This is a genomic window from Mycobacterium heidelbergense (assembly GCF_050205645.1).
GTDB classification, from domain to species: domain Bacteria; phylum Actinomycetota; class Actinomycetes; order Mycobacteriales; family Mycobacteriaceae; genus Mycobacterium; species Mycobacterium heidelbergense_A.
Window position 1 is genome coordinate 1 of the sequence record NZ_JBNMQT010000018.1, and the last position, 57,671, is coordinate 57,671.

Below are 57,671 nucleotides of genomic sequence, written 5' to 3' on the forward strand. Positions count from 1 at the left end.
GTCGTGTGGGGTGGGGGGGTCGATGGTGTCGAGGATGAGTCGGGGTAGGTCGGTGTCGGGCAGCGTTGGGACGGTGGCGGTGTCGGTGATCAGTAGTTGGGGGGCGGCGTCGGTGAGCATGTATGCGGTGCGTTGGCTGGGGTAGTTCGGGTCGATGGGTAGGTAGGCGGCGCCGGTTTTGGCGATGGCCAGCAGTGCGGTGACCAATCGGGTGGAGCGGGGCAGTGCGACCGCGACGATGGTTTCGGGTCGGGCTCCATAGGTGGTCAGTTGGGCGGCGAGATGGTTTGCCCGAGCGTCGAGTTGGTGATAGGTGAGGGTTTCGTCGTCGTCTTCGACCGCGAGCGCGTGGGGTGTGCGGGCGGCTTGGGCGGCGAACAGTTCTGGCACGCTGCCTTGCGGTATGGGGGTGGCGGTGTCGTTCCACCGGTTCACGACCTGGTCGCGTTCGACCGCATCGATGATCTCGATCTGATCGATCCGCCGCTCCGGATCAACCGACACCGCATGCAAAAAAGACGTCAGCTGAGCTGTCAAACGGAACAGATCCTGCTTCGCATACAGCAGCCCGTTTGCATCAAGTTGGACATAAACATCACCGGGCTGGCCCGTGTCGTCTTCACGCGTGTCGTAATATGCCGAGATCAGGAGATCATCACAGGCTCCGAAAGAGGCGCCCCGAAAAACTCCACGGCTTTCGCCAAATTCGATGTTCCCGAAGAATGGCAGAACATTGACGACGGGTCCAAATCGGTTTTTTTGTCCGTTCGACAGGCCGACATCGCGCTGAATGGCTGAGATCTGATATCGGGCATGGGCAACCAGCGTGCTGATCTCTCGATCCAGTGATTTCGCAAAATCAGCGAATCGGATTCCTGGCGCCATGTTGATCCGCACCGGAACAACGTTTGAGAGCATGCACGGCGTGCTCCACGCGACGCCGAACCTGTTGGCGACCGCTAGTCGAATCGAAAACTCCGATGGCGAAGACGCCCGGCTAAAGAAACCGGTCAGACACCCGGTCAAAAAACGCGGCAGGGACTGGCCAACGCGACCCGCAGCCGTTCTGAGGCGAGTCGCATCGTGTCCGGTCAGGGCCAAGCTTTGATGCAACGTCGGCGGTTGCGGGAAATTTGGGCGTGCGGAGATTGCCAGCGGCTCGGGCCAAGCGGCCGTGTAATTGACCCAGAATTCTTTATCTGAAACAAAGCGCTTGGAGTATCTATATTCCAAATCGTCGCTGGCGATCACTTCGGGACTGCAAAACTTGGATCGGGAAGGGCTGACGCCCGACGTCGCGGCCGTGTACACCTCCGCTATGCGCCGGACGGCAACGAGTAGCCCAAATCCGTCACACACGATGTGGTGGACTACCACGAATAGCGTATGGCGCGTCTCATCTAGCTTGATCAGCCCGGCGCGGTACAAGATATCGTGACTTAGGTCGAACGCGCGATGAGTCATCGCCGATATGATTATGCGTCCAGCGGATTCCGGGTTATCCGTATGGCTGACATCGAAGTAATCCGGTTCCCAGGCGTCCGGGTCGCGCTGCGTTTGGCGCAGTCCGGCTTCGTCTTGAGCAAAGGTGACACGCAAAGTCGTTGCTTCGCAGCAGAAGTCACGCAAAGCTTTCGCCATGACGCGGTGATCAAGTGGGCCCACGATTTCAAGGTGGCAGGAGATATTATTTGGCGGATCGGGGACTAATCTCTGGGCAAACCATAAAGCCTCTTGCGCAGATGATGCTGCGATGCGACCGTCCGACACGACTACCTCCCAAACCGCTGATGCCGTCAATCCGGCTATGAAGTTTTCGGGTTTACCCGGTGAAGGCGACTACCGCGGTCCGTGCCCTCGTCTTCGCCTTTGGGCACAACGAGATTGGCGAGCTCGCCGATCGTGAGCTCGACAAACACCACCACTTCTCCAATATCCAAGGCGACGTCGAGAGCGCGTTCGACTTCTAACAGGAGCTCCACCCGGGACGCCGACTCGAGGCCCAAGTCCAGCGACAGGTTTGTCTGATCATTTAGTTCCCGCTCAGAAAAGGACGGGCGCATGGCGCGTGCGGCACGGATGATCTCGGCGATCACGCGCTCACGGGTTAGCGGCGTGCTGCTTGCCGGCGCCGTTTTTCCCGCAGCGTGAATCTCGGGTTGGTCATTGTGTGACGCGTTGACAGAGCCGGTCATTGCCCGCCTCCATGAGATCTGCGGCAATGCGGCGCCGGCGCAGCTTGCCGCTGGTTGTCTTGCTTAGCCAGTTCCGCGGTACGAATCTGACTCCTGTTAGCGGCAGACCGGCCGCTCTGGCGGCTCCCAGCAGCTCGCGACGGCAGGCCATTGCCGCCTCATCGCTGATGTCGGATCCGCTTTCGATCACTGCAACCATTTGGGTCGCTGCGTCGTGGTCGACTCCGACTACCGCAACGCGCCCCGTTTTGCCGAAGCCCGTCCGGACCAGGAAGTCTTCCACCTCGGTTGGCAGAAAATCCTGACCGGCGACCCGCACCACTTCGGCCGCCCTACCGGTAAAGACCAGTTCACCGTCAGCGATGAAGCCGAGGTCGCCGGTGTGCACCGGAACCGAAGCGGGGATGATTTCGCCTCCGAAGGGGCCCGAGCAGCGAGACGCTGATCGCACGACTACATCGCCGATGATGCGCTCGCCGACCGGATGCCCCCCGACCTCGATCCATACGTCGGTGTTGGGCGCGGGTGGGCCAACAGACACGAGTCGGGTATATCGCTCGCTGCGATCGGCGGTTTCGGGCGCATCCACCGTCCGCCAGTGCCGATCCCCGGGAGCGCAGGTCACCATCAGCGTCGCATCGGCTAGGCCGTAGCACGGCCGCACGACATTTTCGCCGCATCCGGCCGTTGATTCGAACGCCGTTAAGACATTGGGGCGTATGACGTCGGCGCCGACGAGCACGGCCCGCAGCGCGCCGAGGCGGCGGCCTCGCGATGCCAATGCCTTGGTCGCGATATGCATCCCCGCGGGAATGACCGGCCAAAAGCCCACTCGGTGAGTCGCCATTTGCTCGATCCACTGGGCCGGCGCGGTCAGGAACTCTTCGGGGCTCCACAACAACAACGGGCGCCCAAGCCATAGGGCGAGCAACGTGGCGACGAGTCCCATGTCATGCGACAGCGGCAGCCATGTTCCCGCCACGTCGTCCGATCCGGCCGCGGTGGCATCCGCCAATATCTCCAATTGAGCGCTGATGGCGCGATGTGATATCCGCAGCGGCCGAGGGCTGCCGACACTGCCCGAGCTGAACTGTAAAAAGGCCGTTTCCTCGTGAGCGACGTCGGGCTGTGAGTGCTTTGATACCTGTTGCCACGTTCCGTGCAGGTAGACGAATCGAGCATTGACCTTTTCGGCGATCTCGTTAATGCGTCTTTGCACCGACGCAGCGGGCTCATAGCTTCGTGAACCGGACAGCACAAGTGGCACTCCGCCGGAAAGCGCCACGGCGAAAAGCCCGGCTAACACGTCCTGCGGCTCCTGCATGACGATCGGTACGACCGTGCCCGCCACATCTGGGGCCATTGCCGATTCGGCGCGACCTGCGGCGGCGATCTCACGCGCGTCGAGCGTCGAACGAGCCCGAATGACCGGTATGGCTGCCGATTTGCCTTCGATTGACTCACAGAGATCGACAAGTACCGAACGTTGGGAAACGAATGTGTCCGGCAAAAGATTTGAACTCGGGGATATCATCATCGCACCTCTCATAACCGGATAGAATTTTTGGGCGCTGGTTATGCGGTGGCGTACGTAATTCGCGCTCGCAAAATCATCCCGAGGTCTGTCCACCCCGGGACGGCGTCATGGAACAATAAATGAGCCCGATGAGTTTAAATATAGTTTGCCAGATACCGGTATGGAGATCGGCATTCCCACGCTTTTCCGGCGGCGTAATGAGCTGGCTTCCTGTGGTCGTAGCACAGGATTTCGGGCCACACGTTGGAGGGTGGGTGGGGCCCGACGGGGCGAATGGTGCAAATCCGGAAATGCGCTTATGGGCGCTGAGCACCCGGACAAATGCCGACCCGGTAGGCGGGCCATCGGCATTGCGATTGCCTTCGGCGGCGGTGGACGCGAGCAACACTGTCTCCGGATGGGCCGCAAACTCGTCCATCGCATCCTCCAACCGGTGCAGCACCCGCGTGTCGTAGGAGGGGCGAGCGTGGTAACCGCCGCCGAATCGTCTCTGTAACTTCCTCTCTCTCCCAGCTCATCATGGCTCACATCGCTCTCGCTGCACAAGGCCTAACCGTGTCCGTCTTTGGCTCGGGCCGGAATTGGGCGCGCGCGACTGAGCGCGCCCGTGGCAAGCGGAAGACAGCGCTTCGAGTGGCACACAGCAACTTAGAATGCGTCAGTCGCGACATGACATGGCGTCGATTCCGACGCGCTGCTCGGGGAATGGGTTGCGTCCTGATGCACGATGGTCCGACAGAAACCAGCGACAGCGGCTCGCGCGTTTTCGGTCGGTGATCGTGGTCGCCTTCGTCGTGTCGGTCTCATACGGTGCCACCAAACTCGCCAGTCGACCTCTTCGGCCCTTTGGCGTAGGCTCCAACATGGTTATCAAGTTTGCTAACTCGGGTCCATAATTGCTCGCGAGTCTAATAAGCCGGACGAATTTACCGTCAGTCTAATAAGGAGCACGAATTGATCGTACGCCTAATAACAATCGCGAATTATCGGTGCGTCAAATTAACGCTTTCGAAGAAAACTTAATTAACGCACTCGAAGAAGTTAGGTGAGCGATTTGACCACCGCTTTGCCTTTGGCGTTACGCAGGGCGCTGGAACTGCTCGCCGAACCTCCCGTCGAGCCGGAGGTCACAAACGGCTACCTCGATCTGCTGGCCGCTGAATCGGCGGGAGAACGCTCCGTGTCGCCGAACAAAACCGGGCCAATCCAGGCGTTATGGGCCTCGCCGGTTGCGGCGATGGTCTACGACAACGCCCAGGCAGTGCTGCGCAAGCTGGTCCGCGCTTTCGAGCCGCCAGTCGAGTGGCTCGACATGCCGCCGGGCGGGATCATCCTGGACGTCGGCTGCGGACCCGCGAGCGTCACCGCGTCCCTGGCCCGCGCCGCGGGCCCGGGCGCACTGGTGCTGGGCGTTGATCGCTCCGCTGCGATGTTGGCACGCGCGGTCCGCGCGCAATCGTTGCCAGAGGTCGGCTTCCTACGCGCGGACGCACAGCAGCTTCCGCTGCGCGATGAGACGGTCGATGGGGTCGTCTCGATCGGCGTGCTGCAATTCATGCCGGACCCGGCTGCCGCGCTGGCCGAGATGGCGCGGGTGCTGCGACCGGGCGGACAGTTGGCCGTCGTGGTTCCCGTCGTTCGCCATGCCGCCCGATTCTGGCGCAGGTTACCGAGCCTCGATCCTTACGTGTTCACCCAAGACGAGGTCGGAGACATTCTGATGGACCACGGCTTCGCCAGCGTGCGGACCAAGAATGTCGGGCCCGTTCAGTGGGTTCACGGCCGGCGTTCCGAAGATTCAGCCAAAAACCGTGCAGCGCAAGGGCATACGAGCCGGTGGCCCTGACGGTGAGCTGACCCTCTACGTCGGCGCGTTGGCGGGCTGGAACATCCCAGAGCCGTCGGATTCCTCTTCGGCGCGGATCACGTGCACCACCGCGTTGATCAACGCCAGGTGGGTGAACGCCTGCGGGAAGTTGCCCAGGTGCCGGCCGGTGCGTGGCTCGATCTCCTCGGCGTAGAGGTGCAGCGGGCTCGCGTAGGACAACAACCGCTCGCAGAGCCGCTTGGCACGCGCCACCTCGCCGATCTCGACCAGCGCCGACACCAGCCAGAACGAGCAAATCGTGAAAGTGCCCTCCTCGCCGGACAGCCCGTCGTCGGTCTCCTCGACCCGGTAGCGCAGCACCAGGCCTTCCTCGGTGAGCTCGTTGGCGATCGCGAGCACCGTGTTGCGCACCCGCGGATCGTCGGGCGGCAGGAATCGGGTCAGCACCACCAGCAGCAGCGAGGCGTCCAGCGCGTCGCTGCCGTAGCGCTGGGTGAACACGCCGCGGGAGTCCACGCCGTGCTTCAGTATGTCGGCCTTGATCTCCTCGGCGATGTCCCGCCATTGCTGGGCATAGCTCTTCTCACCCTGTCGCTTGGCCAGCTTGGACCCGCGGTCCAGGGCCACCCAACACATCACCTTCGACGACGTGAAATGTTGCGGCTCCCCGCGCACCTCCCAGATTCCGCGGTCGGGCTCGCGCCAATGCGCGATCGCCTCCTCGACCTGTTTCTTCAACACCGGCCACAGGGTTTCGGGAACCTGCTCGCGTGACTTGGCGTGCAGGTAGAACGAATCCAGGATCGAGCCCCAGATGTCGTGCTGCACTTGGTCGTAGGCGCCGTTGCCGATCCGCACCGGCCGGGCGTGGTCGTAGCCGGTCAGGTGGTGCAGCTCGTCTTCGACGAGGCTGCGTTCGCCTCCCACCCCGTACATCACCTGCAGCGGATGGCGCTCGTTGCTGTTGGCGCCGGACACGTCGGCGATGAAGGCGAAGAAATCGTCGGCCTCGCGGTCCAGTCCCAGCGTGTAGAGGCCCCACAACGCGAACGTCGAGTCGCGAACCCAGGCGTAGCGATAGTCCCAATTGCGTTGCCCCTGGGGCGTTTCCGGAAGCGACGTGGTACTGGCCGCCAGCAGCGCGCCGGTGGGGGAATAGGTCAGGCCCTTCAGCGTCAGCGCGCTGCGCTGCAGGTAGGCCCGCCACGGATGGTCGGGGAAGTTGCCGATGTTGATCCATTGCCGCCAGCACTCGGTGGTCTGCCACATCTTTTCCGCGGCCTCGGCGTAGGTCTGCGGTGCCGGGTGCTTGGTCCAGCTGAGCGCGACGAAGACGTCGTCGCCCTCCGTCATCCGGGTGCGCGCCCGGGCCTCCCGGCCCTCGATACCGATGCGCAGGTTCGTGGTCAGCCGCAGCGTCGGGTGGGTGTCGGGTTGGCGGCCCGCTCGCGCGACGGCCTCGCCGTACGCGTTGGCCGAGTAGTCCCAGACCGCGGTGTCGCGGTGGTAGTCGAACGCCGGCTCGCAGCTCATCATCAGTTCGACGGTGCCGCTGACGCAGCGCACCGTGCGCAGCAGGATGTGCTCGGCGTCCCAGTCCATCGGGGTGCGACGGTGCGTGTGCGAGCGACGTTCGAGGTCGTGCCAGGGCCCCATCACCAGCGCGTCGCGCACGATCAGCCAGCCGGTGTGGGTCTGCCAGGTGGTCTCCATGATGAGGCTGCCGGGAAGGTACCGGCGCGCCGACGGCACCGAGACGCCGTAGGGGCCCAGCCGGAAATGCCCGGCGCTGCGGTCCAGGATCGCGCCGAACACGCTGGGCGAGTCCGGCCTGGGTACGCACAGCCACTCCACCGAACCGGCCGGCGAGATCAGGCAGGTCGTCTCCCAGTCGGACAGAAACGCGTAATCGGCGATCGGCGGAAACGGGTTGCGCAGCGCTCCCGTGGACGCAAAGGGTGCGGGCGCGCTGAAATCGAGCGGCGACGCCAAAGCCGATTCGCGGCTGCTCTCCGGCGCCGTTTCGAGGGCTTCCTCGGGGACGGCGTCGGCCGGCTGGTCGGCGGGTTGAGCGTGCAACACCATTTCGACATCATCGACTGTCGACCTGCTCGCCGTCCATGATTTTGCTGATAAGCGTCGCGCCCGCCCTTCCCGCACCTGGCATCGGCGTGCTTGGTGGGACGACACGAGCTGTGACTTTGAGGTGTGGCCTTTGTATTGCAGGCCATAGTGGTGATGCCCGCTGTGCTAGTGGTGGCCCACGCCACGAGGCTTTGCTGGACTGCCTCATCGGCAGGGGCATCGCGTTGATGCGCCGCGCCCGCCACGTCGGCGGGTTCGTGGCTCACAAGCATGCCGGCGCGCAATTCGTGATCGCCGGTTAGCTATTGATACACCAGTCGGACCGGCTGCGCCTCAACGATTCTCGTCGCATCGTTAGTGGACATACGGGTCAATCAACAGCAACGAGGCGACGATGCGCAGCTGGCCGTTTCTGCGTATTGCGTTCTGCGCCAGAATAATACGAGCCCAGTAAGGGCTCGAGCGTTGTACGCCAGTCCAATACGGACTGACGTTGCAAAGGTGCGCCACCGCGCATAGCGTCATCGCGGGGGTGGCTCTCCCCGGCGTCTAGTCGGGGAGGACACCAGATGGGTGGAGAGTCTGCCCGGGGGGATCAAGCCGGATATCCCCATTCAGCAACGAATGGAGAGAGCGATGGAAACAATTCATAACCTCCGCAGATGGATCCTTGCCGCGGCCATGGCCGGCGCGCTCGGTGCTTTCGGATTGGGCGCCGGGACGGCCAGCGCTGATCCGGACAACGGCGGCAGCGTCGGCGGTGGTGCCGGTGGCGGCGTTAACGTGGGTCCGGTGCAGGGCGGTGTCGGCGGCAACACGGGTGGCGGCGTCAACGCCGGTCCCGGCGGCGTCAGCGGTGGTGCCGGCACCGGCACCGGCGGCGACCTTAACTTGGGTCCGGTGCAGGGCGGCGTGGGCGGCAACACGGGTGGCGGCGTCAACGCCGGTCCCGGCGGCGTCAGCGGTGGTGCCGGTAGCGGCACCGGCGGCGGCGTGAACCTGGGTCCGGTGCAGGGCGGTCTGGGCGGCAACACGGGTGGCGGCGTCAACGTCGGTCCCGGAGCCGGCAGGTAATCCCCGGACAGGGCAGTGCCGGTGCTGTCGCGAATGCGGCGGCGCCGGCACTGTGCGTCCGCGCATGGCCACCGCGCGATCGGCGTCCGGATCTTCGACGCGGTCGCGTACCTCCGTCAATGTGGACGTGGAACGGTAGTCAACGCGGAAAGTCGGCGTGCTTTTCCATCACGGTGACTTTTACGCCGGCGCGAGCCAGCAGCAGGCCGGCCGGTCCGCCGCCGACGATCAGTCGTCGCCCCGGACTCGGACGATGCGGCAGCACCCGCCGATCTCGGCACATTGGTTTCCGCTGCCGGGGCGAATAGTGTGAGCCCGGTGAACGCGTTCCTGAATTGGTGGGACGGCAACGAGCTGTGGCTTTCGGGTCTGGCCTTCGTGTTACAGGCCATGGTGGTGATGCCCATCGTGCTGGTGGTGGCCTACGTCACGGCGACCTTGCTGGACGGCCTCCTCGGCAAGGGCATCGGGTTGATGCGCCGCGCCCGCCACGCCGACGGGGCGGCCGGTTAATCCGCATGCCCCGCTCACACGTGACGTTGATTCTCGTCGCGCTCGTGGTACTGGTGATCGTCGCGTGGCTGCTAACGCACTGACTCCGGGGGCGGATGCGGCGTCCGGTGGCGGCCCCGCCAATTCCTGTTAGGCTTCGCGCCATGCACGTAGCAACCGGTGGTTTGGACTGCTATGTATTCGTGCACTGTTGTCGCTGACTCCCAAACCCGTGCGCGGTCTGGTCTGAGTTCGTAGCTCCTACTGAAATTCTCGGCGCCTTTCCGCAGTTACGGATCGATATCAATAATCCCGCACTGGAAGGCCACCAATGTTCGACGACATCGCAGGCGCGCTGCGCCGGCGGCGGGTTCGCTATGCCGCGGCGCTCGGGCTGGTCGCCGCTGTCGTCGCGGCGTGTCAGGGCGGCCCCAGCGACGTCGTCGGTGGCGGCGGCCTGGCGAACGCCCATACGAGCCTTACCCTGGTCGCCTACTCCGCCCCAGAACCCGGCTGGAGCAAGGTGATTCCCGCGTTCAACGCCTCCGACGAGGGCAAGGGTGTGCAGGTGATCACCTCGTACGGCGCCTCCGGCGATCAGTCGCGTGGTGTCGTCGACGGTAAGCCGGCCGACGTCGTGAACTTCTCGGTCGAACCGGACATCAGTCGTTTGGTCAAGGCCGGCAAGGTTTCCAAAGACTGGAATACCGACGCCACCAAGGGCATACCGTTCGGCTCGGTGGTGACTCTGGTGGTGCGCGCGGGCAATCCCAAGAACATCAAGGATTGGGATGATCTGCTGCGTCCCGGTGTCGAGGTCATCACGCCCAGTCCGCTCAGTTCGGGTTCGGCCAAATGGAATCTGCTCGCGCCGTATGCCGTGAAGAGCAGCGGCGGCCAAAACGCCGATGCCGGAGTCGATTTCGTGCGGCAACTGGTGAGCGGGCACGTCAAACTGCGCCCCGGATCGGGACGGGAAGCCACCGACGTCTTCGTCCAGGGCAGCGGTGACGTGTTGATCAGTTACGAGAATGAGGCCATCGCCACCGAGCGACAAGGCAAGCCGGTCCAGCATGTCACCCCGCCGCAGACGTTCAAGATCGAGAATCCGCTGGCGGTGGTGAGCACCAGCCCGCACCTGGATGCCGCGAGGGCCTTCAAGAACTTCCAGTACACCGCGGCGGCGCAGAAGGTGTGGGCGCAGGCGGGGTTCCGGCCGGTCGACCCGGCGGTCGCCGCCGATTTCCGCGACCAGTATCCGGTGCCGTCGAAGCTGTGGACAATCGCCGAACTCGGCGGCTGGGGCACGGCGGATCCGCAGCTGTTCGACAAGAACACCGGCAGGATCACCAAGATCTACATGCAGGCCACCGGATGACGGCGGCCATTACACCGGACCCCCAGGCGACCCGGCCGGATCTCGACGGCGCCGCCGGGCGATGGGCCCCACACGGATGGCCCTCCCGCGGGTCGGGCACCACGTCCTTTCGGATGGGTGTGGCCCTGGTGTGGCTTTCGGTGATCGTGTTGTTGCCGCTGGCCGCCATCGCGTGGCAGGCCGCCGGCGGCGGTTGGCGCGCGTTCTGGCTGGCGGTGACGTCAAACGCCGCGGTCGAGTCGTTTCGGGTGACGCTCACCATTTCCGCCGGAGTCACCGTCGTCAACCTGGTCTTCGGCTTGTTGATCGCCTGGGTGCTGGTCCGCGACGACTTCGTCGGCAAGAGGCTCGTCGACGCGATCATCGATCTGCCGTTCGCGTTGCCGACCATCGTCGCCAGCCTGGTGATGCTGGCCCTGTACGGCAACAACAGCCCGGTGGGGCTTCACCTGCAGCACACCGCGTGGGGTGTGGCGGTGGCGCTGGCGTTCGTCACGCTGCCGTTCGTGGTCCGCGCCGTTCAGCCGGTGCTGCTGGAAATCGATCGCGAGACCGAGGAGGCGGCGGCATCGCTGGGCGCGTCGGGGCCGAAGGTCTTCACCTCGGTGGTGCTGCCGTCGCTGACCCCCGCGTTGTTATCCGGTGCGGGGCTGGCATTCTCGCGTGCGATCGGCGAATTCGGTTCGGTCGTGCTGATCGGTGGTGCCGTTCCGGGGAAGACCGAAGTGTCGTCGCAGTGGATCCGTACCTTGATCGAGAACGACGACCGCACCGGCGCGGCGGCGATATCCATTGTGCTGCTAGCGCTCTCGTTTGTGGTGCTGCTCCTGTTGCGTGTCGTCGGCGCGCGCGCGGCCAAACGCCAGGAGCTGTCCGCATGAGATCTTCGTCGCGGGTTCGCTATGCCATCCGGTACGTCGCGCTGGCGTACATCTTCGTGCTGCTCATCGTTCCGGTGGCGGTGATCCTGTGGCGCACCTTCCAGCCCGGGTTCGGCCGGTTCGTCGAGTGGATCAGTACCCCGGCGGCGATATCGGCGCTGAACCTATCGCTGCTGGTGGTGGCCATCGTGGTGCCGCTGAACGTGGTCTTCGGTATTCCGACGGCATTGATGCTCGCGCGCAACCGGTTTCGCGGCAAGGGCGTGGTGCAGGCGATCATCGATCTGCCGTTCGCGGTCTCGCCCGTCATCGTCGGCGTGGCGTTGATCCTGTTGTGGGGATCGGCCGGTGCGCTGGGCTTCGTCGAAAGGGACCTCGGGTTCAAGATCATCTTCGGTCTGCCCGGTATCGTGCTCGCGAGCGTCTTTGTCACCCTGCCCTTCGTGGTGCGCGAGGTCGAACCGGTGTTGCACGAGTTGGGAACCGACCAGGAGGAAGCCGCCGCAACGCTGGGTTCCACGTGGTGGCAAACGTTTTGGCGCATCACCCTGCCGTCCATCCGGTGGGGCCTGACTTACGGCATCGTGCTGACCGTCGCGCGTACCCTCGGGGAATACGGCGCGGTCATCATCGTGTCGTCCAACCTGCCGGGGAAGTCGCAGACGCTGACGTTGCTGGTCTCGGACCGCTACAACCGTGGGGCCGAATACGGCGCCTACGCGCTGTCGACGCTGCTGATGACCGTTTCCGTGGTGGTGCTGGTCTTCCAGGTGATTGTCGACGCCCGCCGGGCCCGGGCAACCAGAGAGGCGTGAACGAGGGGACTTTATGACATCCGCCCAGACCGACCAGCGCGAAAATGCCATCGTCGTGCGCGACGCCAACAAGCGCTATGGCGATTTCGTCGCGCTCGACGACGTGGATTTCGTCGTACCCGCCGGTTCGCTGACGGCGTTGTTGGGCCCCAGCGGGTCGGGAAAATCAACCCTGCTGCGCACCATCGCCGGCCTCGATCAACCCGACACCGGAACAGTCACGATCAACGGTCGTGACGTGACGCGGGTGCCGCCGCAGCGCCGCGGCATCGGATTCGTATTCCAGCACTATGCGGCGTTCAAGCACATGACCGTTCGCGACAACGTGGCGTACGGGCTCAGGATTCGCAAGCGGCCGAAGGCCGAGGTCAAGGAGAAGGTCGACAACCTGCTGGAAGTGGTGGGGCTGAGCGGATTTCAGACCCGCTACCCCAACCAACTGTCCGGTGGTCAACGACAGCGGATGGCGCTGGCCCGGGCACTGGCGGTCGATCCTGAAGTGTTGTTGCTCGACGAGCCGTTCGGCGCCCTGGACGCCAAGGTCCGCGAGGACCTACGGGCCTGGTTGCGGCGCCTGCATGACGAAGTCCACGTCACCACCGTGCTGGTCACCCACGACCAGCACGAGGCGCTGGACGTCGCCGATCGGATCGCCGTGCTCAACAAGGGCCGCATCGAGCAAGTCGGTTCTCCCACTGAGGTTTACGACTCCCCGGCGAACGCGTTCGTGATGTCCTTCCTGGGCGCGGTTTCCGCATTGAACGGCGCGTTGGTCCGGCCGCACGACATCCGGGTCGGGCGCAAACCGGACATGGCGATCGCCGGCGGCGACGGCACCGCCGAGTCCATCGGCGTCGTGCGCGCCGTCGTCGACCGGGTGGTGGCACTGGGTTTCGAGGTTCGCGTGGAGTTGACCAGCGCGGCCACCGGCGGGGCATTCACCGCCCAGATCACCCGGGGTGACGCCGAGGCGCTGGCGTTGCGGGACGGCGACACGGTGTACGTGCGCGCCACCCGCGTGCCCCCGATAGTCGGCAGCGACACCGTCGGCGACGCCGACGAAGACCAGACGACACTCACGACGGCGTAGCGGGCGGCGGCCGCTATCCGTTGTCGCCCATGACCAAACCATCGCGGCGCGGGTCGGCGCCGCCGGTCCACTTCGACGAATTGCGGGTGATCGCCGAGAGGCCGCTGGACTGGTCGGCCAGGTTGACCTGATGTCCCAGTGCCCGCAGTCCTTGCACCAGCGGGTCGTGGTCGCCGTTATCCGTGGCGTTGATTTCGGGATCCTCGCCGCCGACATTGATAAGCGGGGAGTTCTCGGCGCCGAAATCGACCAGGGACACAGCCTGTTGCGGGTTGAGTCCCCAATCCAGCATCGCCACAAGTGTTTTCACAACGTACTGAATGATCGTGGAACCGCCGGGCGAGCCCGTCACCGCGTACAGCGGGCCCCGGCCGCCCGGCCCGGGATCGAACACCAGCGTCGGCGCCATCGAGCTGCGCGGCCGCTTTCCGGGCTGGACGCGGTTGGCCACCAGCGCCCCGTCGGGCGTGCGGGGCTCGGCGGCGAAATCGGTGAGCTGGTTGTTGAGGACGAATCCGTCGACCATGTGGAAGGAGCCGAACGAAGCCTCGATGGTCGTGGTGAACGCGGCCGCATTGCCGTAGGAATCGATGATGCTGACATGGCTGGTGCCGTGCTCCGGCGCGGGTGGGGCGACACCGGTGGGCGCGCCGAAGTCGCCCGGCCTGGCGATCCCCATCGAGCGCTGCAGTGAGATCAGCGCGGCGCGACCGGCCAGATAGCCGGGGTCGATCAGCGCGTTGAGTGAGCCGCCGGGCGGTCCGACGAAATCGGAGTCGGCGACGTATTTGTCGCGGTCCGCGTAGGCCAGCCGCTCGGCTTCGGAAACCAGATGCACGCCCATGACACTCGGGCGGCCGCCGTTGAGATCGACACGGCTGGGCGGGTAGTCGCCCATCGGAAGATGCTCGAGGACTCCTAGCGTGGCCGCCACCGCGACGCCGCCCGATGACGGCGCGGGCATGCCGCAGACCTGCCGGGTGCGATACGTCGTGCACAGCGGTTCGCGTTTCTTCGCGACATAGCCCGCCAAATCCTCGCTCGTCATCAGGCTCGGCGTGCGGCCCTCCGACGTGTCGGCCGCCGCCGCGACGATGTCGCGGGCGATGGCGCCGGTGTAGAACGCGCCGATGCCCCCGGAGGCTATGGCGAACAACGTTTTTGAGTACGCGGGGTTCGTCAGGCGCGTTCCCGCGGCCCTGGGCCCACCGTCGGGAGTGAGAAAATACCCGCGCGCCTGCGCGTCACCACGCAGCTGCGCGGCCGAGTCGGCGATGGCGGCGGCCAACCGGGGGCTGATGTCGAAACCGCCGTCGGCCAACGCCATTGCGGAGTTGAAGAGGTCAGGCCACGGCGTGTGCCCGTGGTCGTTGTGCACGAGCTCGAGCATCCGCAGGATACCCGGGACTCCGATCGAGCGCCCCGAGGCGCGCGCGTTGGGCTTGGGTGCGGCCTGATCGCTGTCGCTGATCCAGCGCAGGTAGTTCTCGCCCGCCGCCGCGGGGGCGACTTCGCGGCCGTCGTAGGCCTGCACCGCGCCGGTGTGGGCGTCGTAGTACAGCACGAATCCGCCGCCGCCGAGGCCCGAGGACTGCGGTTCGACCAGCCCCAACACCGCCTGGGCAACCACCAAGGCGTCGGCGGCCGTCGCCCCGTCCCGCAACACCCGGCACGCCGCCTGGGTCGCCAATGGGTTGGCCGTGGCCACCGCGTAGTGAGCGGTCTGCACGACGGTCATGTCGCTGCGGTAGCCGCTCGCGATCTCGGGATTCTTCGCGGTATTACGCGACGACGGCGATGAAACCGCGGGCGCCGACGGCGTCTTGGGCGCGGGCGTGCCATTGGCCACGATCTCGCACGGGCCCGCCGCGTTGGGCGCGGCCGCGTGGTTTCCGCCGCTACACCCAGCCAGCGACAGCACCAGCGCAGCCAGCGCGGCTCCAATTGGCAAGGGCGTGTTCAACACCCGAAGTGTACTGAACGGGAATCAGGCCGCGATGCCCTGGATTCGAGAATTGAGGGCCTCATCAAAGCGGTCCAGCACCGTCTCGGCCACCAGCCGGTGCGCGCCTAGCGGTTCCGCCAGCTCGATGCCGGCGTAGTCCGCGAAACTTCGCACGCGGTCCGGCAGGCGCCCCGGCGCCAGGAACCACGGCGCGATGATGACCCGTCGGGCGCCCTGCCGCCGCAACCGGCCGGCGGCCTCGGCCAGCGACGGTTCCGGACGGGTCACGAACGCCGTCGTCGCACCCGCCCAGCTCGTCCCCGCCAGCAGTTGGGGTGCCATCTGCCGAGTGCGCGCGTTGGCCATAGCGTCGGACGACCCGATCGCCGCCACGAGCACGCCAACCCGGTCATCGTGCCGGGAAACACTCAAGTCGATAACCCGCTGCCGCAGCACCGAGATCAGGCGTGGATCTTCGCCCAGCACATCGGCCTGGGCTACATCGACACCCGACTGGGCGATCTGGCCCGGGATGTCGATGCGGGCGTGGTAGGCGTTCGCCAACAGCAACGGGGTGACCACCGCCTCGCGCACGCCGGTCAGGCCGGTGAGCACGTCGACCAGGCTGGGGGAGTTCAGCTCGCAGAACGCCAGCCGCACATCGAGGCCGGGCCGCAGGCGCGCAACCCGGTCCGCGACGGCGCGCGCATTGGCCGCCGATCGTGGATCCCTACTTCCGTGTGCCGTCAGCACGAGGGTGGTCACGAGGCGTGCAACCCACATTCGGTCTTGGACAGCCCCTGCCAGCGGCCACTGCGCGGGTCGGCGCCCTCGGCGGGTTTGGCGGTGCAGGGAGCGCAGCCGATCGACGGATAGCCCTCGTAGACAAGGGGATTGACCAACACATCGTGTTCGTCGATGTAGTTCTGCATGTCTTGATCGCTCCACGCCGCCAGCGGGTTGATCTTCACCAGCTTGAACGCTTCGTCGAAGCTGATCAATGGCGCATTGGCGCGCGTCGGCGCCTCGACGCGGCGAAGTCCGGTCACCCAGGCGGAGTAACCGCGCAACGCCTTGCCCAGCGGGGCGACCTTGCGCAGCCGGCAGCATTCACCGGGGTTGCGGGCGAACAGGTCTTTGCCCAGCAGTTCATCCTGTTCGGCGACGCTGTGTTCCGGCGTGACGTTGAGAACCCGGACGTCGTATACGGATTCGATCGCGTCGCGGGTGCCGATGGTTTCGACGAAGTGATAGCCGGTGTCCAGGAAGAGCACCGGCACACCCGGGCGCACCTTGGCGGCCAGATCGACCAGCACGGCGTCCTGCATGTTTGAGGCCACCACGTAGTTGCACGTGGCCCAGCCGCGGGGTCCGTTGATGCCACCGAAGTTCTCGTCGGTCCAGCGCAGGAGGTCGGATGCGCTAGCGCCTTCGAGTTCCGCGGCGCCCCGCTCCGCCAGCTCACGCAATGCGGCCTCGCTCGGCATCGTTGCTTGATCGCTCATCGCAGGTCGGCCTCCTCCGCGCGAATCGCCCACTGCGCGAACCGTTCTCCCTCGTTGCGGTGTTTGATGAAGTTGCGCACCACCCGGTCGATGTAGTCGCTCACCTCGTCGCTGGTGACCTTGTGCTGACGCAGCTTTCGTCCGAATCCGCTGTCCAGGCCGAGGCTGCCGCCCAGGTGAACCTGGAAGCCCTCGACCGAGCCGCCATGGCCGTCGTCGACCATCTGACCCTTGAGCCCGATATCGGCGACTTGGATTCGCGCGCACGAGTTCGGGCAACCGTTGATGTTGACCGTGATCGGCACGTCCAGCTGGGAGTTGATGTCCTCGAGACGACGCTCCAGCTCGGGCACCAGACCCTGTGCCTTGCCCCGGGTTTCGGCGAACGACAACTTGCAGAATTCGATCCCGGTGCACGCCATCAGGTTTCGGCGCCAATGCGAGGGCTTGGACTGCAGACCCAGCGCCTCGACGCCCGCGATCAGATCGTCGAGCTTGTCGTCGGGGACGTCGAGCACCACCAGCTTCTGGTAGGGGGTGAACCGGATCCGGTCGGAACCGGCGCGCTCGGCCAGCTCGGCGACCGTCGAGAGGATAGTGCCGGACACCCGGCCGGCGATCGGAGCGAACCCGACGGCGTTGAGCCCGTTCTTAAGCCGCTGCACCCCGACGTGATCGATCGGATGCTTGACCGGCTCGGGCGCCGGGCCGTCGATCAGCGGGCGCTTGAGGTATTCGGTTTCGAGAACTTCGCGGAACTTTTCGATGCCCCAGTCCTTGATCAAGAACTTCAGGCGTGCCTTCGACCGCAGCCGCCGGTAGCCGTAGTCGCGGAATATCGACGTCACCGCCGCCCACACCTCGGGCACCTCGTCCAGCGGGACCCAGGCCCCTACGCGCTGGGCCAGCATCGGGTTGGTGGACAGGCCGCCGCCGACCCACAGGTCCAGCCCCGGGCCGTGCTCGGGATGGTTGACGCCGACGAACGCGATGTCGTTGATTTCGTGCGCGACGTCCTGCAGACCGGATACGGCGGTCTTGTACTTGCGCGGCAGGTCGGCGAAGTCGGGCTGGCCGATGTAGCGGCGCACGATCTCCTCGATCGCCCAGGTGGGATCGAGCACCTCGTCGAGTGACTCACCAGCCAGCGGCGAGCCCAGAATCACGCGCGGGCAATCACCGCACGCCTCGGCGGTCTGCAAGCCGACATCGTCGAGCCGGCGCCAGATTTCCGGGACGTTTTCCACCTCGACCCAGTGGATCTGCACGTTCTGACGGTCCGAGATGTCGGCGGTGTCCCTGCCGAACTCGGTCGAGATCTGGCCCACCGTGCGCAGCGCGGCGCTCGACAGCGCGCCGCCGTCGCAGCGCACCCGCATCATGAAGTACTGGGCTTCGAGCAACTCGGCATTGTCGTCGCCGGTGAACGTGCCGTCGTAACCCTGCTCGCGCTGCGTGTACAGGCCCCACCAGCGGAAACGACCGCGCAGGTCGCTTTTGTCGATGCTGTCGAATCCGCCCTTGGCATAGATGTTCTCGATGCGCTCGCGGACCTCGAGGGGGGCGCCGGCCTGCTTCATCTGTTCGTTGGGGTTCAGCGGCTCGCGATCACCCAGCGCCCACTGGCCCTCACTTCGGGGCTTTGCGGGACGTGCTGTGGTCATTCGGGGGGTTCTCCTTCGCGAACGTTGTCAGCCATCAGCGCGCAGGAAACCGGTATCTCCGGGCTGCGCAGATCCGGGGGCCAGCTGGAGGTACAGGTGGGCTGGGTCTACGACGTCAAGGCAGACAGCAACAGCTACAGACGCGCTTGAGGTCGATATGCCGCCGCGCCACGAGGGCGATACGCAGGCTGCGGTTGGCGACGGTCACGCGCCCATTCTGCCATGAATACCGACGAGCTTCGCAACCAGGTGAAATTTCTCCTCACGGTGATTAAAACTAGCGATCCACCCTGGGCGAACGGCCTGCGAAAGCCGAGTATTCCCTGGGAAGCATCGGGCACCCGGCCCATCACGCCGGCCGTGGGAAGATTTGGCATGGCCCTTCCCGACGCACCGGCAGACCTGCCCGACATGCAGGCGACGCATGGGCGGCCGTTCGGGCTGTATGTGCATGTCCCGTTCTGCATCACTCGGTGCGGCTACTGCGACTTCAACACCTACACGCCGGCGGAGTTGGGTGGCGTCAACCCCGACGCCTGGCTGGAGGCGCTGCGCGCGGAGCTCGAACTCGCGGCGGCACGGCTGGACGCCCCGACGGTGAACACGGTTTTCGTCGGCGGCGGAACGCCGTCACTGCTGGGCGGCGAACGCCTGGCCGCGCTGCTGGGCATGGTGCGCGACCAGTTCGTGCTGGCCCCGGATGCCGAGGTGACCACCGAGGCCAATCCCGAATCGACCTGGCCGGAATTCTTCGATGCCATCCGCGCGGCCGGATACACGCGCGTGTCGCTCGGCATGCAGTCGGTGGCCCCACGCGTGTTGGCGACCCTCGATCGGGTGCACTCGCCCGGGCGAGCGGGCGCCGCGGCCGGCGAGGCGATGGCCGCGGGCTTCGATCACGTCAACCTCGACCTGATCTATGGAACTCCGGGGGAAACCGACGACGACCTGATGCGTTCCGTCGACGCGGCCCTCGAGGCGGGCGTCGATCACGTGTCGGCGTATGCCCTGCTGGTCGAGGAGGGCACCGCGCTCGCCCGGCGGGTCCGGCGCGGTGAGCTCGACGCCCCCGACGACGACGTGCTGGCGCATCGCTACGAGCTGGTCGACGCGAAGCTGTCGGCGGCCGGGATGCACTGGTATGAGGTGTCCAACTGGTCCCGGCCGGGCGGGGAGTGCCGGCATAACCTCGGCTACTGGGACGGCGGCCAATGGTGGGGGGCGGGCCCCGGCGCGCACGGATACGTCGGCGCGACACGATGGTGGAATGTCAAGCACCCCAACACTTACGCGGAGATGCTGGCGCGTGCCACGCTGCCGGTCGCGGGGTTCGAGCAGCTCGGGCCCGATGCCTTGCATACCGAAGACGTGCTATTGAAAACCCGTCTGCGCCAAGGGCTTCCGCTGGACCAGCTGGACTCCGCCGAACGCGAACGTGCGCAAGCCGTCGTCGCCGACGGATTATTGGAGCCCGAGGGCGAGCGTCTGGTCCTCACGCCGCGCGGGCGACTGCTTGCCGACGCGGTCGTGCGAACGCTGCTCGGGTAGTTCTCAGGTGGCCGGGAACCAGTGCCCGACAACGCGAACCATCTCGATGTAGAGCGGAATCCCGACGGTGACGGTGTAGGAAAACGTCAAACCCAACGAGGCGGCCAGCGGCAAGGTAGGGCTGGCCTCGGGGATGCCCAGGCGCTGCACCGCCGGGAGCGTGATGTAGGACGCGCTGCCGCACAGCACCGCGAACAGCACATAGGTGCCCGGCTGGAAGTGGGTGTCGGTGAGGTAGGAGTAGGCGTGGGCGGCCAGGATGCCAAGCGCGGCAAACAAGTTCGGCGCCAGCAAGGCGAAGAAGATGAACCCGCCGCCGGCGAGCCTGAGATCGCGCAACTTGCGCGACGCCGACATGCCCATCTCGAGCAGGAACAGGCAGAGCACTCCCTGGAACGCCGCGACGAAGAGCTCGTTCTGGTCGTGAACGACCTTCTGCCCCTGCAGCGCACTGATGAAGCCGATCGCGATCCCGCCGACGAGCAGAATCAGGCCGGGATTGAGGAACACCTCCCGCAGGATTTCGCGCGAGAACAACGGTGCCTTCAAGCGCCCCGGTGTCTGTGCGTACCACTCGGGGTGCGCCCCCTTTTCCAGGGAGAACTCCAGCTCCTCCTCGATCCCGCGCTCGGTGTCGTCGTCGGTGAGGCCGCCGACTCGCTGGGTAGCCGCGCCCGGCCCGACCCTTGCGGGGGCCGTGTATCCAACCTCGTCCGGCATGAACCCGGCCTCGTCCATCCCCCGATGCCGCATCCGGGCTACCAGGTACAGCGCCACCAGGCAGCCGGGAATCTCCATGAAGGCCAACATGACCGGCATGTAGGCGTCGAAGGCGATACCGACGCCCGTCAGTACGGCCACGCACGTGGCAAACGTTCCCGCCGAATCGGATCCGTAGTAACCGGCGACCGTCGCCCGGTCGATCCGCCGCAACCGGGTCAGGTACCTCAACAGGAAATAGGTCAGGGCACCGATCACCAAATTCGACGCGACGCCCGCCGCCACGAAGCCCGCGATGTTGTCGATGTCGGCCGGTTTGACTTTGGCGAGTTCTTCACCGCCCTGCCACCCGATGGCCACCAGGAGGTACATGGTGAGGCCCTGATAGATCGCGTACGGGAACTCGAAGCGCACCTTCAGGATCGGGATCAGGAAGCCGAAGTAGAAGAACAGCAACAGCGGCTTGAAGAGATTGTGGGTGAAGTTCAGCCACAACTCCTGAAGCATCGCGCCTCCTGGTGAGCTAGCCCGGCCGAGTCGGGAGCGGCAAACTGACGCGCGGCGTCCGAGGACTCACTAGAACCATGAGGATTCACTGCAGCGCAGTCAACTTGGTGAAGCGGTCTTTACGAACAATTAACACGCCCGCATCGCGGAGGAAGCGCACGGCATTCCGTCGTCGGCACCGCGGCCATCGCGACGGCCGAATACCGCTGTGGCCGCGCCGATTTTGTCGCCGCTAGGTGCCCGGGAACCAGTGCCCGACGATTCGGACGATCTCGATGTAGAGCGGGATGCCGATGGTGACGTTGTAGGAGAACGTCAGACCCAGCGACGCGGCCAGCGGCAACGTCGGGCTCGCTTCGGGGATCGCCAGGCGCTGGACCGCCGGCACGGCGATGTAGGACGCCGCACCGCACAGCACCGCGAACAGCACGTAGGTTCCGGTCTTGAAGTCGGTGTGGGTCAGGTAGGCGTAGGTGTAGGCGACGAAAATCCCCAGCGTCGCAAAGAGATTCGGCGCCACCAGCCCGTAGAAGATGAAACCGAGGCCCGCGGTTCGCAGGTCCTTCAGCTTGCGCGACGCCGTCATGCCCATCTCCAGCAGGAACAGACACAGCACGCCCTGGAACGCCAACACGAAGAACTTGTCGTCGTCCGCAACAACCTTCTGCCCTTGCAACCCACTGATGAGGCCGATGACGATGCCGCCGAACAGGAGGACCAGCCCAGGGTTGAGGAATACCTCCTGGAAGAGCTCGCGGGAGAACAGGGGCGCCTTGGCCTGCACCGTCGCAGGGCTCCGCTCGGGCTCCCACTCGGGATGCTCCATCTTCTCCAGCGAGAGCTCCAGCTCCTGCTCCAGCGCGCGCTCGTCCTCGGACTCGAGGCTCGCGCCCTGCGGCGGCCGCGCCGGCGTGCCGGGACCGACTCCGACCTTGACGGGCGGCGTGTACCCGGCCTCGTTGGGCATGTACCCCGCCGAGTCCAGCCCACGGTGTCGTAGGCGCGCCACCAAATACAGCGCCACCAGGCAACCGGGAACCTCCATGACGGCCAACATGACGGGCATGTAGGCGTTGAAGGCGATGCCGACCGCGGTTAGGACGGCCACGCACGTGGCAAACGTTCCCGCGGAGTCCGACCCGTAGTAGCCGGCCACCGTTGCGCGGTCGACGCTTTTCAGGGAGGTCAGCAGGTTGAGCAGCAGGTAGGCGATGCCGCCGATCACGAAGTTCAGCACGAAGCCCAGCACCATGAATCCCACGATGACCCCGACGCTGGAGGCGTTGACGTTGGCGAGCTCCTCGCCCCCGTGCCAGCCGATGGCCAGCAGCAGATACATCGTCAGGCCCTGGTAGATCACGTACGGGAACTCGAACCGCACCTTGAGGATCGGAATCAGGAATCCGAAGTAGAAGAACAGCAGGAGCGGCTTGAACAGGTTGTGCGTGAAGTTGTGCCAGAACTCTTGCAGCATTGGTGCCTCTCTTGTTGAAGCGACGATCAGGGGAAGCACCGTCCGCGACCGGGCAACCAAGAACTCCCAAGACCGTGCAAGAATTTAACCCCGCCGGTAGGCGTCCGCCAGTCGGACACAGCGCGAAGCGGCCCTGTTTTACACAGGGGAATCCGAATGGCTGATTTTGCCAAAGATCGTGGTCACAGCGCCGCTGGTCGGCCGGTGTAAGCGACGCTAGACGTGAATCCACTGTGACTTTTCTGGGGATTCGCTGTGTGGCATTGGTGTCGCCCGGACACGCCGGGGGAGTGCCGACTGTGACGTCACGCGGCGGGGCTTGCGAACCGTTACATAGGTTAGGCTACATTTACTAACCGTGACCGACGTCAGCGTTTCGCCGAGTTCCGCCGGCACCACGTCACCGCCGATTCCGCTCCCCGCCCATATCGACCCCGCCGACCTCGCAGCCGAGCTGGCCGCGGTGCTGCCCGAGCGGTTCGGCGAGGAGTACTTGCTCTACGAGCACGGTGGTCAATGGGTGCTGGCCAGCGGTGTGCAAGCCATGGTCGAACTGGACAGCGACGAACTGCGCGTCATCCGCGACGGCGTGATTCAGCGGCAACAGTGGTCCGGTCGACCGGGCCCGGTCCTGGGTGAAACCGTCGACCGGCTATTGCTGGAAACCGATCAAGTGTTCGGCTGGATCGCGTTTGAATTCGGCGTCTACCGCTACGGGCTGCAGCAGCGGCTGTCGCCGCGAACCCCGCTGGCCCGACTGTTTTGGCCACGCACCCGCATCGTGGTGACCGCCGAGACGGTTCAGCTATTCAACGCGGCAGCTTCTCACCGCGAGGCGGTGCTCGGCCTACTCGAAGCCGGTGTCCCGGGTGTGGGCGACGCCCGCGAAGTCGAGGTCACCGCCGACCCGTCCGGCTACCGCGATCGCGTAGCGACGGCCGTGGGCGAGATCGGCGCGGGCAACTACCACAAGGTGATCCTGTCTCGTTGTGTTGACGTGCCTTTCGCGGTGGACTTCCCGGCCACGTATCGGCTCGGCCGTCGGCATAACACCCCGGTGCGGTCGTTTTTGTTGCGCCTGGGCGGAATTCGCGCCGTCGGCTACAGCCCCGAACTTGTCGCCGCGGTCCGTAATGGTGGCGAAGTGGTGACCGAGCCGCTGGCCGGAACCCGTGCGCTGGGTCGTGGTCCCGCGCGCGACCGCGAGGCTCGTGATGATCTCGAATCGAATTCGAAAGAGATTGTCGAGCACGCGATCTCGGTCCGCAGCTCGCTGCACGAGATCACCGAGGTCGCCGTGCCGGGCACGCCGGTGGTCACCGATTTCATGACTGTGCGGGAGCGCGGCAGTGTGCAGCACCTCGGCTCGACGATCAGCGCGCGCCTGGACCCCTCACGCGACCGGATGGACGCGCTCGAAGCGCTCTTTCCGGCGGTCACCGCGTCGGGCATCCCGAAGGCGGCGGGTGTGGAGGCCATCCTGCGCCTCGACGATCACCCGCGCGGCCTGTATTCCGGTGCGGTGGTGATGATTTCAGCGGACGGTGGCCTGGACGCCGCGCTGACGCTGCGGGCGGCCTACGAGCGCGACGGTGCGACGTGGCTGAGGGCCGGCGCGGGCATCATCGCGGCGTCGGACCCCGAGCGCGAGTTCGAGGAGACCTGCGAGAAGCTCTCCACGCTGGCGCCGTATTTGGTTGCGCGTCGCTAGCAGTCCAGCCGGGTAACGGTTGGGGCACGTTTGTGTCACCCCGCGTCACGTCGCGCGGCCCCGCGTTTTCCGTGGTCGAGAATGCGGAACATGACGCAATCGCGGGAGCCCGACGATGGCGCGTGAAATCTCGCGGCAGGCTTTCCTGCGCGGCGCCGCCGGGGCACTGGCCGCGGGCGCGGTGTTCGGATCGGGCCGCGTCGGCTGGGTGCGGGCCAACGCCGCTCCGAATGCCACCGGCTGGGACGGCTTGTCGAACGCCCTCGGCGGCGAGGTATTGCTACCGAATAGTCCCCAATTCGGCTCTGCCAAGCAGGTTTTCAACACCAACTACAACGGCTATACGCCGGCGGCGATCGTCACCCCGAAATCGGCGGCGGACGTGCAAAAGGCGATGGCCTTCGCCGCCGCCAACAACCTCAAGGTCGCTCCGCGCAGTGGTGGGCACTCCTATATCGGGGCGTCCACCGCGAATGGCGCCATGGTGCTCGACCTGCGACAGCTGCCCGGGGACGCCAACTACGACGCCTTCACCGGGCAGGTCACCGTGACGCCGGCGACCAGTCTGTACACGATGCACCGCACCCTGGCCGCGGCCGGTCGCGGCGTCCCGACGGGTACCTGCCCCTCGGTCGGGGCCGCGGGGCACGCCCTGGGCGGCGGAATGGGCGCCCAGTCCCGGCACGCGGGCCTGCTGTGCGATCAGTTGACGTCGGCGTCCGTGGTGCTGCCCAGCGGCCAGGCGGTCACCGCGTCCGCCGGCAGCAATCCCGACCTGTTCTGGGCGCTGCGCGGTGGCGGTGGCGGCAACTTCGGCGTGACGACCGCGCTGACCTTCGCGACATTCCCCACCAAGGATGTCGACGCCGTGAACCTCAACTTCCCGCCACAGTCGTTCGCCCAGGTGCTCGTCGGTTGGCAGAATTGGCTGCGCACCGCAGACCGGAACAGCTGGGCACTGGCCGACGCCACCGTCGACCCGATGGGCACGCATTGCCGGATTCTGGCGACCTGCCCGGCCGGATCGGGTAACGGCACCGCGGCCGCGATCACCCGGGCGGTGGGAATGCAACCGTCCGGCACCGAGAGTCACACGTTCAACTACATGGACCTGGTGAACTATCTGGCCGTGGGAAACCTCAACCCGTCGCCGCTGGGATATGTCGGCGGATCCGATGTGTTTCCGACCGTCAACGCCGCGGTCGCCCAGGGGATCGCCTCGGCCGTCAATGCCTTCCCGCGCGGTGCGGGCCGCATGTTGGCCATCATGCACGCGCTCGACGGTGCGCTCGCGAGCGTGGCACCGGGAGCAACGGCGTATCCGTGGCGCCAGCAGTCCGCCCTGGTGCAGTGGTACGTCGAAACCGGTGACCCGGCGGCCGCGACCAGCTGGCTGAACACGGCACACCAAGCGGTGCAACAGTATTCGGTGGGCGGGTACGTGAATTACATCGAGGCCAACCAGCCGCCGTCGCGGTACTTCGGCCCGAACCTGTCCCGGCTGACCGCCGTACGGCAGAAGTACGACCCCGGCCGGATCATGTTCTCCGGGCTGAACTTCTAGCCCGCTCGCTGGGGTAACGGACGCGACCGCACCAGGGTGGGCCACCAGAACCATGGCCCGAGGATTCGCAGGATGCACGGCACGACGAACGAACGCACGATCAGCGTGTCGAGCAGCAGGCCGATGCACACGGTCGAACCCACCTGGCCGACGGTGCGCAGCTCGCTGGTGAGCATTGCCAGCATGGTGAACGCGAACACCAAACCGGCGGAAGTCACTACGCCGCCGGTGCTTCCGAGCGCGCGGATCAGGCCGGTGTGGATTCCGGCGTGCAGCTCCTCTTTGACGCGAAGGATCAGCAGCAGGTTGTAGTCCGAACCCACCGCCACCAGGATGATGAACGTCAGCGGCAATACCAACCAGTGCAGCGGCAGGCCGATCAGGTGCTGCCAGACGAGGATGGAGAGCCCGAACGCCCCGGCGTAGGAGAAGGCCACCGTGCCGGGGATGACAATCGCTGCCATCAGACTTCTGGTGAGGAACAACATGATCAAGAAGATCAGCACGAAGGCGGCGATCGCCACGATGAGCAGATCGGACGCGGCGTATTGCTTGATGTCCTTGTTGGTTGATCCCGAGCCGCCGATATAAACCTTCGAGCCGGCCAGCGAGGTCTCTTTGAGCGCCACGGTTATCGCGGTGGGGAACTGTTCTACATGCTGCACGCCTTCGGGGCCGTTGGCATCGCCCTCATGGGTGATGATCAGCCGGGCCGCCTTGCCGTCGGGCGACATCAGTAGCTGCATACCGGTTTTGACGTCGTCGTTGTCGAAACCCTCGTGCGGGATGTAAAAGAAGTCATCGCTGCGGGACTGGTCGAAGTCGAGCCCCACGTTGATCTGGTCTTCGAATGTCTGGTCGGTCTGGGTGGACTGCAGAGAAGACTGGCCGTAGGTGCTGACCAATAGAGAGGCTAACGCCTCCGAGTCGTCGGCCGTGAGTTTCAGCTGCGTGATGATTTGCGGCAAGGTCTTGTCGATGACCTCGAGAGAATTTACGGCGTCCTTGATGTCGTCGGCCATTTTGTCGAGGCCGTCGACCGACTCGAACAGCGACCTGAATGCGTAGCAGATGGGAATGTCGAAACAGTGCTTCTCCCAATAGAAATAGCTGCGCATCGGCCGGAAGAAGTCCTCGAGGTTGGCAAGGTTCGACCTCAACTCGTCGGTGACCTTTTGCATGTCCTCCATGGTGATGACCGTCTTGTGCATCTCATCCGACATCGTTTGGAAGAAGCCGATCTCTTTGCGCAAGACCGCGACCGTGTGCTGCGTAATCTGTGCCTGCTCGTTGGTATTGGCGTTTTGCTGCTTGGTGAACGGGAGCTGTTGACCGCTCCCGCTGCCTTGTGTGGTGAACAAGTAGGGAATGGTGGCATGTTCCAAAGCCCGGCCCATGGGCCTGGTGATGCTTTGCACCATCGCGACGCCGGGAAGGCGTTCGAGGGCCTTGGCCGCGCGGTCTAGTGAGATGAAGTCGCCCGAGTTTCGCATGTCGTGATCTGACTCGATCATCAGCATCTCGGAGAACAGCTTGCTCTTCGGGAAGTGCCGGTCGGCAGCCTGGAAACCGAGGTTGGCCGGGGAGTTGTGCGGCTGGTACTGGCGGTCGTCGTAGTTCTGCCGGTACGTCGGCACGAAGATCGCCCCGAGCAGAACGGCGGCGGCGCTGGCGAAGAGGATCGGCACCGGCCACCGGACCACGCTCGTCCCGAACCGCCGATACAGATGCGCCTTGGCCTTGCTCCTTGGGTCGAAGAGCCCAAAAAGGCTGCCCAAGGTCAAGAAGGCCGGGCCCAGCGTCAGCGCTGCCGCGATGGTAAACAGCATGCTGATCGCGACGGCCGGCCCCATGGTGTGGAAATAGTTGAGTCGCGCGAAGGTCAGGCAGTAACACGCCCCGGCGATCGTCAGCCCCGAGCCGAGGATGACGGGTGTGACGCTCTTGTACGCGGTGTAAAACGCCTCCTCCCTGCTTTCGCCGTCGTGTCGGGCCTCGTGATAGCGGCCCATCAAGAAGATGCCGTAGTCCGTCCCCGCTCCCAGCGTGAGCGCAACGACGATGTTCACTGCGAATGACGAGAGCTCGATGTACCCGAGATGCCCAAGGGTGGCAATAACCCCCTTCGCGACCAGCATCTCGAACAGAACTCCGGCCAACGGTACAAACAGGTTGACGATGGAGCGGTACACCAGCAGCAACATCGCAATGATGAGGAAGATCGTCACGATCGTGATGTTGTTCAGGCTCGAATTGGCAATAGCCACAGTGTCTTTGGCGAGCGGGGCCGCGCCGCTGACATAGACCCTGAGCCCGGGCGGCGGCGCGTCCTTGGCGACGATATCCCGAACGGCGGCCACGGACTCATTCGCTTGCATCTGGCCGATATCGCCCGCGAGACGCAACAGCACGTATGCGCACTTGCCGTCGAGGCTCTGGGCCCCCGCCGCGGTGATCGGCTTCCCCCACAGATCCATGGCGTACTGCACATGCTTGGGGTCTTGCTTGAACCGGCGCATCAGATCGTCGTAGTACCGATGATCCGCGTCGCCCAGCGGCCGGTTGGCTTCGAGCACGATCATGGCCAGGCTGGTCGAATTCGACTCGTGGAATTTCGCGCCGATGCTCAGCAGCGCGCGCTGTGACGGCGCGTAGTGCGGGACCAGTGGCCCCGCGAGTTCTTCCGCAACCCTCTCGACCTGCGGCATGAAGGTGTTGGTCGACACGGCGAGCAGGCCCCAGAAGGCGATGATCGGTATCGCGAAGATGCGGACCATTCTGGGGACGAAGGGGCGCTTCGCCCGAGGCTGCGCCTGGTGTTCGCTCATGCGGATTTCACCAGGCAAAAGACGTGTGCGTCCTGATGAGCATCGGATTGTTCAGCGCGGACAACGCCATTCACCCGCAACCGGCAGCCGACTTGACCACCATGAACCTGCGCCGAGATGCTGCCGGACACCACGGTGAGTGTCGTCGCCTCCGTATGCGACCACGGCAAGGTCGTGAGATCAACCTGGTGTGGATGCCCGTTGATGTCCACCCAGACCAGCATCCCGCCATCGCCGATGGAGCCGAACAACTCGTACGTGAGCCGTTTGATACTGAACTCCGGAGGCGCCGCCGGCTCATTGACGGTGATGACGGGCGGGGGATTAGAGAACTGGTGCACCTTCACCATGGCCACCGCGCCCACGCCGATAGCAATGACCGCGACCAATGGCATCCAGACGCGTGCCAAGACCGTCCTGCCGACCGAACGAGGGCTCACTCGATCACCTCTCCGAACTTCGGTTCCGGATCTCGTCTGCGCATCCCGCCCCCGCCTTCATGCCCATGCAGATAGTAGACGGTCATGTGCCTAACGGGAAATGGGACCGGGCCCAGACGATCGGCACGGCGCCGGAACGCCTCAGTACGCCTTGCGCAGGCGCCTTTTCAGCCTTGCGCTTCTGAGAATCTGAACAGTGAGGTTCATCCCGGCCAGCATGGGGAAAACCCCGAGAAATGTCCGCTCGGAGGGCGTCGCCCCATGCAGGTGGTAAAGGCTGCCGAACACATAAAAGCAGCCCAACATGAATAGAGCGCCGGGGATGGACAACGCCATCAACGAGCTGCGGGCGGCGATGATTTGCTGCGCATAGTCCAACTCATCCCGTGACAGCGGTTCGCGTTTGCGCACTTTTTGCGTGACCGCCCTGGCGCTGCCTATTTCTTCGTCTATCGCGGTAGGCGTTCGGTTGCGCAACTGCATTGTGAAGACGAAAGCAACCGCCGCGAACACCAGCGCCAGCATGAGGGCGAGTACTGTCAGAAAACCCCATAAAGCTTCACCCATTGTTCGGCTCCTTCGCCCAGACGTCGAACCTAGCACCACGGGCTCGGCTGGCGCGCGGTGTCAGCCCACGCCGCCGACCTGGCGGGCGATCTCCTTTTTGTCGACCTTGCCGATGGGTGTGGTGGGCAGCGAGGGCATCGCGACTAACATGTCGGGCCGGGCATGCGCGGCCACACCGCGCCGGTCAAGGTAGGCATTCAATTGCGCCAGGCTGACCGGTTCGCCGGTGAAAACGACGGCGACGCAAATCTTTTCGCCTAGGTAGGGGTCGGGCAGTGCGACCGCCGCGGCCGAGAAGATGGCGGGGTGGCTTAGCAGCTGCTCTTCGATGTCCGCGGCGGCAATGGTCTCACCGCCGCGACAGATCACGTCTTTGACCCGCCCGGTGACCACCAGGTAGCCGTCCTTCCTGCGGCGGACCAGGTCGCCGCTGCGGAAAAACCCGTCGGGATCGAAGCAGCGCTTGTTGTCGCGTTCGGCACGGAAGTAACCGTTGAAGGTATACGGGCCGCGCACCAGCAGCTCACCCTCTTCGCCGGGCGCCACCGGCTCGCCCGCGCCGTCGACGATGCGCAGTTCGTCACCCGCGCACAAGGGCCGGCCCTGGGTCCCGTCGAGCAATTCCGTCGGATCGCCGGGACGGGTGAAATTGAGCAACCCCTCCGCCATGCCGAACACCTGCTGCAGGCCCGGGGTCAGCGCCGCGCGCACCCGTCGGGCATCCTCGGGCTCCAGTTTGGCACCGCCAACCTGCAAGAGCCGCAACGACTTCGGTGTCACCGTTTCCCAGTCGCAGGCCTGGGCCCACAGTTTGGCCAGCGCCGGCACCAGGGCGGTGACGGTGACGCCGTGCCGGTCGATGGCGGCGAAGGCCGCCTCTGGGCTGGGATCGTTGCCGAACACGGTGGTGGCGCCCACCGTCATCGCACCGAGTAGCCCCGGACAGGCCAGGGGGAAGTTGTGGCCCGCGGACAGCGCCACAAGATAGACGTCCTCGGTGGTGAGCCCGCAGACGGCGGCGCTCGCGGTCGCGTTGAACACGTAGTCGTTGTGCGTGCGGGGGATGAGCTTGGGCAGGCCGGTGGTTCCGCCGGAAACCAGTAGCAAGGCAGGCGATTCCGGATCGACGGGCGATACGGTGTCTACAGCCGCCGCGGACTCGCACAGCCGCCGCCATGAGACGAACGGGCCGGGGTCGCCGTCGACGATGACGTGCTGGAGCGCGGGGTGATCCTCGGCGAGCTGGCGTGCCATCGCCCGATAGTCGAAACCGTTTGCGGCGTCGGCGATTAACAGCGCGCTGGCTTGACCCACGGCGGCAAAGTGTCCCAACTCGGCGGCCCGATGACCGGGCAGACACATCACCGGGATCGCCCGCGCGCGCAACAGCCCGAACAACGCGACCGCGAATTGGCAGCCGTTCGGCAGCTGCAGCAACACCCGGTCGCCCGGTCCGATGCCCAAATCGCGCAGCCCCGCGGCCGCACGGTCGGCCCGCTCGTCGAGTTCGGCGTAGCTGAGTCGCTCGCCCGGCACTGCGTCGAGCACGGCGATCCGTTCGGGCCAGCGCCGGGCCGCGTCGGCGAGGATCGCGTCCACGGTCCGGCCCGTCCAATACCCGGCCGCCCGGTACGCGGCGGCCCGATCGGCCGGGAACGGCACGAATCCCTCGAGGCCTTCGGCCGTCGGCTGCGCGGTCTCTGCGGGCATCGGACTCCTCAATGGGGGGCTAGTGGCGGCGACCCGGTGATCGAGGATAGGGTACCCAAAGAAATTAGGGCAGCCTTTGCTAATTCCGAGGAGGGTTCGTGGTACGTGCCCCGGCGTGCTCGGAGGACATCCGCGCGGAGGTGGCCGAGCTGCTCGGCGTCCCCGCCGACACCGTTCACCCAGGTAGCAACCTTATCGGCCAGGGCCTCGACTCGATCCGGATGATGACGCTGGCCGGTCGCTGGCGCCGCCACGGCATCGGAATCGATTTCGCCACGCTGGCCGCGACACCGACCATCGAGGCGTGGTCGGAGTTGGTGACGGCAGGCGCGCCGGCGACCACCGACGACGCGCAAGCCGATGCGGCCACGCCCCACGACGGCGCTTCTGACGAGCCGTTTCCGCTCGCCCCGATGCAGCACGCGATGTGGGTCGGCCGCCAGGACAACCAGCAGTTCGGCGGCGTGTCCGGGCACCTCTATGTCGAGTTCGACGGCGGCGCGACCGACCTGGACCGGCTGCGCGCGGCGGCCACCCGGCTGGCCCGTCGTCACCCGATGCTGCGGGTGCGATTCGGATCCGACGGCACGCAGACCATCGCCCCGATCTCGGAGTGCCCCGAGTTCCCCGTCACCGTCGAGGACCTGCGCCACGTCGACGGTGATCTCGTCGAGCGGCGCCTGGCCGAGATCCGCGACGCCAAATCGCACCAGCAGCTCGACGGCGCGGTGTTCGAACTTGCATTGACGCTGCTGCCCGGCGAGCGTTCGCGCCTGCACGTCGACCTGGACATGCAGGCCGCCGACGCGATGAGCTACCGCACCCTGATGTCGGACCTCGCCGCCCTCTATCTCGGCCGCGACCTACCCGAATTGGGTTACAGCTACCGGGAATATCGCCAGGCCGTCGCGCGGGAGGAGACGCGCCCGCAACCCGCCCGCGACGCCGACCGCGAGTGGTGGGCGCAGCGCATCCCGCAGCTGCCCGACCCGCCGGCGCTGCCGTCGCGCGGAGGCCGCGAGTCGCGCCGGAGCACCCGTCGTTGGCACTGGCTGGACCCGACAACCCGCGACGCGCTGTTCGCCCGCGCCCGGTCACGCGGCATCACCCCGGCGATGGCGCTGGCCGCGACGTTCGCCAATGCGCTGGCGCGGTGGTCCGCCTCGTCGCGATTCCTGCTGAACGTCCCCTTGTTCGCCCGCCAGGCCCTGCACCCCGACGTCGACCTGCTGGTCGGCGACTTCACCTCGTCCCTGCTGCTCGACGTCGACCTGACCGGCGCGGGCACCGCCGCGGCGCGGGCACGCGTGGTGCAGGACGCGATGCGGATGGCCGCCGCCCATTCCGACTACCCGGGGCTGTCGGTGTTGCGCGACCTGAGCCGCCACCGCGGCACGCAGGTGTTGGCGCCGGTGGTGTTCACCAGCGCGCTGGGGCTCGGCGAATTGTTCAGCGCCGATGTCACGGGGCAATTCGGCCGCCCGGGGTGGATCATTTCGCAGGGCCCGCAGGTGCTGCTGGACGCGCAGGTCACCGAGTTCGACGGCGGGGTGTTGGTGAACTGGGACGTGCGCGACGGCGTTTTTGCGCCCGGCGTGATCGACGCCATGTTCACCCATCACGTCGACGAACTGCTCCGGCTGGCCGCGGCCGACGATCCGTGGGATGCGCCCGGCCCGTCGACGCTGCCGGCCGCGCAGCGCGCGGTGCGTGACGCGGTGAACGGCCGCACCGCCGCGCCCAGTGGTGAGGCGTTGCACCACGGGTTTTTTCGGCAGGCCGGGCTGCGGCCGGACGCGCCCGCGGTGTTCGCCAGCTCCGGCGACCTCAGCTACGCGCGGTTGCGCGATCAGGCGCTGGCGGTAGCGGCGGCGTTGCGCGCGAGCGGGATCGGCGCCGGCGACACGGTCGCGGTCATGGGTCCCAAGACCGCCGAGCAGGTGCCGGCGCTGCTGGGGATCCTGGCCGCCGGCGGCGTGTATCTGCCGATCGGGGTCGACCAACCCCGCGACCGCGCGCAGCGCATCCTGGAAACCGGGGGAGTGCGTCTGGCCCTGGTGTGCGGCGGGAAGCCGCTGGGATTGCCGGTGCCGGAGTTGACGATCGCCGACGCGCTGCGTGATACACCCGCCGCGCCGCCGGACATCGTGCCCGCGGGCGGCGATCCGGCCGACCTCGCTTACGTGCTGTTCACCTCGGGTTCGACCGGGCAGCCCAAGGGCGTCGAGATGACGCACGACGGCGCGATGAACACCGTGGAATTCATCACCCGCCACTTCGATATCGGCGCCGCCGATCGGTGCCTGGCCCTGTCGACGCTGGAATGCGACATGTCGGTGTTGGACGTCTTCGCGACCTTGCGCGCGGGCGGCGCGATCGTGGTGGTCGACGAGGCGCAGCGGCGCGACCCCGACGCGTGGGCCCGGCTCATCGACACCCACGGCGTCACCGTGCTGAACTTCCTGCCGGGCTGGCTGGAGATGCTCGTCGAGGTCGGCCAGGAGAGACTGTCGTCGCTGCGGGTGGTGCCCACCGGTGGTGACTGGGTGCGTCCCGGCCTGGCCCGCCGATTGCGGGCAATGGCACCGAACGTGCGCTTCGCCGGGCTGGGCGGCGCGACCGAAACCGCCGTCCACGCAACCATTTTCGAGGTCGGCGACGAGCTGCCGGCCGATTGGACCGCCGTGCCCTACGGCGTCCCGTTCCCGAATATCGCATGCCGCGTCGTCGACGACGCCGGCGCCGACTGCCCCGACTGGGTTGCGGGGGAACTGTGGATATCCGGACGCGGCATCGCCCGGGGTTACCGCGGCCGCGGCGAACTGACGGCGGAACGTTTCGTTCTCCGTGACGGCCGGATCTGGTACCGCACGGGTGATTTGGCCCGCTACTGGCCGGACGGCACCCTCGAATTCGTCGGCCGGGCCGATTACCGGATCAAGATAAGCGGCTATCGTGTGGAGCTCGGCGAGATCGAGGCGTCGCTGCGCCGGGTGCCCGGAGTGCACGCGGCCGTGGCCGCCGTGGTGGCCGCGCCCGGCGGCGCCGAGGTGTTGGCCGCCCAAGTCCGCCTCGACGACCCCGCGTTGGACGCCCGGCGGATTCGCGAGGTTCTCGTCGATCTCGTTCCCGCACACATGATTCCGGCACACATCTCGGTGGTCGGGCGCATCCCGTTCACCGACGGCGGCAAGATCGACCGGCGCGCCGTCGGCGGCGAGCTGGCCGCGGCAGTGGCCGAGCAGTCGCGGGACACGTCGGCGCGCTACGAGGCACCGCGAACGCAGCTGGAACGGGCGCTGTGCCACATCGTCGCGGGTCTGCTGAACCGCGACGCCGTGGGCGTGCACGACGACTTCTTCTCCCTCGGCGGCGATTCCGTGCTTGCGACGCAGGCCGTCGCGGCGATCCGCCAGTGGCTCGATTCGCCGAGCATGATGGTCGCCGATGTCTTCGCCGCGAGGACCGCCGCCACGCTGGCGCAGCTGCTCATCGACCGAGACGCCAACGCCGAACGACTCGAGCTCGTCGCCGAGGTCTATCTGGAGATCGCCGACATGTCGCGCGTCGACGTGTTGTCCGCACTCGACGTGCCGACCGAGCAACCCGCTCGCCGAGAGTTCCAGCCCTGGGTGAAGCGGTTTACCGGCGCCACGGCGAGCGGCTCGGTGGTCGTGTTTCCCCACGCCGGCGGTGCCGCCGCCGCATACCGCTCGCTGGCTAAAGCGTTGTCGGCCAACGACGTCGACGCCTATGTGGTGCAGTACCCGCAGCGGGCGGACCGCCGGCATCATCCCGCGGCGGAAAGCATCGGTGCGCTCGCAGTCGAGCTGTTCGAGGCGGGCGACTGGGCCGCGGCGGCTCCGCTGAGCCTGTTCGGCCATTGCATGGGCGCCGTGGTGGCCTTCGAATTCGCCCGCGTGGCCGAACGCAACGGGGTGCCGGTGCGCGTGCTGTGGGCCTCGGCCGGGCAGGCCCCGTCGACGGTCACCGCGTATGGACCGCTGCCGACCAGCGCCAGCGGCGTGCTGGCGGACATGGTGGACCTCGGTGGCACCGATCCCGCGCTGCTGGAGGACGAGGAATTCGTCGAACTCCTGGTGCGGGCGGTGCAGGCCGACTACACCGCCCTCAACGCCTATTCGTGCCCGCCGGACGTACGCATCCGCGCCGACATCCACGCGGTCGGTGGCACCCGCGATCACCGGATCAGCCGGGAAACGTTGGCCACATGGCAAACTCACACATCCGGCCGGTTCACGCTGACGGATTTCGCGGGCGGCCACTTCTACCTCAACGACCATCTCGACGCAGTGGCCCGGATGGTGAGCGCCGATGTCCGATAACGACCCGGTCGTGATCGTCGGGCTCGCACTCGAAGCGCCTGGCGGGATCGAAAACGCCGACGATTTCTGGGCGTTGCTGTCCGAGCAGCGCGAAGGGCTCGGCCCGTTCCCCGCCGACCGGGGCTGGGCCCTTCGCGAGCTGTTCGCAGGTTCGCGGCGGGACGGGTTCAAACCCATCCACAACCTTGGTGGATTCCTGTCCAGCGCACCGGCATTCGATCCCGAGTTCTTTGGCATCTCCCCGCGGGAAGCGACGGCCATGGACCCGCAGCAGCGGGTCGCGCTGCGGGTCGCGTGGCGCAGCCTGGAGAACAGCGGGATCAATCCCGATGACCTGGCCGGTCACGATGTGGGCTGTTATGTCGGCGCCTCGGCGCTCGAATACGGGCCCGGTCTTTCCGAGTTCTCGCATCACACCGGGCATCTGATGACCGGGACGTCGCTGGGTGTCATCTCGGGGCGCATCGCCTACACCCTGGATCTGGCGGGGCCCGCGCTGACGGTCGACACCGCGTGCTCCTCCGCGCTGGCGGCGTTTCACACCGCCGTGCAAGCGATCCGGGCCGGCGACTGCGACCTCGCGCTCGCCGGCGCCGTATGCGTGATGGGCACACCGGGCTATTTCGTCGAATTCTCCAAGAAGCACGCGCTGTCCGATGATGGCCATTGCCGGCCCTACAGCGCGCATGCCAGCGGAACCGTCTGGGCGGAAGGCGCCGCCATGTTCGTCCTGCAGCGCCGGTCCAGGGCGGTGGCCGACGGGCGCCGCATCCTCGCCGAGGTGCGCGCCAGCTGCGTGAACTCCGATGGGCGCAGCAACGGACTGATGGCGCCCAGCGGCGACGCGCAGCTGCGATTGTTCCGGCGCGCCATCGCCCAGGCCGGGGTCGATCCCGTCGAGGTCGGGATGATCGAAGGGCACGCCACCGGAACCCGGGTCGGCGACCGGACGGAGCTGCTGTCGATGGCGGCCAGTTACGGCACCGCACCGCCCGGGCGCGGACCGCTGCTGGGATCGGTCAAGTCAAACATCGGGCACGCGCAGGCCGCGGCGGGCGCGTTGGGTCTCGCCAAGGTCATCCTGTCCGCCGAACACGCCGCGGTGCCTCCCACCCTGCACGTCGACGAGCCCAGCCGCGAAATAGACTGGGACAACCAAGGTTTGCGGCTAGCGGACAAGCTCACGCCGTGGCGGGCGATCGACGGATGGCGAACCGCGGCGGTATCTGCGTTCGGGATGAGCGGCACCAACACCCACCTGATCGTCTCGATGCCCGACACCAGCAATGGTCGCAGGGTCGCCTGATGGGCCCATTGCCCGACGGGCGCATCCCCGTCCTGCTCAGCGCGCACGCCGACGAACTCGTCGCCGCGGATGCCCGGGTGATCGCCGATTACCTCGACCGGTTTCCGGAAACGACTGTGCCGCAGGTGGCCCGGCAGCTGCACCAGACCCGACGGGTGCGCAGGCACCGTGCGGTGCTCCGCGCCGCCGACCGCCTCGAGCTCATCGACGGGTTGCGTGCGCTGGCCGCGGGGCGCGAGCATCCACTGGTCGCCGGCTCGGCGCTGGATTCGGGCCCCCGGCAGGCGTTCGTGTTTCCCGGTCAGGGCGGACACTGGCCGGGCATGGGCAGCGTCGCCTACCGGGCGCTCCCGCGCTATCGCGCGGCGGCCGACGGCTGCGTCGCCGCGTTCGACGCCGCCGGCATCGAGTCGCCGCTGCGCTACCTGACGGCCACGGACGATGCGCGGACGTTCTCCGAAACCGAGGTCCAGGGCGCCCAATTCGTCCACGCCGTCGCCCTGGCGGAAGTGTGGCGCTCGTGCGGTGTGGTCCCCGACCTCACCATTGGCCAGAGTCTCGGCGAGGTCGCCGCCGCCGTCGTCGCCGGCGCCATCACGCTGCCCGATGCCGTCGCCGTGGTCGCGGCCCGTGCCGGCGTCGTCGACCGGCTTCCGGGCCGCTACGCAATGGCGACGCTGGGCATCGGCGCCCGGGAGGCCGCGGCGCTGATCGCGGCCACCGACGGCTGGGCGGAGGTGTCGGTGGTCTACTCCGCATCGACCGTCGCGGTGTCGGGTGACCGCGACGCCGTGCTCGCGATGGCCGACGCGGTTCGCGCCAACGGCCAGTTCGCCCGCGAGATCAGCGCCGGCTTCCCGGGGCACACCAGCCTGCTCGAGTCGCTCCGCGACGAATTGAGAACGCGCCTGCCCTCCTCGGAATTCGCCGAAGCCCCAGTGCAATTCATCGGCGGCACCACCGGCGACGTCGTGGCGCCGAACACGCCCTTCGGCGACTACTGGTATACGAACCTGCGCAACACGGTGCGGTTGGACCGCGCGTTCGAATCGGCAATCCGTCGCGGCGCCGGGTCGTTCATCGAGCTGTCAGCGCATCCCGCGCTGCTGTTCTCGATCGGCCAGATCTTCGAGGCGGACCTACGCGAAGACCCGGCGGTTCTGGTCGGATCAGGTCGCCGGGATGAGCCCTTGGTCGACACCCTGTCGGCCAACATCGTCACCGCGGCCGTGGCCGACCCCGGCTACGCCTGGGGCGACCACCTGAATGTCGAGGGCGGCGCCGGCTTGCGGGGATTTCCGAACGCGCCGATGCGCGCAATCCCGATGTGGGCGCACCCGGAGTCGCTGTCCGCCGTGCCCGGCTCAACCGACGATCCCAGCATCTCCGTCGAGCGCTGGGAGCGCACGTCGCCGCCGACAACCGACCGGCCCGTGCGGATCGCGGTGATCGACGTCGGCGGCGATGGTGTGCTGGCGGGAGCGCTGCGCGCGGCGATCGACTCCCACCCGGTAGCGCAGCTCGGTCAACCGCGGGACGCGGAGATCGTCGTGGCGATCGCGCCCACCCTCGAATGCGCCGGGGCCTACCAGGCCGCCGATGCGCTGCCGGAGGTGATCGGGGCCGGCGTGCTCGACTATGCGAGCTCGCCGGGTCCTCGATGCCACACCGTCTGCCTGATCACCGTGGCGGCCGAGCGGGTAGGCCAGCACGATGCGCCGCCGTCGGCGGGCCACGCGGCGCTGGCTGCGATGCACCGCAGCACCGGATTCGATTACCCCGAACGGGCTTTCACCCACCTCGACCTGCCGTCGTGGGAATTGGCGCCAGCCGCCGGTCTCGCCGCCGTGGACGCAGTGATCGCCGGTGTCGGTGAGACCGCCCTGCGCGGCGTCGCCGACGGGTACGCGTTGTTCGAGCGCAGGTTCGGCGATGCACCCCCCGCCCCGCAGTGGCCGTTGGACTCTCGCCTGCTCGACGACGTCGTGATCACCGGCGGCGCCGGCGCCATCGGCCTGCACTACGCCCGCTACCTCGCCGAGCGCGGCGCGCGGCGCATCGTGCTGCTGAGCCGCCACCGCGCGGATCCGCAACTGCTGAAGACCTTGGCGGCCGAGTACGGAACCCAGGTGCTGTCACCGCCGTGCGACATCACCGACCCGGCCCAATTGGCGCTTGTCGCAGCCGAATACGGCGGACAAGGCGCCTCGCTGATCGTGCACGCGGCGGGCACCGCCACGTTCGGTACCGCCGCCGCACTCACGCCGGGCGCCGTGGCCGACACCCTCGCCGCCAAGGTCGCCGGCCTCGCCCATCTGGCCGAGCTGTGGCCCAGCCGGCCGGACGCGCGAATGGTGTTGTGTTCGTCGGTATCCGGAATGTGGGGCGGACGCGGGCACGCGGCGTACTCGGCAGCCAACCGCCTCCTGGACGTGATGGCCGCCGAGCTCCGTGCGGGGGGCAGGCACTGTGTCGCGATTAAATGGGGGCTGTGGCGGGGCTCGGGCATCCTGGATTCGACCGAGCGCGCAGGCATCGAGCGGTCCGGTCTGCGCCCGATGGCACCCCGGGACGCGATCGGGGCGAGCCTTTGCGACTGGCACGACGACCCCCTGGTGTTCTCCGCCGACGCGGCCCGGCTGCGGATCTTCCTGGGCACCAAGCGATCCGAGGAACCCGACCGGCCTTCCGAGATGGACTCGGTCGACGCCGCGGTGCCGATCGTCGACGCGGTGCGCAGCCAATTGGCGGCGGTGCTCGGCATCGCGGCCGCCGGCCAATTGGACCTCACCGAATCGCTCTTCGATCTGGGCATCGACTCGATGCTGGCGGTCGAACTACGCAAACGCCTCAAAAAGACGACCGGCCGGGCGGTGTCGCTGGCCACGCTGATGGGCGAGATCACCGGCGACGAACTTGTCGAACAACTCGAGCGTGCAGACGAGCGCTCCGAAGCAGCACAGAAAGTGGACCTGAAAAATGGACAAAGCGCGTGACTGACATCGCCGACACCGCCCGGCTCGACGCGGCCCGACTGGAGCTGCTTCGTCGCAGGCTCGCCGAACGCGGTCTCTCGTCCGACACCGAAGACACCGACAGCGGTGCCGACGACCAACTCTCGGACGGCCAGGCCCGGATGTGGTTCGTGCAGATGGCCGACCCCAGTGGCGCGCTGCTGAATGTCTGCGTCTCCTATCGGATCACCGGCGACATCGATCTCGCCCGGCTGCACGACGCCGTGGATGCCGTGTCGCGCCGCCACCGGATCCTGCGCACCACCTACGCGCTCAGCGACGACGGCGATCCCCGGCCGACGGTGCACGACGATCTCCGTCCGGCGTGGGCGCACCACGACTTGACCGACCTGTCGGAGCAGGCACGCCGGCTTCGCCTCGAAGTGCTGGCTCAACGCGAATTCGCCGCGCCCTTCGACCTTTCCGCTGACGCACCGTTACGGATCACCGTCGTGCGCACCGCCGCCGAAGAACACATCCTGCTGTTCGTGGCCCACCACATCGCCTGGGACGACGGCTCGTGGCGCGTCTTCTTCGCCGACCTCACCAAGGCCTACGGCGGCGCCGACCTCGGACCGCAACGCTCCCTGCCGGCCGCATCCGGGCCGGACACCACCGAGGCCGATCTCGACTACTGGCGCGCCGTCATGGCCGATCCGCCGGAGCCACTGGAACTCCCGGGTTCGGCCGGCACGACCATGCCGACCAACTGGCGCGCCGCCCGTTGCGGGATGCGGCTGTCAAGCGACACCGCCCAGCGAGTGACGGCGATGGCCCGCGACGCGGGCTGCACTCCGTACATGGTCCTGCTGGCCGCTTTCGGTGCACTGGTCCACCGCTACACCCACAGCGACGACTTTCTCGTGGCCGCACCGGTGCTCAACCGCGGCGCCGGAACCGACGACACCATCGGCTATTTCGGCAACACGGTGGCGATGCGGCTGCGGCCGCACCCGGCGATGAGCTTCCGCGAGTTGCTCAAATCGACGCGCGACATCGCCACGGGCGCGTTCGCACACCAACGCGTCGGCCTCGACCGCGCGGTGCGCGAACTGAACCCCGATCGCCGGCACGGCGCCGAACGGATGACCCGGATCAGCTTCGGATTCCGCGAGCCCGACGGCGGCGGATTCCGGCCGCCCGGCGTCGACTGCGTGCGTTACGACCTGCGCAGCAATCTCACCCAGCTGCCGCTGGGCTTCATGGTCGAATTCGACGGCACCGGCGTGTTGGTCGAGGCCGAACACCAGCTGGACATCCTTGAACCCGCCCTGGCGCGGCAGCTGTTGGAGCACTTCGTGGTGCTGCTCGACGACGCCCTCGCCCGCCCGGAGCAGCCGCTGGCCGCGCTGGCGCTGATGGGTGAGGCCGACGCCGAATGGCTGCGCGAGGTGTCGCGCGGCGAGGCGTTCGATACCCCATCCAGAACGCTCGCCGACCTGGTGTCCGAGCAGGCCGCGCGCACTCCAGAGGCGATCGCCGTCAGCTACGAGGGCCACCGGCTCACCTACCGCGACATCAACGAGCAGGCAAACCGGTTGGCGCACTGGCTGATCGGGCGGGGGATCGGCAGCGAGGACCGCGTCGCCGTCCTGCTCGACAAGTCACCGGATCTGGTCGTCACCGCGTTGGGGATCGCCAAGTCCGGCGCGGTGTATGTGCCCGTCGACCCCACCTATCCGAGGGACAGGCTGGAATTCATCCTCGGCGACTGCGACGCGAAGCTGGTGCTGCGCGAGCCAGTGACCGACCTGGCGGCCCACCCCGCACACGACCCGACGGACGACGACCGGCTCCGGCCGCTGCGCCCGGACAACACCGCGTATCTGATTTACACCTCTGGGACCACCGGAGTGCCCAAGGGCGTCGCGGTGCCGCACCGCCCCGTCGCGGAGTACTTCGTATGGTTCAAGGCTGACTACGGGGTCGACCACACCGACCGCCTGCTGCAGGTCGCGTCGCCGAGCTTCGACGTGTCGATTGCCGAGATCTTCGGCACGCTGGCCTGCGGTGCGCGAATGGTGATCCCGCGCCCCGGCGGACTCAACGACATCGGTTACCTCACCGCCCTGCTGCGCGACGAGGGAATCACGGCCATGCATTTCGTGCCGTCCCTACTCGGCCTGTTCCTGTCGCTGCCGGGCGTCAACCAGTGGCGAACGCTGCAGCGGGTGCCCATCGGCGGCGAGCCGCTGCCCGGGGAGGTGGCCGACAAGTTCCACGCCACATTCGACGCGCTGCTACACAACTTCTACGGTCCGACCGAAACCGTGATCAACGCCAGCCGCTACAAGGTGGAAGGCCCGCAAGGCACTCGCATCGTGCCCATCGGCCGGCCCAAGATCAACACCACGATGCACCTGCTCGATGACTCGCTGCGACCCGTGCCCGTCGGCGTGATCGGCGAGATCTACTTAGGCGGAACGCATCTCGCGCACGGATACCATCGCCGGACGCGGCTGACCGCCGAACGGTTCGTCGCCGACCCGTTCAATCCCGGCGCCCGGATGTACCGATCGGGAGACCTCGCACGCCGCAACGCCGACGGCGACGTCGAGTATGTGGGTCGCGCCGACGAGCAGGTGAAGATCCGCGGTTTCCGGATCGAGCTGGGTGACGTCGCCGCGGCCATCTCGGTCGATCCCACGGTCGGACAGGCGGTGGTGGTCGTCAGCGACCTGCCACGACTGGGCAAGAGCCTGGTCGGCTACGTGACACCCGCGGCAGGAACGCCCGAGGTGGATCTCGACCGCATCCGCGCGCGGGTGGCGGCAGCCCTGCCCGAGTACATGGTCCCGGCGGCATACGTTGTGCTCGAGGAGATTCCGATCACAGCGCACGGCAAGATCGACCGCGCGGCGCTGCCCGATCCCGAGGTCGGCTCAGGCGTCGAGTTCCGCGAGCCGGAGACCGCCACCGAGCGGCGCGTCGCCGAACTGTTCGTCCAGCTGCTCGGCAGCGACCGGGTCGGCGCCGACGACTCGTTCTTCGACCTCGGCGGCCACTCGCTGCTCGCGACGAAATTCGTTGCGGCGGTGCGTAATGCGTTCGGCGTCGAGGTCGGTGTGCGAGAAATCTTCGAACTGGCGACGGTAGCGCGCATCGCCGCGCACCTCGACGCAACAGAGACGCCGGATTCGGCGAGGCCGCGACTGATGCCGGCCGAGCACGACGGACCGGTGCGGTTGTCGTCGTCGCAGCTGCGAAGCTGGTTCACCTATCGCTTCGACGGACCCAACGCCGTCAACAACATCCCGTTCGCCGCCGCGCTTCGTGGCCCCTGCGACACCGAGGCCCTGGCGGCGGCCATCACCGACGTGGTCTCTCGGCACGAGATCTTGCGGACCACCTACCGCGAAATCGACGGCGTGCCACACCAGATCATCCACTCACCCGCCGAGGTGCCGGTCCGGCGCGCCGCGGGACCCGACCAGGACTGGCTGCAAGCCGAACTGGACGACGAGCGGCGCCACGTCTTCGATCTCGAGAACGAATTGCCCATTCGGGCGGCGTTGCTGAGCCTGCCGGACCAGAACGTCTTGTCCCTGGTGGCGCACCACATCGCCGGCGACCACTGGTCCGCCGGGGTGCTGTTCACCGATCTGCTGACCGCCTACCGGGCACGCAGCGGCGGGCAGCCGCCATCCTGGGAACCGCTTCCGGTGCAGTACGCGGACTTCGGTGTATGGCAGGCGGCGCTGTTGGACGACAGCGCGGGCATCGCGGGCCCGCAACGCGACTACTGGATCCGCCAACTCGAGGGGTTGGCAGGCGAAAGCGGTCTGCGCCCGGACTTTCCGCGCCCTGCCCTGTTCAGCGGTTCCGGGGACGCCGTCGAGTTCAGTCTCGCGTCGGCGACCCGCGCGAAGGTGAAGGACCTAACGCGCGATCTCGGCATTACCGAGTTCATGCTCCTGCAAGCCGCCGTCGCGGTGGTCCTGCACAAGGCCGGCGGCAGCCCGGACATCCCTATCGGCACCCCGGTCGCCGGTCGCAACGAAGCCGAACTCGACCGGCTGATCGGGTTCTTCATCAACATCCTGGTGTTGCGCAACGACCTGAGCGGAAACCCGACGCTGCGCGAGGTGCTGCGGCGGACCAGGGACATGGCGTTGGCGGCCTACGCGCACCAGGACCTGCCGTTCGACCAGGTGGTGGATGCGGTCAGCCCGGCGCGGTCGCTGTCGCGCAATCCGCTGTTCGACGTCGTGGTGCACGTGCGGGACCAACTGCCACAAGACACCGTCATCGATAGCGGTCCCGGCGGCGACACGACGTTCAGCGCTCTGGAGCCGACGTTCGACGTCGCGCACGCCGACATGTCCGTCAACTTCTTCGCATCCGACGACGGCTACCGCGGCCACGTCATCTACCGCCCCGAGCTGTACAAGCGCAGCACCGCGCAACGATTCGCCGACTGGCTGATCCGCGTCGTCGAGGCGTTCGCGGACCGACCCGATCAACCGCTGCGCGAGGTGGAGATCGCCAGTGCGCAAGAGCGGCAGCGCATTCTGGGCCGGTCTAAGGCGCGCGACGTATACCTCCTGGATGCCGCGCTGAATCCCGTCCCGACCGGCGTGGTGGGCGATGTTTACTACGGCGGCGGCCCGGCCGTCTGCGCCCGGCTGGCGGGACCCTCGCCGACCGCAGCCCGTTTCATCGCCGATCCCTTTGCCGCGCAACCAGGTTCGAGGCTCTACCGCACCGGCGAGCGCGGCGTGTGGGACGACGACGGACAACTGGAACTATTGGGCGGCCCCGAACTGGCGGCACAGCCCGCGCCGGCGGCGGACACACAACCCACCGAACCGCCCACTACCGCCACCGAGCGCGCGCTGGCGGCCATCCTCACCGACGTTCTCGACGCCGGATCGGTCGGGCGGCACGACGCGTTTTTCAACCTCGGCGGGGACAGCATTTCCGCGGTGCGCGTGTCCGCACGGGCGCGGGATGCCGGAATGCCGCTCACCCCGCGGATGGTCTTCGAACATCCCGTGCTGCGTGAGCTCGCCGCAGCCCTCGACGCCAAGGCCGAAAGCGAGCCCGAGGACCGGCATTACGCGCCGATGACCGCGTCGGGACTTTCCCCCGACGAGCTGTCGGCCCTGACGTCGTCATGGGACCACCAGCCGTGACGCGAGCCGACGAGCGACCGGCCATCGAAGACGTGATGGCGCTCAGCCCCCTGCAGCAGGGGCTGTTCTCGATGGCGGCGCTGACGGACGATTCCGGTGCTGCCGACCCATACGTCATCGCGATGGCCGCCGACGTAACGGGCCCGCTCGACGTCCCCCTGCTGCGCGAGTGCGCCGCGGCGATGCTGACCAGGCATCCCAATCTGCGGGCAAGCTTTGTCCACGGCGATCTGAGCCGGCCCGTGCAGGTGATTCCGAGCATCTTCGAACTGCCATGGCGGTGTGTGCGTGCCGACCCCGCCGAGGTGGCGGCCCTGGAAGCCGAGGAGCGCCGGCGCCGATTCGACCTGGGCCGCGGCCCGCTGATCCGCTTTCTGCTCATCGAATTGCCGGACCAGCATTGGCATCTCGCCGTCGTCGCGCACCACATCGTCATCGACGGCTGGTCGTTGCCGCTCTTCGTCTCCGAGCTGCTAGCCCTGTATAGGGCCTCCGGCGACATCGCCGCGCTGCCGCCGCCGCCGCGCCCGTACCGCGACTACATCGGCTGGCTGGCGGGGCGCGATCAGACCTACAGCCGCGCGGTGTGGGCCGAGCACCTCAAGGACCTGGACGGCCCTACCCTGCTGTCGCCGGCGCTGACCGACACCCCGGCGCAGGCCGGCATCCCGAGTCGCACCGCGTTGCGGCTGGACCGCGATGCCACGACCGCTCTCGCCGACGCCGCCCGCGGCCGCGGGGTCACGCTGAACACCCTTGTTCAAATGTCCTGGGCGATAACGCTTTCGGTGGTGACCGGCCGCAGCGACGTGGCGTTCGGGGTGACCGTGTCCGGCAGGCCCGGCGAACTGCCCGGCGTCGAGACGATGGTCGGCCTGTTCATCAACAGCGTCCCGTTGCGGGTACGACTGGATCCGCGCGAGACGGTCGGCACGCAATGCGTTGCCCTGCAACGTGTGTCCGCCGCATTGCGGGACCACGGCTACCTGGGGCACGCCGAATTGCGTTCGATCGCCGGTGTCGGAGAGATGTTCGACACACTGCTGGTATACGAGAACTTCCCTCCCGGCGAAGTGGTGGGGGCCAGCGAGTTCGCCGCGAACGGCGTGACCTTCCGCCCGGTGGCGCTGGAGAGTGTGTCGCATTTCCCGGTGACCATCGCCGCGCAGCTGAGCGGTGGCGAACTCACCGTCTTGGTCGAGGTGCTCGACGGCGCGCTGGGCGCGCTGACACCCGCGGACCTCGGCGGGCGGCTGCTGGCCGTGGTACGGCGTTTGGTGGACGAGTGGGACCGGCCACTGCGTGAGGTCGACGTCCTGAATGACGGCGAGCGCGACTCGACGGGCCCGCCGGCCGTGGGCACTACGCCCGTCGCGGTGCATACCCGATTCGCCGAAATCGCTGCGGCCCAGCCCGATTCGCTCGCAGTCAGCTGGGCCGACGGCCGGCTGACATACCGCGAGCTCGACGCGCTCGCCGACCGGCTCGCCGCCGCCCTGATCCGTGCGGGCGTGCGCGGCGAGACTCCCGTGGCCATCATGCTGCCGCGGGGCCCGAACTACGTCGCCGCGATGCTGGCAATCCTCAAAGCGGGCGGCATGCTCGTGCCGCTGGACCCGGGGATGCCCGACGAGCGGGTGGCCGAGATCCTGCGGCAGACGTCCGCCGCGATCGTCGTCGACGACGAGTTGTTCACGGCTTCGGTCGACGGGCCCGCCGACTACCGGGCGGCCGCGGTGGCACCCGACCATGCGGCCTACGCCGTCTTCACCTCGGGCACGACCGGCACGCCGAAGGGCGTCGTCGGCACGCACCGAGCGCTTTCGGTGTACGCGGACGACCACATCGAGCGCGTTCTTCGGCCCGCGGCCAGGCGAATCGGGCGACCGCTGCGCGTCGCGCATGCCTGGTCCTTCACCTTCGACGCGGCATGGCAGCCGCTGGCGGCGCTGCTCGACGGCCACTCGGTCCACGTCGTCGACGACGACGTGCAACGCGACGCCGAGGCGTTGGTCGAAACCATCGACCGGTTCGGGCTGGACATGATCGACACCACACCGTCGATGTTCGCCCAGCTGTATAACGCGGGGCTGTTGCGACGGGTGCCGCTGGCGGTCCTCGCGCTCGGCGGCGAAGCCCTGCGCATCGCCGAATGGCAAGCGATCCAAGCGGAATCGGCACGCAGCGGCATGAGCGCCTTTAACTGCTACGGGCCCACCGAAACCACGGTCGAGGCGGTCGTCGCCGCCATCGACGAACACGCCCGGCCGGCCATCGGGCGTCCCACCCGGACCACCCGGGCCTACCTCATGGACCCCTGGCTGCGCCCGGTGCCCGACGGCGTCGCGGGCGAGTTGTATCTCGCGGGCGATCAGCTGGCCCGCGGCTACCTCGGACGCGCCGCCGAGACCGCCGCGCGCTTCGTAGCCGACCCCAACGGCCGCGGCGGGCGGATGTATCGCACCGGAGATGTGGTGCGCCGCATGCCCGACGGTGGTCTCGAATTCCTCGGGCGGAGCGACGACCAACTCAAGATTCGCGGTTTCCGCGTCGAGCCGGGCGAGATCGCCGCGGTGCTCAACGACCACGACGGGGTGCGCGGCGCGCACGTGACGGCCCGCAACCACGCCCAGGGGCCGCGCCTCACCGCGTATGTCGCGGGCGGTCCCAACCCGCCGGCGGTGGCCGAGCTGCGTTCGATGCTGCTCGATCGGCTGCCGCGCTACCTGATCCCGCACCACATCATCGTCCTCGACGAGCTGCCGCTGACGCCGCACGGCAAGATCGACGAAAACGCCCTGGCGGCAAACGATTCCGTCGACGGACCGGTCGTCCCGCCGGAGACGCCGACCGAGAAGGCGCTGTCCGATGCGTTCACCGACGTGTTGGGGACCGCCGAGATCGACGTCACGGCCGGCTTTCTGCAACTGGGGCTGGACAGCATCGTGGCCCTGTCGGTCGTCCAGGCGGCCCGCCGCCGCGGCATCGCGCTGCGGGCCAGGTTGATGATGGAGTGCGAGACCGTCCGCGAACTCGCCGCGGCCATCGACTCCGACGCCGCACGGCGCACGGCCGTCGACGCGACCGGCGAACCCATCCCGGTGCTGGCCGGCGTTCATTGGCTCTACGAGTACGGCGAACCGCGCCGGCTCGCGCAGACCGAGGTCATCCGGCTACCCGACACGATCACCCGCGAACGCCTGGATGCGCTGCTGTCCGCCGTCATCGACGGGCACGAAATGTTGCGATGCCGGCTCGACCGCGACGCGATGACGCTTGTCGCACAACCGAAATCGGACATCCTCACCGAAGCGCGGGTTACCGGCGATCCCGCCGACGAGGTCGCCAAGCAGACACTCGACGCGTTGGAGAGTCTCGACCCGCAGGCCGGTCGGTTGCTGTCGGCCGTGTGGCTGCGCGGGCCCGCCGGCCCCGGGGTGCTCGCGTTGACCGCCCACGTGCTGGCGATGGACCCGGCCTCGTGGCGCATCGTGCTCGGCGAACTCGACGCCGGCCTGCACGCCCTGGCCGCCGGACGCCAACCCGCGCCGGCGCGCGAGCACACCAGCTACCGGCGATGGTCACGCCTGCTGCACGAGCGGGCCGCGGCCCTGGACACCGCAGGCTTCTGGGCCGCCGAACTCGAGGGCGCCGACCCGCCATTGGGCGCCCGCAGGCTGCGGCCGCAGACCGACAGGGCCGGTGACGTGGCGATCAGCATCTCGGCCTGCGGGGCCGACCTCACCGCCCGGCTCTTGGCCAAAGCCTCAGCGGGTCAGCCGATGGGCGAACTGCTGATCACCGCGACAGCGCGCACGGTGACCGCGTGGCGGCGCCGACGCGGCCAGGACACACCGGCGCCACTGCTGGCGCTCGAGACGCATGGCCGCGCGGACGTCGACGTCGACGAGACGGCAGACACCAGCGACACGGTCGGACTGCTCAGCGCGATCTACCCGCTGCGAATCCACGCCGACGGCCCCACCGACCTGGCCCGAATTCCCGGCAGCGGAATCGACTACGGCCTGCTGCGATATTTGCGGCCCGACACGCGCTTGCGCGAACTCCCCGGACCCCAGCTGTTGCTGAACTACCTCGGCAGCGTCCACGTCGGCGTCGGCGACCTGGACCTCGCCCGCGAACTGATGTCAGGCCTGGGGCACGTCCCGGAACCGGAACAGGCGGTGCGCCACGAGCTGACCGTGGCGGCGGGCATCGTCGGCACCGGCGACGCGCGCGCCCTGGTTGCGCAGTGGCGTGCGCTGCCCGACATCCTCGATGAGGCGGATATTGCTGTGCTGCAACAACTTTGGACCGAATCACTGAGGGAGTTGGCGACATGAGCACGCTTGCGGTCCTGGGCGCCGGGGCAAAGGCGGTGGCCGTCGCCGCAAAGGCGTACGTGCTGCGCGAAATGGGCGTCGACGTTCCCGACGTGATCGCGGTCGAACGCACCGGGGTCGGGGCCAACTGGCAGGCCAGCGGCGGCTGGACCGACGGGGCGCACCGGCTGGGGACCAGCCCGGAAAAAGATGTCGGCTTTCCCTACCGATCGGCGCTGGCGCCGCGCCGCAACGCCGAACTCGACGAGCGGATGACGCGCTACAGCTGGCAGTCCTATCTGATCGCCACCGCGTCGTTCGCCGAATGGATCGATCGGGGCCGGCCGGCACCCACCCATCGCCGGTGGAGCCAGTACCTGGGGTGGGTCGCCCAGCACGTGGGCCTGGACGTCGTGCACGGCGAGGTCGACGGGCTGGCCGTCAGCGGTGACCGCTGGGCGCTGCACACCCACGAGACCACCGTGCACGCGGATGCCCTGATGATCACCGGACCCGGCCAGGCCGAAAAGTCGCTGCTGCCCGGCAATCCGCGGATGCTCTCGATCGCCCAGTTCTGGGACCGCGCCGCCGGCCACGACCGGATCAACGCCGAACGGGTGGCGGTGATCGGCGGCGGTGAGACGGCCGCGTCGATGCTCAATGAGCTGTTCCGGCACCGGGTTTCGACCATTACCGTCATCTCGCCACAGGTGACGCTGTTTACCCGCGGCGAGGGATTCTTCGAGAACTCGCTGTTCTCCGATCCCACCGACTGGACCGCGCTGACGCTGGACGAACGCCGCGACGCGCTGGCGCGCACCGACCGCGGAGTGTTCTCGGCGAACGTTCAGGAAGCGCTGTTGGCCGATGACCGCATTCACCACCTGCGCGGCCGGGTCGCGCACGCGGTCGGGTGGGACGGCCAGATCCGGCTGACGCTGTCGACCAACCGGGGCAGCGAAAACCTGGAGACCGTCCACGGTTTCGATCTGGTCATCGACGGCTCCGGCGCCGACCCGCTCTGGTTCAGCTCGCTGTTCAGCCAGGACGCGCTCGACCTGCTCGAGCTGGGTCTGGGTGGGCCGCTGACCGCTGACCGCCTCCAGGAGGCGATCGGCTACGACCTCGCCGTCGCCGACGTCGCCCCGAAGCTGTTCCTGCCGAACCTCGCCGGACTCACCCAGGGGCCCGGATTTCCCAACCTGAGCTGCCTGGGACTGCTGTCGGACCGGGTGCTGGGATCCACGACGAGTCCGTCCAGACCCGCCCCGATGAGACGCGAGCTTGGTCGTAACGTGACCGAGCCGAGACACAAATAGCGGTCGCAGGGGGCACAATTACACCACCTAACACAAGACGAACGGTATGAGGCCGTCCGCCACGTTCCATGTGCGACTCAGGGGGAGGACCTGACCATGACAACGACTTTGACAATGACCTTGAAGACTTTGAAATCCGCCGCGACAGGCGTTGCGGCCGTGGCCGCCATCGGCGCCGCCGGCATCGGCGTGACGTCGGCCGCATTCGTCCCGGCTGGCGCCGATCACGTGCAGCTGGCCGCGGTCGGCGCGCCGCTGCCGCAAGACCCGCCGCCCCCGCCGCCCTTGCCGGGCCAACTGCCCACCCCGGAGCAGCTATCCACGCTGTGCACCCAAGTAACCGACCCCGGCGTCAACTACAGGGACAAGGTCAACTTCGTTGAAAACGGCATCCCTCAGAACGAGGGTATGGTCGCCGATCACGACCTGAGGAAGGCCTACCGGAACGGGAACTTTCCGGAGACGTTCGCCGTGACCAACATTGCGCCGGCCGGCCCGAACATGGCCCAGGCCGATGTGGCCATCTCGGGTCCGAAGTTCGCCGGGCCGGTCACCAAGCACCTCGTGTTCATCAATCAAGGTGGCAACTGGGTCCTGCAGCACGACGCGGCGCTCGCTCTGATTCAGGCATCGACCGCGACGGGCTAACGGCACCGGAATTCTGGGCGTCTACACAGCGAGCGCATAGATTGGACACACATGCGCTGGCCTAGAGTAAGCGTGCCCATGGAAGGGGGACGATGAAAACCGTCAAGTTCTTTGCCACCGGCGTGGCAACCGTGGCCGCCATCGGGGGAGCGGCAACCGCCATCGCTTTCGCCGCGGCGCCAAGCGATCTGGCCTCGGTCCAGCTGGCCGCGGTCGGTGCGCCGCTGCCGCAGGATCCGCTGCCGCCCGCGCCACCGGTTCCGGGTGCCAACGTCCCGACCGCCGACCAGTTGACCAGCGTGCTGACCAGCCTGGCCGATCCCAACGTGTCGTTCTCCAGCAAGAGCAATCTGATTGAAGGCGGCATCAGCGGGATCGAAGCGCACGTCGCCGACAAGAGGCTGCAGAAGGCGGCGAAGAATGGCGACCTGCCGCTGTCGTTCGACGTCACCAACATCCAGCCGACGGCGTCCGGTTCGTCCACCGCGGATGTCGCGGTCTCCGGCCCCAAGCTGACGTCGCCGGTGACGCAGAACGTCACGTTCATCAGTCAGGGCGGCGGCTGGGTGCTGTCGCGGGCGTCGGCGATGCAGTTGCTGCAGGCCGCCGGTCAGTGATCGTCGCGCAGCGCGCCTAGGTCCAGTTTGGCGATGCGCGCCGGGTCGGCCAGCACATCGATGGCCGCGATAAGCCCGTCGCGCACGACGAATCCCATGATCGCCGTGGCGTGTCCGCCGACGAAGATGACCGCGCCCGCGGCGCCGTTGACGGTCGCGGCCCGCGCCTCGCGCTCGGGGCCCGCGTAGCTGCGGGCCAGCTTGGCCACCGAGGCCGCGCCGTCGGCCCGGAAGCGGGCCGTCCCGGCGCCGAAGTCGCCGCGCAGCACCACGTCGGGATGCAGCACCGATACCAGCCGGTCGAAGTCGCCGCTGCGTCCCGCGGCGAAGAAGGCGTCGACGGCTTCGCGTTGCGCGGTGAGGTTGCCGTCGGGAACCGGGTCCGCCTGCTCGATGCGGCGGCGTGCCCGGCTGGCCAGCTTGCGGGTCGCCTCCGGCGTCCGGTCGACGATGGGTGCGATCTGGTCGAACGGGACGGTGAAGACGTCGTGCAGCACGAACGCCAGCCGCTCCGCCGGCGGCAGCGTGTCCAGCACCACGAACAGCGCCAGGCCCACCGCGTCGGCCAGCATCGCGCGGTGTTCGGGATCGGACTCGCCGACCGGATCGACGATCGGATCCGGCAGATGGGCGACCAATTCCTCCCGGCCGCGGGCGTGGCGGTCGCGCAACATGTTCAGGCAGATGCGGGCCACCACGGTGGTCAACCAGGCGTCGAGGTTGGCGATGCCGTCCGCGCCGCTGCGACGCAGCCGCAGCCACGCTTCCTGCACGGCGTCCTGAGCATCGTCGATCGAGCCCAGCATCCGATATGCGATGGCGCCCAGCTGTGGTCGGGCCGCCTCGAAACGCTGCGTCAGTGACGCATCGACGGTCACGCGCGGCCGGCCCCACGGTTCGGCTCGGGCAGGGCGCAGACCCGGTTGCCGGAAAAGCCGGACGACCCGATGCCGAGCGCGATGTTGAACCGGGCGCGAAAGTTGCCCAGGTTGATGACGTGGGTGAGCGCGACGAGTTGGGGCGTGTCGAAATGGGCGCGCAGCGCGTCGAAAAGCTCATCGGTCACTTCGACGGGGGTGCGGCTGATCGCGGTGGCGTACTCCAAGATCAGCTTGTCGACGTCGGAGAAGCACGAGGCGTTCTGGTAGTCGGCCATCGCCAACAGCTCCTCGTCGGTGATTCCCCATTGGCGGGCGATCTGCGATCCCAGGTCGATGCAGTACTCGCAGCGCACCGTCGTCGCCGCCTTCAGCTCGGCCAGCGCGCGCTCGCGCGGGCTGAGGACGTCCAGCTTGGACTCGGCCATCTCGAGCTTGCCGATGGCGCTGAGCAATCGGGGGATGTGCGCATAAATCCGCAGCGGTTCCAGCATCCCGGCCGTTTCCAGGCCGGTCATCTGCGCCAGCTTGCGTCGGGTGAAGAAGAAGGCAATCTTGGCGCCCAGGCCGGCGTCGCGATCCGACACTCCCTTGAGTCGGGGCATGGCGGTCCTCCTTGAATGTCGTCCTTACTAGGTCGACACCTGGCGACGCTCAAACGTGACCGGGTCCCCTTCAACGGCTAGGTCTGCTGGCTCAGCGGCAAATCCATGTCGAACACCCGGGCATGCAGCACGGTGCGATTCCGCAGCGCGGCGCGCACCGCGCGATGCAGGCCGTCCTCGAGATAGGTGATGCCTTTCCACCGCACCGCGTGCGGAAAAAGGTCGCCGTAAAAGGTGGAGTCCTCGGACAGCAGCCGGTCCAGTGCGAGCACCGTGGTCGTGGTGACCAATTCGTCGAGCCTGATCTGCTGCGGCGGAATCTGGGACCACTCCCGGTACGAAAGTCCGTGCTCGGGATAGGGCTTACCGTCGCGCACGCCCTTGAAAATCATTGGTGGATCTTCCGCGACGCGTCGCCCGGGCCCGACGAATGCATGTGGGACAGGCTAGCCGGAAAATCGTCGGCGGCTGGCGCCGAGGCCCGCTCTTGGCAGTTCGCGCCTCTTGAGACCGTAAAATGGACGCGATCAAGGAGGTGGACGTCGATGGGAAGCGCGGACGAGCGTCGCTTCGAGGTGTTGCGTGCCATCGTCGCCGACTTCGTCGCGACCAAGGAACCGATCGGCTCCAAATCACTGGTGGAACGCCACAACTTGGGCGTGTCCAGCGCCACGGTCCGCAACGACATGGCGGTGCTGGAAGCCGAGGGCTACATCGCCCAGCCCCACACCAGCTCCGGACGGGTGCCCACCGAGAAGGGATACCGCGAGTTCGTCGACCGGCTCGACGACGTCAAGCCGCTGTCGTCGGCCGAGCGGCGCGCGATCCAAAGCTTCCTCGAGTCCGGCGTTGACCTCGATGACGTCCTGCGCCGTGCGGTGCGCCTGCTGGCTCAGCTGACCCGTCAGGTGGCCGTGGTCCAATACCCGATGCTGTCGACTTCGACCGTGCGCCACCTGGAGGTGATCGCCCTGACGCCCGCGCGGCTGCTGATGGTGGTCATCACCGACTCCGGCCGGGTCGACCAGCGCATCGTCGAACTCGGCGACGTGATCGACGATCACCAGCTTTCGCAACTGCGTGAGATGCTCGGCCAGGCCTTGGAAGGCAAACGGCTGGCGGCGGCCTCGACCGCGGTGGCCGATCTCGCCAGCCATCTCGAGGGTTCCGGAGGCTTGGGCGACGCGGTTGGTCGTTCGGCGACGGTGTTGCTCGAGTCCCTGGTGGAACACACCGAGGAACGCCTGGTGATGGGCGGCACCGCCAACCTGACCCGCAACGCCGCGGACTTCGGCGGTTCGCTGCGGTCGATCCTGGAGGCCCTCGAGGAGCAGGTGGTGGTGCTGCGGTTGCTGGCGGCACAGCAAGAAGCCGGCAAGGTGACGGTGCGCATCGGTCACGAGACGGCGGCCGAGCAGATGGCGGGCACCTCGATGGTGTCCACCGCCTACGGCACCATCGACACGGTGTACGGCGGCATGGGTGTGCTGGGGCCCACCAGGATGGACTATCCGGGAACTATCGCCAGCGTGGCCGCGGTTGCTCTCTATATCGGTGAGGTCCTGGGTGCTCGATGACTGCGCACCGCGACAATTTGTGGATAGCCGCGTAGGCGCGGCGTAAGAAAGGTCAGGCGTGGCACGCGACTACTACGGGCTGCTCGGCGTGAGCAGAAACGCCAGCGATGCGGACATTAAGCGCGCGTATCGCAAGCTGGCGCGCGAACTGCATCCCGACGTCAACCCCGATGAGGCCGCGCAGGCGAAATTCAAGGAGATCAGCGTCGCCTACGAAGTGCTCAGCGATCCGGAGAAACGCCGGATCGTCGACCTGGGTGGGGATCCGCTGGAAAACGCCGCCGCCTCGGCCGGAGGGTTCGGCGGTTTCGGCGGTTTGGGCGATGTCTTCGAGGCCTTCTTCGGCGGCGGCTTCAGCGGAGGGGCCACATCACGCGGTCCCATCGGCCGGGTGCGGCCCGGCTCCGACTCGCTGCTGCGGATGCGGCTGGACCTCGAGGAGTGCGCGACCGGCGTGACCAAGCAGGTCACCGTCGACACCGCGGTGTTGTGCGACCGCTGTCAGGGCAAGGGCACCAACGGCGATTCCGCGCCGATTCCCTGCGACACCTGCGGTGGCCGCGGAGAAGTGCAGACGGTGCAGCGTTCGCTGCTGGGCCAGATGGTGACGTCGCGGCCGTGTCCGACCTGCCGCGGCGTCGGGGTGGTCATCCCCGACCCGTGCCACCAGTGCATGGGCGACGGCCGGGTGCGGGCGCGTCGGGAAATCAGCGTCAAGATCCCCGCCGGCGTCGGCGACGGCATGCGCGTCCGGCTCGCCTCCCAGGGGGAGGTTGGGCCCGGGGGAGGGCCCGCCGGCGACCTGTATGTCGAGGTGCACGAGCAGGCCCATGACATCTTCGTTCGCGACGGCGACGACCTGCACTGCACGATTTCGGTGCCGATGGTCGACGCGGCGCTGGGCACCACGGTCACCGTTGACGCCATCCTCGACGGCATGAGCGAGATCACCATTCCCCCTGGCACGCAACCGGGTTCGGTCATCACGCTGCGTGGCCACGGAATGCCGCACCTACGCTCCAGCGCCCGGGGCAATCTGCACGTTCACATCGAGGTCGTGGTTCCGACAAGGCTGGACCACCAGGACAGCGAACTGCTGCGCGAGCTGAAGAACCGCCGCAGCCGCGAGGTGGCCGAGGTCCGCTCGACGCACAGCGGCGGTGGGCTGTTCAGCCGGCTGCGCGAGACCTTCACCGGGCGCTAGCCACAGTCGAACGGACCGCGCACATGGTGGCGACGCTGTTCTACATCGACGCACTGCCCGACGCCGGGGCGCTGGCCGTCGTCGACGGCGAGGAAGGATTTCACGCCGCCACCGTGCGCCGGATCCGTGCCGGCGAGCAGTTGGTGCTCGGCGACGGATCCGGTGGCCTGGCCCGCTGCGTGGTCGAGCACGCCGGGCGCGACGGGCTGCGTGCCCGGGTGCTGGAGCGCTGGTGCGTCGCGCCCGCACGGCCCTCCGTGACGGTGGTGCAGGCGCTGCCCAAGTCCGAACGCTCGGAGTTGGCGATCGAACTCGCCACCGAGGCCGGCGCCGACGCGTTCCTGGCCTGGCAGGCGGCCCGGTGTGTGGCCAATTGGCAAGGCGCCCGCGTCGACAAGGGGCTGCGGCGCTGGCGTGCCGTCGCACGGTCCGCGGCCCGCCAATCCCGTCGGCCGCGCATCCCGGCGGTCGACGGCGTGCTATCCACTACCGCGCTGACGCAGCGGATCCGCGACGAGGCGGCGGCCGGCGCAAAAGTTTTGGTGTTGCATGAGTCGGCGACCGATGGACTCACCGATGTCGCTGTGGGACAGGCGGATTCGGTGTTACTCGTAGTCGGCCCGGAGGGCGGTATCGCGCCCGACGAGCTTGCGGCGTTGACGGACGCGGGCGCGGTGGCGGTCCGGCTCGGCCCGCAGGTGCTGCGGACGTCGAGCGCGGCCGCCGTGGCGCTGGGCGCGCTGGGCGTCCTGACCGGCCGATGGGACGATCCGGCGAGCCTGTAATTTTGCAGGCCCCTACTCGCACTTTCCCTGCGAAATTACAGCCTCGCGATAGCGGGCCGCCGCGACACGGACCGATCGCGTCAGAACACGCTCAGCTGCCTCGCGAGTTCCAGGTTGGATTTGCTCCCTTCGGCGTGCACGCCGAGGGCTTCCCAGGTGCCGCGTTGGGTGACCCACTGCACGAATGCGTCGGAGTCCGAAGTGATCTGGGCCGTCACGTCGCCATCGCCGAGGCGAAGCGTGCGGTTGCACACGCCGGTGAGGCGGATCTCCATCGCGTCATCGATGCGCTCGAGTAGGTCAGCGTTCTGTTGGGGCAACGATGCCTCGATCCAGTCCAGCGTTGGTTCAAGCCGC

At 67.2% G+C, this 57,671-nt stretch carries 40 protein-coding genes and 1 pseudogene (1 of these 41 running past the window's edge); 21 read left to right on the plus strand and 20 right to left on the minus strand.

Annotated features, from left to right (window positions below):
- The 3 genes from ACQI5H_RS19160 to ACQI5H_RS19170 all read right to left on the minus strand — a co-directional run.
- The coding region (locus tag ACQI5H_RS19160) for a condensation domain-containing protein (RefSeq protein ID WP_427080906.1) at positions 1–1,770 on the minus strand (1,770 nt) is incomplete at its 3' end.
- Between the two features lie 35 nt (positions 1,771–1,805).
- Positions 1,806–2,195 (minus strand): acyl carrier protein, encoded by a 390-nt coding sequence (locus tag ACQI5H_RS19165; protein ID WP_427080907.1) that lies wholly within the window; start codon positions 2,193–2,195, stop codon positions 1,806–1,808.
- Complete coding sequence (locus ACQI5H_RS19170) at positions 2,164–3,825, minus strand: AMP-binding protein (RefSeq protein WP_427080908.1); 1,662 nt, start codon at positions 3,823–3,825, stop codon at positions 2,164–2,166. The genes ACQI5H_RS19165 and ACQI5H_RS19170 overlap by 32 nt, the downstream gene beginning before the upstream one ends.
- Before the next feature lie 952 nt (positions 3,826–4,777).
- Here ACQI5H_RS19170 and ACQI5H_RS19175 point away from each other — a divergent pair.
- Entirely contained in the window at positions 4,778–5,578 is an 801-nt protein-coding gene (locus tag ACQI5H_RS19175; protein ID WP_427080909.1) for a class I SAM-dependent methyltransferase, read from the plus strand.
- A gap of 15 nt (positions 5,579–5,593) precedes the next feature.
- On the opposite strand, the gene ACQI5H_RS19180 is transcribed toward ACQI5H_RS19175, so the two are convergent.
- Entirely contained in the window at positions 5,594–7,645 is a 2,052-nt protein-coding gene (locus tag ACQI5H_RS19180) for a glycoside hydrolase family 15 protein (RefSeq protein WP_427080910.1), read from the minus strand.
- Positions 7,646–8,281: 636 nt separating this feature from the next.
- On the opposite strand from ACQI5H_RS19180, the gene ACQI5H_RS19185 reads away from it, so the two are divergent.
- Complete coding sequence (locus ACQI5H_RS19185; protein WP_427080911.1) at positions 8,282–8,719, plus strand: hypothetical protein; 438 nt, start codon at positions 8,282–8,284, stop codon at positions 8,717–8,719.
- 142 nt (positions 8,720–8,861) lie between these two features.
- Here ACQI5H_RS19185 and ACQI5H_RS19190 read toward each other — a convergent pair.
- Positions 8,862–9,002 (minus strand): annotated as a pseudogene (locus ACQI5H_RS19190) (FAD-dependent monooxygenase); the annotation flags it as partial.
- 35 nt (positions 9,003–9,037) lie between these two features.
- Between ACQI5H_RS19190 and ACQI5H_RS19195 the strand changes: the two are divergent.
- The 5 genes from ACQI5H_RS19195 (at position 9,038) to ACQI5H_RS19215 (ending at position 13,375) form a co-directional block, all read left to right on the plus strand.
- A complete protein-coding gene (locus ACQI5H_RS19195; protein ID WP_427080912.1) occupies positions 9,038–9,232 on the plus strand; it encodes a hypothetical protein in 195 nt (64 codons plus the stop codon).
- 310 nt (positions 9,233–9,542) lie between these two features.
- Positions 9,543–10,589 (plus strand): sulfate ABC transporter substrate-binding protein, encoded by a 1,047-nt coding sequence (locus tag ACQI5H_RS19200; protein ID WP_427080913.1) that lies wholly within the window; start codon positions 9,543–9,545, stop codon positions 10,587–10,589.
- Positions 10,586–11,470, plus strand: a complete 885-nt coding sequence (cysT, locus tag ACQI5H_RS19205; protein ID WP_427080914.1) for a sulfate ABC transporter permease subunit CysT — start codon at positions 10,586–10,588, stop codon at positions 11,468–11,470. The genes ACQI5H_RS19200 and cysT overlap by 4 nt, the downstream gene beginning before the upstream one ends.
- On the plus strand, positions 11,467–12,285 hold the full coding sequence (cysW, locus tag ACQI5H_RS19210; protein WP_427080915.1) for a sulfate ABC transporter permease subunit CysW: 819 nt from the start codon (positions 11,467–11,469) through the stop codon (positions 12,283–12,285). The genes cysT and cysW overlap by 4 nt, the downstream gene beginning before the upstream one ends.
- Before the next feature lie 13 nt (positions 12,286–12,298).
- Complete coding sequence (locus ACQI5H_RS19215) at positions 12,299–13,375, plus strand: sulfate/molybdate ABC transporter ATP-binding protein (protein ID WP_427080916.1); 1,077 nt, start codon at positions 12,299–12,301, stop codon at positions 13,373–13,375.
- A gap of 13 nt (positions 13,376–13,388) precedes the next feature.
- Here ACQI5H_RS19215 and ACQI5H_RS19220 read toward each other — a convergent pair whose 3' ends face one another.
- From ACQI5H_RS19220 to ACQI5H_RS19240, 5 genes are all read right to left on the minus strand, one after another.
- Positions 13,389–15,338: a gamma-glutamyltransferase family protein gene (locus tag ACQI5H_RS19220; RefSeq protein WP_427080917.1), complete on the minus strand. Its 1,950-nt coding sequence runs from the start codon at positions 15,336–15,338 to the stop codon at positions 13,389–13,391.
- A gap of 24 nt (positions 15,339–15,362) precedes the next feature.
- Positions 15,363–16,085 carry a sirohydrochlorin chelatase gene (locus ACQI5H_RS19225; RefSeq protein WP_427080918.1) on the minus strand — a complete coding sequence of 241 codons (723 nt, stop codon included), beginning with the start codon at positions 16,083–16,085 and terminating at the stop codon, positions 15,363–15,365.
- Positions 16,082–16,825: a phosphoadenylyl-sulfate reductase gene (locus ACQI5H_RS19230; protein ID WP_427080919.1), complete on the minus strand. Its 744-nt coding sequence runs from the start codon at positions 16,823–16,825 to the stop codon at positions 16,082–16,084. Before ACQI5H_RS19230 ends, ACQI5H_RS19225 begins: the two co-directional genes overlap by 4 nt.
- A complete protein-coding gene (locus ACQI5H_RS19235; RefSeq protein ID WP_427080920.1) occupies positions 16,822–18,489 on the minus strand; it encodes a nitrite/sulfite reductase in 1,668 nt (555 codons plus the stop codon). The genes ACQI5H_RS19230 and ACQI5H_RS19235 overlap by 4 nt, the downstream gene beginning before the upstream one ends.
- Positions 18,490–18,604: 115 nt before the next feature.
- A complete protein-coding gene (locus ACQI5H_RS19240; RefSeq protein WP_371328371.1) occupies positions 18,605–18,697 on the minus strand; it encodes an Ms4527A family Cys-rich leader peptide in 93 nt (30 codons plus the stop codon).
- A 167-nt stretch (positions 18,698–18,864) separates the two neighbouring features.
- Here ACQI5H_RS19240 and hemW point away from each other — a divergent pair, with 167 nt between their 5' ends.
- Entirely contained in the window at positions 18,865–20,037 is a 1,173-nt protein-coding gene (hemW, locus tag ACQI5H_RS19245) for a radical SAM family heme chaperone HemW (protein ID WP_427080921.1), read from the plus strand.
- Positions 20,038–20,040: 3 nt separating this feature from the next.
- On the opposite strand, the gene ACQI5H_RS19250 is transcribed toward hemW, so the two are convergent.
- The gene (locus ACQI5H_RS19250) at positions 20,041–21,264 is read right to left on the minus strand and encodes a sodium-dependent bicarbonate transport family permease (RefSeq protein WP_427080922.1); all 1,224 of its coding nucleotides are present in this window, start codon (positions 21,262–21,264) and stop codon (positions 20,041–20,043) included.
- A 232-nt stretch (positions 21,265–21,496) separates the two neighbouring features.
- The gene (locus ACQI5H_RS19255) at positions 21,497–22,738 is read right to left on the minus strand and encodes a sodium-dependent bicarbonate transport family permease (RefSeq protein ID WP_427080923.1); all 1,242 of its coding nucleotides are present in this window, start codon (positions 22,736–22,738) and stop codon (positions 21,497–21,499) included.
- 358 nt (positions 22,739–23,096) lie between these two features.
- Here ACQI5H_RS19255 and ACQI5H_RS19260 point away from each other — a divergent pair, with 358 nt between their 5' ends.
- Positions 23,097–24,449: a salicylate synthase gene (locus ACQI5H_RS19260; protein WP_427080924.1), complete on the plus strand. Its 1,353-nt coding sequence runs from the start codon at positions 23,097–23,099 to the stop codon at positions 24,447–24,449.
- A 115-nt stretch (positions 24,450–24,564) separates the two neighbouring features.
- The gene (locus ACQI5H_RS19265; protein ID WP_427080925.1) at positions 24,565–26,013 is read left to right on the plus strand and encodes an FAD-binding protein; all 1,449 of its coding nucleotides are present in this window, start codon (positions 24,565–24,567) and stop codon (positions 26,011–26,013) included.
- Here ACQI5H_RS19265 and ACQI5H_RS19270 read toward each other — a convergent pair.
- From ACQI5H_RS19270 to ACQI5H_RS19285, 4 genes are all read right to left on the minus strand, one after another.
- Positions 26,010–28,841 carry an RND family transporter gene (locus ACQI5H_RS19270; protein ID WP_427080926.1) on the minus strand — a complete coding sequence of 944 codons (2,832 nt, stop codon included), beginning with the start codon at positions 28,839–28,841 and terminating at the stop codon, positions 26,010–26,012. The two genes, ACQI5H_RS19265 and ACQI5H_RS19270, sit on opposite strands and share 4 nt — an antisense overlap.
- On the minus strand, positions 28,838–29,236 hold the full coding sequence (locus ACQI5H_RS19275) for an MmpS family transport accessory protein (RefSeq protein WP_427080927.1): 399 nt from the start codon (positions 29,234–29,236) through the stop codon (positions 28,838–28,840). Before ACQI5H_RS19275 ends, ACQI5H_RS19270 begins: the two co-directional genes overlap by 4 nt.
- A 186-nt stretch (positions 29,237–29,422) precedes the next feature.
- Positions 29,423–29,848: a hypothetical protein gene (locus ACQI5H_RS19280; protein ID WP_427080928.1), complete on the minus strand. Its 426-nt coding sequence runs from the start codon at positions 29,846–29,848 to the stop codon at positions 29,423–29,425.
- 60 nt (positions 29,849–29,908) lie between these two features.
- Positions 29,909–31,558, minus strand: coding sequence for a (2,3-dihydroxybenzoyl)adenylate synthase (locus ACQI5H_RS19285; RefSeq protein WP_427080929.1), 1,650 nt, complete (start codon positions 31,556–31,558; stop codon positions 29,909–29,911).
- A gap of 98 nt (positions 31,559–31,656) precedes the next feature.
- On the opposite strand from ACQI5H_RS19285, the gene ACQI5H_RS19290 reads away from it, so the two are divergent.
- The 8 genes from ACQI5H_RS19290 to ACQI5H_RS19325 all read left to right on the plus strand — a co-directional run bounded on the left by ACQI5H_RS19290 (position 31,657) and on the right by ACQI5H_RS19325 (position 52,265).
- A complete protein-coding gene (locus ACQI5H_RS19290; RefSeq protein ID WP_427080930.1) occupies positions 31,657–35,904 on the plus strand; it encodes an amino acid adenylation domain-containing protein in 4,248 nt (1,415 codons plus the stop codon).
- Positions 35,894–37,210 (plus strand): polyketide synthase, encoded by a 1,317-nt coding sequence (locus ACQI5H_RS19295; protein ID WP_427080931.1) that lies wholly within the window; start codon positions 35,894–35,896, stop codon positions 37,208–37,210. The genes ACQI5H_RS19290 and ACQI5H_RS19295 overlap by 11 nt, the downstream gene beginning before the upstream one ends.
- Positions 37,210–40,206, plus strand: coding sequence for a mycobactin polyketide synthase MbtD (gene mbtD / locus ACQI5H_RS19300; protein WP_427080932.1), 2,997 nt, complete (start codon positions 37,210–37,212; stop codon positions 40,204–40,206). Before ACQI5H_RS19295 ends, mbtD begins: the two co-directional genes overlap by 1 nt.
- Positions 40,203–45,359 (plus strand): amino acid adenylation domain-containing protein, encoded by a 5,157-nt coding sequence (locus ACQI5H_RS19305; RefSeq protein ID WP_427080933.1) that lies wholly within the window; start codon positions 40,203–40,205, stop codon positions 45,357–45,359. The genes mbtD and ACQI5H_RS19305 overlap by 4 nt, the downstream gene beginning before the upstream one ends.
- Positions 45,341–49,702 (plus strand): amino acid adenylation domain-containing protein, encoded by a 4,362-nt coding sequence (locus ACQI5H_RS19310; RefSeq protein WP_427080934.1) that lies wholly within the window; start codon positions 45,341–45,343, stop codon positions 49,700–49,702. The genes ACQI5H_RS19305 and ACQI5H_RS19310 overlap by 19 nt, the downstream gene beginning before the upstream one ends.
- Positions 49,699–51,000 (plus strand): NADPH-dependent L-lysine N(6)-monooxygenase MbtG, encoded by a 1,302-nt coding sequence (gene mbtG, locus ACQI5H_RS19315; RefSeq protein WP_427080935.1) that lies wholly within the window; start codon positions 49,699–49,701, stop codon positions 50,998–51,000. Before ACQI5H_RS19310 ends, mbtG begins: the two co-directional genes overlap by 4 nt.
- Before the next feature lie 120 nt (positions 51,001–51,120).
- Positions 51,121–51,648 (plus strand): hypothetical protein, encoded by a 528-nt coding sequence (locus ACQI5H_RS19320; protein ID WP_427080976.1) that lies wholly within the window; start codon positions 51,121–51,123, stop codon positions 51,646–51,648.
- Between the two features lie 92 nt (positions 51,649–51,740).
- Positions 51,741–52,265, plus strand: a complete 525-nt coding sequence (locus ACQI5H_RS19325) for a hypothetical protein (RefSeq protein ID WP_427080936.1) — start codon at positions 51,741–51,743, stop codon at positions 52,263–52,265.
- On the opposite strand, the gene ACQI5H_RS19330 is transcribed toward ACQI5H_RS19325, so the two are convergent.
- From ACQI5H_RS19330 to ACQI5H_RS19340, 3 genes are all read right to left on the minus strand, one after another.
- Positions 52,259–53,143, minus strand: coding sequence for a sigma-70 family RNA polymerase sigma factor (locus tag ACQI5H_RS19330; protein WP_427080937.1), 885 nt, complete (start codon positions 53,141–53,143; stop codon positions 52,259–52,261). The genes ACQI5H_RS19325 and ACQI5H_RS19330 overlap by 7 nt on opposite strands.
- On the minus strand, positions 53,140–53,748 hold the full coding sequence (locus ACQI5H_RS19335) for a carboxymuconolactone decarboxylase family protein (protein ID WP_427080938.1): 609 nt from the start codon (positions 53,746–53,748) through the stop codon (positions 53,140–53,142). The genes ACQI5H_RS19330 and ACQI5H_RS19335 overlap by 4 nt, the downstream gene beginning before the upstream one ends.
- Positions 53,749–53,825: 77 nt before the next feature.
- Positions 53,826–54,140: a type II toxin-antitoxin system VapB family antitoxin gene (locus tag ACQI5H_RS19340; RefSeq protein ID WP_076064663.1), complete on the minus strand. Its 315-nt coding sequence runs from the start codon at positions 54,138–54,140 to the stop codon at positions 53,826–53,828.
- A 153-nt stretch (positions 54,141–54,293) separates the two neighbouring features.
- On the opposite strand from ACQI5H_RS19340, the gene hrcA reads away from it, so the two are divergent.
- Genes hrcA through ACQI5H_RS19355 form a run of 3 tightly spaced genes read left to right on the plus strand, consistent with a single transcriptional unit; the run spans position 54,294 to position 57,314 of the window.
- Positions 54,294–55,325 (plus strand): heat-inducible transcriptional repressor HrcA, encoded by a 1,032-nt coding sequence (gene hrcA, locus ACQI5H_RS19345; RefSeq protein ID WP_427080939.1) that lies wholly within the window; start codon positions 54,294–54,296, stop codon positions 55,323–55,325.
- Between the two features lie 58 nt (positions 55,326–55,383).
- Positions 55,384–56,529 carry a molecular chaperone DnaJ gene (gene dnaJ / locus ACQI5H_RS19350; RefSeq protein WP_427080940.1) on the plus strand — a complete coding sequence of 382 codons (1,146 nt, stop codon included), beginning with the start codon at positions 55,384–55,386 and terminating at the stop codon, positions 56,527–56,529.
- A 23-nt stretch (positions 56,530–56,552) separates the two neighbouring features.
- A complete protein-coding gene (locus ACQI5H_RS19355; protein WP_427080941.1) occupies positions 56,553–57,314 on the plus strand; it encodes a 16S rRNA (uracil(1498)-N(3))-methyltransferase in 762 nt (253 codons plus the stop codon).
- 80 nt (positions 57,315–57,394) lie between these two features.
- On the opposite strand, the gene ACQI5H_RS19360 is transcribed toward ACQI5H_RS19355, so the two are convergent.
- Positions 57,395–57,671, minus strand: partial view of a maleylpyruvate isomerase family mycothiol-dependent enzyme gene (locus ACQI5H_RS19360; RefSeq protein ID WP_427080942.1) — the 3' portion only. 467 nt of this gene lie beyond the right edge of the window; the window shows 277 of its 744 coding nt (coding positions 468–744); its start codon lies off the right edge, out of view; the stop codon is at positions 57,395–57,397.

Excerpts from the sequence above, each read along its gene's own strand:
- ACQI5H_RS19165 (WP_427080907.1), bottom strand. The coding sequence starts at position 2,195 with ATGACCGGCTCTGTCAACGCGTCACACAATGACCAACCCGAGATTCAC.
- ACQI5H_RS19180 (WP_427080910.1), bottom strand. The coding sequence starts at position 7,645 with ATGGTGTTGCACGCTCAACCCGCCGACCAGCCGGCCGACGCCGTCCCC.
- ACQI5H_RS19185 (WP_427080911.1), top strand. The coding sequence starts at position 8,282 with ATGGAAACAATTCATAACCTCCGCAGATGGATCCTTGCCGCGGCCATG.
- ACQI5H_RS19200 (WP_427080913.1), top strand. The coding sequence starts at position 9,543 with ATGTTCGACGACATCGCAGGCGCGCTGCGCCGGCGGCGGGTTCGCTAT.
- cysT (WP_427080914.1), top strand. The coding sequence starts at position 10,586 with ATGACGGCGGCCATTACACCGGACCCCCAGGCGACCCGGCCGGATCTC.
- cysW (WP_427080915.1), top strand. The coding sequence starts at position 11,467 with ATGAGATCTTCGTCGCGGGTTCGCTATGCCATCCGGTACGTCGCGCTG.
- ACQI5H_RS19215 (WP_427080916.1), top strand. The coding sequence starts at position 12,299 with ATGACATCCGCCCAGACCGACCAGCGCGAAAATGCCATCGTCGTGCGC.
- ACQI5H_RS19230 (WP_427080919.1), bottom strand. The coding sequence starts at position 16,825 with ATGAGCGATCAAGCAACGATGCCGAGCGAGGCCGCATTGCGTGAGCTG.
- ACQI5H_RS19235 (WP_427080920.1), bottom strand. The coding sequence starts at position 18,489 with ATGACCACAGCACGTCCCGCAAAGCCCCGAAGTGAGGGCCAGTGGGCG.
- hemW (WP_427080921.1), top strand. The coding sequence starts at position 18,865 with ATGGCCCTTCCCGACGCACCGGCAGACCTGCCCGACATGCAGGCGACG.
- ACQI5H_RS19250 (WP_427080922.1), bottom strand. The coding sequence starts at position 21,264 with ATGCTTCAGGAGTTGTGGCTGAACTTCACCCACAATCTCTTCAAGCCG.
- ACQI5H_RS19255 (WP_427080923.1), bottom strand. The coding sequence starts at position 22,738 with ATGCTGCAAGAGTTCTGGCACAACTTCACGCACAACCTGTTCAAGCCG.
- ACQI5H_RS19265 (WP_427080925.1), top strand. The coding sequence starts at position 24,565 with ATGGCGCGTGAAATCTCGCGGCAGGCTTTCCTGCGCGGCGCCGCCGGG.
- ACQI5H_RS19270 (WP_427080926.1), bottom strand. The coding sequence starts at position 28,841 with ATGAGCGAACACCAGGCGCAGCCTCGGGCGAAGCGCCCCTTCGTCCCC.
- ACQI5H_RS19275 (WP_427080927.1), bottom strand. The coding sequence starts at position 29,236 with ATGCCATTGGTCGCGGTCATTGCTATCGGCGTGGGCGCGGTGGCCATG.
- ACQI5H_RS19280 (WP_427080928.1), bottom strand. The coding sequence starts at position 29,848 with ATGGGTGAAGCTTTATGGGGTTTTCTGACAGTACTCGCCCTCATGCTG.
- ACQI5H_RS19285 (WP_427080929.1), bottom strand. The coding sequence starts at position 31,558 with ATGCCCGCAGAGACCGCGCAGCCGACGGCCGAAGGCCTCGAGGGATTC.
- ACQI5H_RS19295 (WP_427080931.1), top strand. The coding sequence starts at position 35,894 with ATGTCCGATAACGACCCGGTCGTGATCGTCGGGCTCGCACTCGAAGCG.
- mbtD (WP_427080932.1), top strand. The coding sequence starts at position 37,210 with ATGGGCCCATTGCCCGACGGGCGCATCCCCGTCCTGCTCAGCGCGCAC.
- ACQI5H_RS19310 (WP_427080934.1), top strand. The coding sequence starts at position 45,341 with ATGGGACCACCAGCCGTGACGCGAGCCGACGAGCGACCGGCCATCGAA.
- mbtG (WP_427080935.1), top strand. The coding sequence starts at position 49,699 with ATGAGCACGCTTGCGGTCCTGGGCGCCGGGGCAAAGGCGGTGGCCGTC.
- ACQI5H_RS19325 (WP_427080936.1), top strand. The coding sequence starts at position 51,741 with ATGAAAACCGTCAAGTTCTTTGCCACCGGCGTGGCAACCGTGGCCGCC.
- ACQI5H_RS19335 (WP_427080938.1), bottom strand. The coding sequence starts at position 53,748 with ATGCCCCGACTCAAGGGAGTGTCGGATCGCGACGCCGGCCTGGGCGCC.
- ACQI5H_RS19340 (WP_076064663.1), bottom strand. The coding sequence starts at position 54,140 with ATGATTTTCAAGGGCGTGCGCGACGGTAAGCCCTATCCCGAGCACGGA.
- hrcA (WP_427080939.1), top strand. The coding sequence starts at position 54,294 with ATGGGAAGCGCGGACGAGCGTCGCTTCGAGGTGTTGCGTGCCATCGTC.
- ACQI5H_RS19355 (WP_427080941.1), top strand. The coding sequence starts at position 56,553 with ATGGTGGCGACGCTGTTCTACATCGACGCACTGCCCGACGCCGGGGCG.